Here is a 57,671-nt window from a genome sequence, read left to right as displayed (position 1 = left end):
CCTCCCAATAAACCACCATCATAATAATTACTACCACTACAAGCAAAGGTTCCATTTTCGGAAGCTAGTCCATTTTCTAACAAATATTCATTTGCTTTTTTATACATTTCTTGATTTTCCTTAACTAGGTTCATGTCAATTCCACTTTGCGTAGCAGCTTTCACATCAAACTGGAATAATCCAGTTGATTCATCAATGTTTATAAAAGGAGCGATTTTTTCACCTTGTTTTAATTGCTCATCTGTAAATTCCAAAACGTCGGTGATTTGATTTTCAGTTACTTCTGATTGATCTTGCGCAAAGGAAGCTTTTGGGAAAAAACTAAGAATTAACACAGCTGTCATCATTACGATAAACCCTTTTTTAATTTTTTTCATTCTAATTCTGGTTTGTACATTTAGTATAGTATTTATTTGCAAAAATTGGAATAGGTAAATGTATTGATTATTAAGAATACTTTTCCAGTAATATATGTTGAGGATTAATAGATTTATAGTTGTAATCGGGATAAAAGTACTAAATTTATAAATTGCGAATTTATATAAGGTATGTAACCTTTGTTCAAAGATTTTTACAGCCATTGGCATAGTAATGTATCGGTTTATCGTATCTTGCTTCAAATTCAGCCCACGCTATCCTTTTCCTTCTTACAATAACTTAAACAGCATACAGTACTCTCCAATATTTGTTCACACCTTTTTTCTTTAGCATAACAAATTCACTCACTTGAAAACGTGGAAAGTTTTTGTGGAAGAATGGAATTATCTTGGTATTAGAACATGAAAGAGTAGAAACTTTACTGAAATCAAACCAAAAACAATAAAATAATTCGAGATTTGCAAGATTATTACTTATTAAAAATCTTTGAATTAGTAACCTAGCTCATGAATTAATCCAAGTAGATGTATATAATATATTCATTAGAATTTATTAATTCCTTTTTTATACTTTGAAAGAAATCAATCTCTGAATTATATTTTTCTGTTTTTGCTTTATCTTTTAGATATTTCTCAAAGCCGATTTTAAAAAATGGATCAGATGGTTCATTTACAATCTTTGCTATGCTATCTTCAACATTATACATTTTCCTCTTTTTGTAGGAATCCATGTAAGCTACATTGTTTTTTTGTTTCATTTGTTTTTCTTCCTTCCTGAAAAATTCCATTTTATATGTTAATTAACTCTCTATGACTTCTGTACTTAAGTGAACAACAGGAACCATTTTGGACGTTCAGGATCAGTCGGTGTCAAAGTATATTTACTCAATAATTTTTCTCCATAATTTGGGTTAATTTTTTCTATTTTCACTTTTGTATTCTTATTACTAATTGTAAAAGGAGGAGTGTAATCCTGCGGGACCGCTTCCAATAATGGTCAGGTCATACAATTCCTGTGTTTCCATTTTTTATTCCCCTTTATTATTCGTTATTTATTCTTACTAGAACCTCAATGAATTTCCGAATTATTTTTTCTAAAGCAGAGTGCTAAAGCAATGGAGTAATTTGACAACCCATAATTAATAATGATTATCAATATCAATTGCATTTTATCATAGATAGAAGATGATAACAAATTTGAATAGTGAATTATTAGTGAATTAATGAAGGCTGAGGTTAGGGAGGTGAAATTTTAAGCAGCAAGATCATCTTAATTAGGTAATCTAAGATAACCAAAGACCCCAAACACCCCTGTATCACTATAAAGTTAATACAGGGGTGTTTTTTCTTTCGTACTTTTATGTTTTTATCTGACAAAGGTGATGTATCGTAGCTCTAGTTCGAACAAAAATCTGAAACCCTCTTTAGTCTCTCAAGTATTCTTTGACTCCACCCTTAATAGCTTCCGCTACAGATTGTTGAAAATCATCTGTTAGCATTTTTTGCTCATCTACTGGGTTCGTTATATAGCCGATTTCAAGTAAAACGGCAGCCATTGTAGTATCTTTTAAAACAAAATAGTTTTCTTTTTTCACGCCACGGTTAGGAAAGCCTGTCGTTTTTGAAACATGTCTGTGTATTATATTCGCCAATCGTTTCGAATTTTTATGATAATAAAATGATTCAGTACCAGAAACAGATGGGTCTGTAAACGTATTAGCATGTAATGATATATATAAATCGGCATCTATGTCATTAGCATAATTTGGCCTTTCTCGAGCTTCTGCTGAAAGAAAAACATCCTCTTGTCTCGTCATGTACACTTCTATTTGGGAATCCTTTTCCAATAAATGTAAGACCTTTTTAGCCAGACTTAATGTAAAATCTTTTTCGTATGAACCACTTGCGCCGATAGCCCCTGGGTCTTCGCCACCATGTCCAGGGTCAATTACAACCTTATATTTTTCTTCTTTTGAGGAAGTTTTAGTAGTCTCTGTCTTACTAGATGTTTTAGTAGTCTCTGTTTTACTAGATGTTTTAGGTTCTGGTTTGTCGCTTATATTAAAGTACAATAAACCAACCAATAAAAATAGTATAAGAAGTCGAATCCATTTTTTCATATAATACACTCTCCTTTAATGCTTGCAAAATTAATTTTTTTATGGATTCAGTGAATGACAACGATCATAACAGTTAAAGTTATAGGGTTTGGTGTTTTCATCTATTTTCTTTGTTTGAAATCCATTTTCAGATAAATAGGTTAATAGGATTGACAGATGGTTCGCAGTCTCCGCTTGATCATGCATTAGAATAATAGATGTTACCCCAGCACTAGATAAGTATTCAATTTGTTCCACAACGGAATCTACATATTGGTCATCTGATAATGACCAATCACTACTGTCAACATTCCAATCCCATAAATGAAATCCGTTACTATCCAAAACCTCTCGATAAGTTTCCGTTAAATAAGGGATACTGCCATAAGGTGTTCGTATCAGGTTGGAATGAACGCCTGTAATTTCTTGAAGTGTTTCCTGAGCTGTGATCATTTCTTCCAGAGCAGATTGTTCCGAATCATAAAACTGATTCTTATCATGTGTAACGCCATGCATTCCTACAGCGTGACCGTCTTCTATGATTTTATTAACCACATCTGGAAAGTCTCTCATTGCAGGCTCTAGCATAAAAAATGTCGCTTTGGCGTTAAATTGACTTAGCGTATCCAAAATATTCTTTGTTACAGAAGTAGGTCCATCATCAAAGGTTAGATAAACAACTTTTCCTGTAGCTTGGGAATTCACTGGCTGATCATTTTCAGATGCTGTTTTTTCGTTGTTCTCTTTAGGTTCTATTGGTGCAGTAGGATCCTTGTTGAAAGACTTCACATTTTTTTCCTCCTTTTTTAGAGGTTTCACTTGATACGTAACCTGATCACTTTGACAGGCAGAAATAATAAGTAGAAAAGCGAAATAGATAAGTATGCTAACTTTCTTCATATAAAAACCTCAATTCTACGTTGTCTGTTGATAGATTAGTATAGTAAAATAAAGATCAGATAAAGATAAAATGTATTTGAGCTAAAGATTGAATCGAACTAAAAAAACCATTCGCTTACTATCCAAAAAGTAGTAAGCGAATGGTTTAACCACAATCAAAAAATATTATTTTTTATTTAAATGAAAGTAAAAACATACTCCTTTTTTAGTATTAAATACCCCAAATGGGACATCATGCAACATTAAAATATTCTTAGAAATGGCAAGCCCTAAACCTGTTCCTTGTTTTGACCGTTGAGTTTTTTCTCCTTGATAAAAACGATCCCAAATTTTTTCTAGTTGCTCCTCTTCAATATAACTTCCTTCATTTTCTACAGTGATCTTTACCTTATCGTCCTCACTAACAGTTGAAACTACTATTTGCCCTTTGTCTGGTGTATGTTGAATTGCATTAGAAAGAAAATTAGTAATAACCTGTTCCACGCGATTTTGATTAGCTATTACTTCAATTGAATGAAGGTTTAGACTTACGTCAATTTGTTGATCACTTACTTTTAATGATAACTGATTGTAAACCGAACGAATTAATTCATCTATGAAAAAAGACTCCATTTCGAGTTTATATGTTCCTGATTCATATTTTGCTAATTCAAGCATGTCTGCGATCAGATGGTCCATGCGATCCACTTCATTTTCCATCGCGCTAAAATAATGGTCCTTCTTCTCAGCAGCAACACCATCTTGAAGAATAGACATACAGCTTTTCATAATACTTAAGGGTGTTTTCAATTCATGCGATACCCCTGCAATGAAATCTTTCCGAGTTTGTTCCAACTGTCTTTCTTTCTCGACATCTTGTTGCAGTTGATCAATATAGGACTGCAATGTTGTGGAGAGAAAATTAATATTGTTTGACAATTCGCCGATTTCATCTTTGGATTGAGCGGTAATTCTCTCGGAAAAATCTAAATTTGTCATTCTTTTCGTAGCATCATTTATACGCAATAATGGCCTTGCGATCCCTTTCGAATAGTAAAAAGCAGTTAACAAAACTAACGTAACAACAAATAGAACAATGTAAATATAGTATTCTTTAATCATTTGTACTGCTTCATTTACTGGTTGTAAGGAAGCCATTGTGTAGAAATATATCGTTTCCTCATTGCTATTTTTTGCTGTATTAACGAGTAGCTTATATTGAATACTATCTCTCTCAAAATCCTGTACTTCTGTTTCAACATTCTTATTTAACAAAAGGTCAACCTGGAATTCCTTTAGCTTTTCGAACAATATTGGATTGGAAAATATACTATGAGTTACATCTGGTATATGAATATCTTTGACGTGACCATATATCGCAAGAGAAGTATCATCAAACTTTTCAGATTCTTGCAAAAGTTGCTTATTTTCCCATAGTGTATAGGAATAGGATCCTTGCCTATCAAACAAGCTGTCAATAGCCTCCGAGGGTAGTGCCTTCTGAAAGGATCCCTCAAAAACGCTGCCAAAAGTATCATCAGATCTCCAAAACAATTGATACGGATAAATAGAATTTTCTTTCTTTATCCCTTGAACTTCAATGGTTGGATATTCGTTAAGGGTATTCTCTTGATTTATAAGCTCCTCTTGATTGATTAAATAATAAATAGGAATTTTTATCGGCACATTTTCAACATATTTTCTTTCGATTTTTCTTTTACTTGTATTTGCGTATATAAATGTTTTTTCTAGTTCAATAAAATAGTCTTCTGTCCCTTTTATGTTGCCATTCTCATCTAACACGACAATCGAAGCATTATGCTCCTGGTAAAAGTCTTGTTCCAGTTGTCGCAACCTATCCTCCTCATCAATGTTTAGATATTCTTGACGAAAAGATGCAATAGCTTCAGTTAACTGATCGACTTTTTTCTCGGCATAAAATCGTTCAAAAAATAAAGTTTGACCGATAAATATAGCTAGTATGATAAACAAACATAATCCTGATGTTAAAAGGAATAACTTTCCTACAATCCTATTTTTCATGATTTCTCCTCAAATTTATAACCGGCCCGCACAATTGTTTTAATTTGCTTTGAACTTGTCCCAAGCTTATTTCTCAAATTCCGCATATGTGTATTGATTGTTCGATCATCTCCGGTATACTCATATCCCCATACTTGATTAATTAATTGTTCCCTAGTTATAACAATATTTTTATTCATCATTAAATACGTTAATATTTCAAACTCAGTATGTGTTAGTGCTATGTGTTTTCCATCCACTTTTACTGAATGAGATTGAAGATTTACTTCAATATGTTGACTAGTCAATATATGGTTCTTTTTGTTTGGAGTAGGGGAATGAGATGTCAGTAAACGTTTGGCTCTTGCCAATAATACACGTGGGCTATAGGGTTTGGTGACATAGTCATCTGCACCTAATTCAAAACCTAATAATGTATCTTCTTCATCTGATCGTGCTGTCAAAATAATGATAGGAACAACAGACTTTTCACGGATTCTTTTACAGACTGACCATCCATCTAACTCGGGCATCATAATGTCTAAAATAATTAGATCAATGCTGTAATTTTCAAATAAATCTATTGCTTCCGTCCCATCTCTTGCTTCCAAAACATCACAACCAGCATCTAAGAAATAATCTTTACTTATTTCCCGTAAAATATTTTCATCTTCTACTATTAAAACTGTTTTTTTCATTAGAAATATCTCCTGAATTTTATAGTTGTTTTGCGTTATATCCGATATTTAAGTATTTTAATTCTAACAAATAAATAGTAACAAAAATATGTAAAGATAAAATGAAGATTGACAGCAATGAATAGGAAATAATTGCATTAACGCCTAAATTAAAATGTTTTTAGTTTAATAAGATTTTAATTGCTATCATGTAAAAATGGGGAAAATAATAAGAGATGAAAATCGATTGGTTAATTAAAGCGGGAATTTATTGGATAGATATTATATTTGAAGAAACTAGTGTTTTTTTGTAGGAGTTGTATATTATAAAATTTAAAAGCCTAAACTCCTTATTTTTACCGAAGAATTAGGCTTATGGTCTTCCGCAATCACGCCCGGCTGCGGAATTTCATTATCTATTGAACAGTATCGTTGTACTGCGCAGTAAATAAATCTATTGTTTTTCGCCTTTCTTACTCAACATTAGCTTGGTTATTGGAACAAAGGCTCTTGAAAATCATTTGCTTTTCAGTACTGTCTTATCCTATTCATTATTATCGTTCTCATCATAATATGTTTTCAATTCTTTATAAATATAGTTGGCTATGCTTTCAGGAAAATAATTAGTAAACTCATGATTGTACTTAGCTAAAAAATAATCATCATCCACAAGATTTATAAGGTTTCCACTCGCTGGGAATAGGTTATCCATTTCGTTTAGAATTTCTTGTACTTTTTTTCTGCTGGTAGAATCATTATAATGAATAACATTTCTAATTGCTTGAATTAAATACCATAACTCTCTATCCATTTTCTCCTTGTATTCAGGATCATGAAGCAATTTTATTTCTTTCAAGATCTCCTTGTCATCTGTAAAATGTTCTTCCAATATTTGAATTTGTGATTTTTCCCTCCTAAATAAATCAAGCATTATAAAAGCAAATTCATTTAATTCTTCCTCAGAAATACCTTCAATGTTGTACAGTCTCTCCATTCTCGTAATTACTTCTAACTTATCATTTAATTCCGCTTGCTTTTTTTCAATTAACTGTTTCTGTACCTGTAACAACTCTCGATTTTTAAACTTCTGATTAGTCAATTGTTCTTTTATTTCTTTTAATGATAAACCAAAATGTTTTAAAATCATTATTTGTTGAAAAAGTTCCCAGTCTAATCGTGTATATACTTTTCGACCACTTTTATTTAACTTTATGGGGGTAAGTAACTCCATTTTATCGTAGTATCTTAGTGTTCTTACCGTTGAACCTACTAATTTTGCAAACTGACCAATTGTCATTTCCATGTTAATACCTCCTTCCTGAATTATAAACTGTTACGTAAGGTCACAATCAATACATTTGTTAAACGTTTTGATAAGATAAATTAACGAATTTAAAACAGGCTATTTTTTAGTAGAAAATGTTTGCTTACGACATTACGTCACAAATTATGATTGGTTCTATAATAAGTTTGAGAGGATGGTTATCTATGGAACAACAATCATTATTTCGGAATCGTACCTTCATATTTCTGTTTATCGGTGGCTTTTTGGCGCTAATAGGGTTTAGTATGTTTTTTATGACAACAACTTGGTTTGTCATCTCTGATTTAAATTCTGCTAGTTCATTGGGCATTATTCTTATTGCCATTACTGTGCCACGTATTCTTATGATGGCATTTGGAGGGGTTCTTGCTGATAAATTCAAGAAGACGACAATAATGTTCAGTACGAGTTCAATCCAAGGAGTTCTGCTAGTTATCATATTTTTATTGCACAATGCAAATCAATTAACATTTTTGTACCTGATTATTTTGGGGTCCATTTTTGGAACATTAGATGCATTTTCTGGACCAGCTGGAACATCATTAATCCCGAAAATAGTACAAAAAAACCAAATAAAACAAGCAAATGCTATTATTCAAGGGTTAGGTCAAATTGGCTTTGTTATTGGACCTATTATCTCTGGGAGTGTCATGGAAATCGGTGGAGTAACAGCAGGTTATTTAGTCTCAGCTATATTTGTTCTGTTATCCGCCTTTTTTATGTTCCCACCTTTCTTAAAAGAAGGTCCAGTAGTCAATACAATAAAACAAACACCATTTAAAGATTTCGTAGAGGGACTTTCCTATGTAAAAGCAAGTAGATTTTTAATTACAGGTATCTTAATTTTAATAACGTTAAACTTTTTTGCCTTCGGAGCAATATCCATTGCAATCCCCATTTTAGTGGAAACTTATGGAGGGACACCTATTAATCTTAGTTACATTGAGGCTGCTTTAGGGGTTGGGATGCTAATAAGCACAGCAATTATCGGTATGATCAAAATACGCCGTAGGGGATTAACATCGATTGCAGGATTAATTGCGACATTAATAGTAGCTGTAGCTTTTAGTCAAATTCCTAATTTGTATATTTTAACAGCGTTAGCGTTCTTAATTGGATTTACCATGACATTTGTATCCATCCCATTTTTCGCTTCAGCACAAGAAAATACCGATCCCCGCATTATGGGAAGGGTCATGAGTATAGTCTTTTTAGCCATGAACGGGTTTGATCCGCTTGCCTATGCAACTGTAACTCTACTCGTTTCAAGAGGATTTGATATTCAATTAGTCATTCTGTCCTTTTCTATTGTTGGATTAATAATTGCTCTTTCCATTCTATGGAGAGGGCATACATTTAGAAGTTACAAGTCTAACTATTAATTTACTTTCAGGAAAAGGCCACTTTAGATAGAAGTGGTCTTTTTTAGGTTTTATAGATAAAATAAATACACTTGTTGCATAGTAAGAGTCTACTACGTAATACAAGAGTTAATCTATCCTGTGCTCATTAATTATATAAAAGCATTCAGTGGTCAACGTCTGTCATTTCCTGGTACAATCTTTACCACCTAGTGGAAAAAAGTAAGGCAATGGTGCTAAATTCATTGGCCATAATCAGATGGATTGGCTTAGTTGAAACTGATTAAATAAATTTAAGGAAATTGAGATAAATCTATTGAATAAATAAAATGTAAAGAAACTTATATACATGATGATAGGAGAATAAAAAAAATACTATTATGTCAAAAATAAAAATTGACTGGACACTGTTTGGTGTCATATAATAAAGACACTAATTGGTGTCCAATTTATAAGGATGAGTGATTTTGAACGATAATAATCAAGAGCGTGATGTTTATGTAGCCATCGCTGACCCAACAAGACGTAAGGTGTTGCGTTTGTTGGCAGATGCAGAAGAGTTACCTCTTTACGAAATAACTGCTCAATTTCAAATGGGGCGTACTGCTGTTTCTAAACATTTGGCTATTCTTAAAGAAGCAGGTCTAGTTGCGGATCGAAAAGTAGGTAGGGAAACAAGGTATCGACTAAATGCTGCTCCCTTAAGGGAAATTAAGGATTGGGTAACCTTTTATGAGAAATTTTGGAAAGACAAAGTGGTACTTTTAAAAAAATTATTAGAGGAGGAATAAATAATGGCAGATTTGTCATTGGATTTTCAGTTTTCAAGTTCAATCAATAAGGTGTGGAACGCATTAACAGATTCGGATACTCTTGCAATATGGATAATGGAAAATAACTTTAAACCAATCGTAGGACATAAAAGTCAATTTCGAAATGATGATTGGAATTTAATTGTAGATTGTGAAGTATTAGTAGTGGATGAACCTTATAAGTTATCTTACACATGGGTAGGTGGTCCGATAAACACTATAGTCACATGGACATTGAAGCAAGAGGGTGGAACAACTTACTTACATCTCGAACATACTGGATTCGAAAAAGAAGACCAAGCGTTCAATGGGGCGAAATATGGTTGGGCGGATAAGGTTGAAAAACTAAAAAAAGCGTTAGAGGAAGTATAAGACTAAACTTTTGAACCTGTTTTTTAGTATTAAGCTAACGTATAGGAAAAAGCAAATGGCTCAGTATAGGACTGGGCCGTTGTTTTATTAGTAGAAATAATGATACAAAATACAATGCAAACGCAGTTAAATAGATCGACTATCGAGGGAAAGAGTTTAATAAATGAAGTTTTTTGAGTGAGAAAGTAATTGTTGTTGCGCTTTCTATATTTAGGATTTTTAATACCCAATTCTCAAAAAAATGAAAGCGATGTACAAATTGTTAAGTATAACCTTGGAAATAGGTGTTGTTTAAGAACGAGTCTGAGTAGCTCTTTGAGAAGTTTAATAAAGAAGGGTTTGAAGAACTTCTCTGAAGACATCATTTTTATTTTAGGAGGGAACAACATGGAAGTTTTTGATGAATTTTTAGCGCAGATTGATAACCCAAAACATCGCAACCGAACAGAGGAAGTTTTGGCTTGGGTCACTAATAAATTTCCAAATTTAACACCGAAAATTGCGTGGAATCAACCTATGTTTACCGATCACGGCACATATATTATTGGCTTTAGCGTATCCAAGCAACATTTGGCTGTTGCCCCTGAAAGGGCAGGGATTATTCATTTTTCTGATGAAATTGTGCAGGCTGGTTATGATCACAGCAAGATGTTAGTACGATTCCCATGGGATAGTCCAGTTGATTTCTCATTACTTGAGAAAATGATTGAATATAATATTTTGGATAAGGCAGACTGTTCAACTTTTTGGCGGAAATAATTTAAAAGGGATAAACCCATGTTCTTTTGATGAATTCGTAATGCAATTAACTGCTTCAGATAAGTATGGGGGAGCTAATTATAAAAAAGGAGACAAGAAAATGAGTTTTTTTCAAGATATGTTATCAATATTCAAAAAGAGAGAGTTATTATTTTTAGAAAGCTACAAAGAATCAGAAGGTGTATATACCTTTCTATTTGAAAAAGAGAAAGATTTAAACTGGAAAGCAGGGCAACATGGTTTGTTTAATATTACTCATAAGTCTATAAAAAACGCTACACGTCCATTCACTTTGGCGTCTGCTCCAAATGAGAATGTTGTTAAAATAACAATAGGCATTAGTGATGATCCAAGTGACTTTAAGAAAGCGATGTTAGAACTAAAACAGGGGATGAAAGTTAGTATGAGTGGGCCAGTAGGGTCATTTTATTTAGAGGATAACAGTCCTTCAATTCTAATTGCAGGTGGAATGGGAATTACACCATTTCGATCGATAGTAAAGCAAATAGAAGCGGAAGGAAATGGCATTGAGGAGCCAATACATCTTCTTTATTTGGATAGCAAAAAGTCATACATATATAAAGATGAACTAGATGAAATTGCTAACAATACTTCAATAAGTGTAACTTACCTCGATTCAAGGGATGACTTACATCAAGAGATAGACAGGTTAACCACTTTATATAAGAACAATAGTAAGTACTATGTAGCAGGACCGAAGTCAATGGTAAATTCTATTTCTATTTACTTAAGAAATCACAGTATTGCAAAACGAAATATCAAAAAGGATGTCTTAATTGGGTATTAGTTAATACTAATGGATAGTATACTACTCCTAATTCTTTTAGATCCTATTCTATAGCGAATGTTCAGTAGACAGAAACCCAATCTGAGGAGGAAAGCTGAACACCCTCTGCTCTTAATTAAAAGAGCAGAGTTTTTTTTTATAGTTGTTATTGCAAAAATTGGTAATGACAATGTTGAATAATAATTAACTAAAATAAATATCCAAAAATTACTTTGACAGATAGAGTACTTAGTGATACGATTACTCTATCAGAAAGAGTAATGATGTTTAAGGAAGTGGCAATGAAATGAGAAGTGATATAATTCGTGGACATTTGGATTCGATTATTTTGCGTTTAGTTATGGAACAGGATAGGTATGGTTACGAAATTTCTAAGGAAATTAGCTATCGAACAGATAATCGTTTTCAAATTAAGGAAGCAACGTTATATGCTGTTTTTCAAAGGCTTGAAAAAAATGGATTAATTGAGTCATATTTTGGAAGTGTTTCTAAAGGTGGGAAAAGGAAGTATTACACAATTACAACACTTGGAAAAGCATTTTTAAAAGAAACGGTGGAAGAATGGAAGGTCACAAAGGAGATTATTGATTTATTTATGGAGGGATTAAATTGAAGCAATTAAGAGACCATGTTAACGAGTTATTTAAAGATGTACCGGAGAGTGAACAAAGAAATGCAATTATGCAAGAGGTCTTGCAAAATTTAGAAGAAAAAGTATGGGATATAATGGAGCAAGGAAAAGAGGAAGAAGATGCAATTAATAAAGCAATTGTTGAGTTTGGTGATATTGAAGATCTAAGAAAGGAATTAGGCGTTAATCAATCATCTAATGCTAAAAAGAAACGTACCACAAAACTAAACTTAGGGTTTTCCATATGGGGAAGTATACTGATCATTTCATTATTTACTTTTATCAATTTCTATTATACGCCGAATGTTATTTGGTTTGTTTATCCAGTATTCGCAGTATTATGGTGGCCGTTGACGATGTACTTCAATTGGAAGCGAATAAAATAGGAGGGAACTAAATGAAGAAATATGATGTTGGTTTTGTTGTGGCAGGTAGTTTGATGACTATTGTTTTTTTAATAACAATAAACTTCATAACTAGTTCTAAATATATTTGGTCCGTATATCCTTCCATTGCATTGTTATTGTTTCCTATTGGTTTTTATTTAATGAAGAAAAAGGAATACACTTTATTTTCCATTCTAAGTAGTCTGGGGATCAGTATATACCTAATTGTAGAGAACTTTATGAGTACGCCGGGGTATCCGTGGTTTCTATATGCAGTTGCGCCACTTGCTATATATCCAATCCTTGTAATTTTGGGGAAGCGGGCACAAACAATGCCAGTGGCAATAATAGGAAGCGGTAGTATTATTATATATTATTTAGTCTTAAATCTATTTCTTTCTCCCCAGTACCCATGGGTGATATTCCCTGCTTTTGCAGTGTTATGGTGGCCATTAACAATTTATCATGTGAAAAGAAAGGCATATGTTAGATTTTCTATATACGCCTCCATATTTATTAGTGTGTTTTTTATCAGTGTAAATGCAATTTCTTCACCACATGAGATCTGGGCAATATACCCAATCTTTGTAGTTCTTTGGTGGCCACTAAGTATGTATTTCTTTGTCCATAAGAGACAACTAGAATTATATTCCGAAACTGCACAGAAGAATATATCCCACAAATCATACGAATTAAAAAACTACAGTTAATTACAAATGGCGTCACACCGACTTTATAGTAGATTTTCATCAAATACGCCAATGGAGAATCGGGAACATACAAATGTATGCTTTCTCGGTTTTTTTTGTATAAAAACAGATCCAGTTATCTAGAGAGATAAGTACTAACAAAATAATGAATAAACACAGGATAAATATAGCCTTCGAGAAACCTATGGAGCTATTGACAAGGAAATAAAACAGGAGTAGATTATAACATATTAACTCGTACATAATCAGAAACTATATAATCACAGAATCAAAGATTGAGCCGTGGAACTATTTGCGATAGTTTACTTAATCTTTTGGTTGTATTTTGCTAAGTAAGAAGTGATATTCACGGTCTCTAATTTTGCAACCAACAACGCAAGCATTTTAAGAGGAAGGTCTAGGTTTATCTAAGGACAATATTATGCGAGATATTTTTATTTTAAACAGACATTAGTATTGAAGGAGAAATACCTTATGATAGAAAGATTAAAAAATTATAACTTAAGTCCTGCACAGATTATCGTGTTATTTTATGTGATTGCTGTAATAATATCTGTTTGCTTACTTAGTTTACCTATCACAGTAAATCCAGGTGTTAATTGGAGCTTTTTGGATGTTTTATTTACCGCAGTAAGTGCAATAAGTGTTACAGGTCTAACAGTTGTATCAACCGCAGATACTTTTAGTACACCAGGGGTCTTTATTTTACTATTCATCCTTCAGTTTGGCGGAATTGGAATTATGACTTTGGGTACTTTTTTTTGGCTAATAATTGGAAAGAAAATTGGTTTAAAGGAGAGGCGTTTAATACGTACAGATCAAAACCAATCTAATTTATCTGGTTTAGTTAATCTAATGAAACATATATTGATAATAATCCTTGCGATAGAGCTTGTAGGGACAATAATATTAGGTACCTACTTTCACTTTCTTGATTATTTTCCAACCTGGCAAGAATCGTTTATACAAGGTTTATTTGCTTCTGTCAGTGCTACAACAAATGCAGGTTTCGATATTACGGGTAGTTCGCTTGAACCGTTTGCCAAAGATTACTTCGTGCAAATTGTTAACGTGATTTTATTAACACTTGGAGCAATTGGTTTTCCAGTTCTTGTGGAATTAAAGGATTTTATCAAAAATAAAAATAAATTCGGTACTCATTTTAGTTTATATACGAAATTAACAACAGTAACTTTCTTTTCACTAATGATTTTCGGAACTATTGTTATACTACTTTTCGAAGCCAATCATTTTTTTGCGGATAAAAGCTGGCATGAGTCGTTTTTCTATGCATTTTTCCAATCATCAACTACAAGAAACGGTGGTTTAGCTACAATGGATGTTAGTCTGTTTTCCACCTCAACATTATTAGCATTATGTTTTTTAATGTTTATCGGTGCGTCTCCAAGTTCTGTTGGAGGTGGGATTCGGACAACGACATTTGCAGTTATACTACTACTTATCATGTCATTTGCCAAAGGTCAAAAGAATATTAAAGTATTTAGACGAGAAATACATGAAGACGATATTAGAAAGTCTGTCGTTGTAAGTTTCCTAGCAGTGGTCATTTGTTTTAGTGCAATAGTAATTCTAACAAAAACCGAACCATTTTCCTTAATGGAAATTATGTTTGAGGTAAGCTCTGCGTTTGGTACTACTGGCTTATCAATGGGAATAACTCCTGAATTAAGCTCTATTGGAAAGACAGTTATTATTGCATTAATGTTCATCGGAAGAATAGGAATTCTTTCTTTTATCTTTATATTCCATCATGAAAAAACAGCTGTTAATTACCACTATCCGAAAGAGAAATTAATTGTTGGATAAAGAGTTAGGTGAATAGACGTAAAATTCACCTTGACAAAGATCGAGACATAAGCTATATTATTTCATAATATAAATCGGTTAAAAATTCGTTGACGAGAACGAGTATGTACGGGTCCTGATTCACAGAGAGTTGGCGCTTTGGTGAAAGCCAATGTTCAGTTCGTACAGAAAATCCTCTCCGAGAAGGAAAGCTGAACTTGTTTTAAGTTTTCCCGGGAATCCGCCGTTACAAGGATCGCGTATGATGGTACGTTGATTGAGTGCTAGCTAATTGCAAGAATAAAGCGATTGCTAGAATCAGGGTGGTAACACGGGTGAGAACTCGTCCCTATTATAGGGGCGAGTTTTTGTGTTTTTTGGCAAATAAGAAAGTTTAAGGTTTCTTATGCTGGATAAGTGCAACTAAGGCTAGTGCCATAAGCTTGGCAATAGCCAAGTTGTCTAAAAGAAATAAAGGAGTGAGAACATGAAAAGGGTTAATAGTAGCGAGTCCACCTTACAACGAGAAAATCGTATCAAGGAATTATGGGAAAAAGAACACACTTTTAAAAAATCGATTTCAAACCGAGAAGGTAACGAAACGTTTGTGTTTTATGAAGGTCCACCAACGGCAAATGGATTGCCTCATGCTGGTCATGTTTTAGGACGGGTTATTAAGGATTTTATTGGTCGTTATAAAACGATGCAAGGATACCAAGTGATTCGCAAAGCTGGGTGGGATACACATGGTCTACCAGTTGAACTCGGTGTAGAGAAGAAAATTGGCATTTCGGGAAAAAAGGAAATCGAAGCGTATGGTGTCGAGAAATTTATTGAGGAATGTAAGGCAAGTGTCTTTGATTATGAAAGAGAATGGAGAGTTTTTACAGAGGTAATTGGGTATTGGGTAGATATGGATGATCCATATATAACCCTTCAGAATAACTATATCGAAAGTGTTTGGTATATTTTGGCTAAGATTCATGAAAAGGATCTTTTATACCGGGGACATCGTGTGACACCGTACTGTCCGAGCTGTCAAACATCATTAAGCTCTCATGAGGTAGCTCAGGGATATAAGGATGTAAAAGATTTATCTGTTACTGCTAAGTTCAAAGTAGAAGGGGCAGTAAATGAATTTTTCCTTGGTTGGACAACAACACCGTGGACACTTCCTGCAAATGTTGCACTTGCTGTTCATAGTGATTTGGATTATGTGAAAGTAAAGTATCAGGGTGAATATTATATTGTTGCAGAAAATTTAGTGGATCAAGTGATGTCTGATCAATACGAAATAATTAGTAACCATAAAGGGAGTGAGTTTGTCGGTTTATCTTATCAACCGCCTTTTGATTTGCTACATTTAGAAAAAGGACATGAAGTGATTGCGGCTGATTTTGTAACTGATAAGAGTGGTACAGGAATCGTTCACTTGGCACCAGCGCATGGTGAAGATGACTACCATGCAATTCAAACAAGTGGACTTGATTTTGTTAATGTTGTTGATCAGGCTGGTTGCTATACCACAGAAATTACGCCATTAGCTGGCGAGTTTGCGAAAGACTCTGATGTAAAAATCATTAAGATGCTAGCTGATAGCGGATTGCTATTTGCTAAAGAAAAATATGAGCATAGTTATCCCCATTGCTGGCGTTGCGATTCACCACTCATTTACTATGCGATGGAGGGGTGGTTTATTAAAACAACGGAAATAAAAGACGTCATCATGCAAAATAACGAGACGATTACTTGGCACCCAGAACATATGAAGAACGGTCGTTTTGGGAAATTCCTAGAAAACATGGTTGATTGGAATATCGGTCGTAATCGCTATTGGGGTACACCGCTTAATGTGTGGATTTGCAGCACGTGTGATCATCAATATGCACCAAAAAGTATCCAGGATTTAAAGGATCATGCAATTGATTCAGTACCCGATAACGTAGAGCTTCATAAACCATATGTGGACAAAGTAATACTTAGCTGTTCTTCTTGCCAAGGAGAAATGAAACGTACGAACGAAGTCATAGATGTATGGTTTGATAGTGGTTCCATGCCTTTTGCACAGTATCATTATCCATTTGAAAATCAGGAAGTCTTTCATAAGCAATTTCCTGCTGATGTTGTTGTGGAAGGTGTGGATCAGACGCGAGGGTGGTTCTATAGCTTATTAACGGTAGCTTCATTATTTACTGGAAAATCATCCTATAAACGAGTATTGTCGCTTGGACATATTCTCGATGAAGATGGAAGGAAAATGTCGAAGAGTAAGGGAAATGTAATTAACCCAATGGATTTAGTGGAAGCGTATGGTGCAGACGCCCTTCGTTGGTCTCTACTCGTAGATAGTGCACCTTGGAATAACAAAAGATTCTCTGCAAAAATTGTAAGTCAAGCAAAATCAAAGCTAGTAGACACATTAACAAATATTCATTCTTTTTATACGATGTATGCAGAAATTGATCAGTTTGACGTTACCTACCATGGCAAAGGGAAACGCTCCCTGTTAGATAGATGGATAGTATCGCGGCTCAATACTGTCACGAAAAAGGTTACGGAACACTTGGAGGAATACGCATTTAATCCTGCAGCCAGAGAGCTAGCTGATTTTGTTGAAGAGGTTAGTAATTGGTATATACGAAGATCTAGAGATCGTTTTTGGAGCGAGGGGATGAACGCTGATAAATTAGCTGCTTACCATACACTAGATGAAGTGCTTGTGACAACAAGTAAACTATTAGCCCCATTTACACCATTTATAGCAGAGGATATTCACTTGAATTTAACCGGTGATAGTGTTCATTTAGCAGACTTCCCACAAGCAGATGAAATGATTATTGATGAAAAGCTGGAACTGGAAATGGCGGGAGTTTTACAGGTTGTTGAGCTAGCAAGGCATACTCGAAATGTATCAAATATCAAAACAAAACAGCCACTATCTACTTTGACAGTCGTTGGAGAAAAAACGGATCGATTAAAAAAATACAGCTATATTATGGAAGATGAGATAAATGTTAAACAGGTTGAATACCGAGAAAATGAAGATCACATCGTGAACTATGAAATGAAGCTGAACTTTCCAACGGCAGGACCGAAATTAGGAAAATATGTGGGTGAAGCACAAAAGGCTTTGCAAAAAATAGCTGCTACCGATTCGAAGCGAGTAATTGAACAGGGCTATTTTGAATTTGAATCACAGTCACAAGAATTGTTACGAGTTGATTTGGAGGACCTACAAGTAACGAAAACAACCAGTGAAGGAATGGAAATGGCTTCAAATGATCAGTTTACCGTTCTCTTAAATACAGAAGTCACGGAGGATTTGAGAAAAGAGGGAATAGCTCGGGAACTGATTCGTGCCGTTCAAGTATATCGTAAAGAGTTAAATTTGCCTGTGGAACAACGTGTTTCTTTAACGTTTGATGTAAGTGATCGCATGTATGAAGTAATAAATGACTATCAGTTGATTATAAATAATAATCTATTAACCAAAAAAATCTCCTTTAACACGAAGGAGAATATGAAATATGTATCGATTGAAGGGGAAGAGGTAGGTATTCATATTGGTGCATAATGGGTAAAGACACACAGTACCATTCTTACTGTGTGTCTTTTGTTCATATGTACAGATATAGTGTAACCGTAATATTCTAGAATCCCACTGCTTTAATTGTGAGGTTTGCCAGTGTAACTTTCGTTTGGATATAGCTCCCCTTCGTGAATACTCCCATTGGCATACTCCGTTCGAATGTAGATTGAGTTGATATTTTCTTTGGTTTCATTTAACTCCAGTAGCCAATATCTTTCATCAGGGAATCCATAATCAACTTCGTCTAATTCGATTTCCTCACCAGGCTTATCTTCATAATATATTTTAGCTATTACTTTTTCTGTACGAAAGAAAGAGAAGAGTGGCTTATTTTCAGATAGCTCAATTCGAATAGAATTCAGTTCTCCATTCGATTCACGACCCATTCCGTCACTAATTATAGTAAGAGGTGCAGGGCGATAAATATGTGAAGGGATTTCTTTAGGTTCATCCGTTCTACTAATTTCTCCATCACTAACCACTTGGTACACATACTCTTTTTGTGGAGATAATTGTAAGGAAGCACGGTAATTTAGACCTTCCGTATGGTTTGCTGGTGCTTCTTTCCAATCGGACTTCTCTATCTCTTTATAAAGCACGTGTACCGTATTCCCCTCTCCCACTTCTTTTAAGGAGATTGTCAGTGATAGGTGGATTTCCTCAGGTGTAGAGTTTGCTTCAATTGGCTTGAATACTTCGTTTAGAATCCATTGTTCGCTTTCGTTGAGTTCAGATATTCGCTGGGAAATATGGTTTATGTCCGTTTTCATTCCGTATAATTCATTTTGTAATAGATTATTCTGTCTCTCGATTGTATTAATTTGATTTAACATAATAATAAATGAGATTGCAGATATACTCATCACTACTATTAGGGAACCCAATAGCATGTTCGATTTTTTTCTCAATTGTATTCGCCCCTCTTGATTATCTACTTCTATATTAGCAGAAAATATAACTTCCTTTAAATATTAAAAATAAAAGGAAGTAATTTTACGGTTGCAACGTAACAATCTTTTTCTAATGATATAATAATTAGTAACATGAAACGAAAGAGTGTATAAAATGGCTATTTTTATCGGGAAAAGTGATTTAATAAACTCCTTGAATGTGTGTGAACGACTGGAAGACCAAAAGGAGATTGAAGCAGAAATTGAGGTCGGAAATCAGCTTCAACGCATGTTGCCAGATGATACATATGTGGTAGCACAACCGAAAATAGGAGAGGTGCAACCGGACTTTTTAGTCATCTCGCCAACTTATGGGTTTCGTATTATTGAAGTGAAGAACATACGAATTACAGATATGGAGAATGTCTTTTCAAATGGTATTCTTCAAACGAAATATGGAAATAAGAATCCATTTGCACAAGTTAAATCTTATGCTGTGTCATGGAAGAATTATTTGTTATCAAATCATAGAGATCTAGGGTTAGATGATCCTTTTCGGTATACCGGATATGCTGTTATCCATAAAGGGTTTTCTAAATTAGAATTTGAACATAAATTTGGGGGTCAAATCAGTGCATGGGCTCCCGGTGATGCAGATAACTACTACAAGTATCATTTCTGCTTTGATGAAATTGGTAATGATTTTAACGATATACTAGCAGGAGCTACAAGGTTTAAAAGTTATGCATTGAAGAATTTTCACATTCACGAGATTATCGATCATCTTATAGTAGCCTCTTATAAAAAGGATGAGGACAGTAATATTGGGAATTCAGATGAACAGTTGCAAAAGGTAAATCGTGTAGTTGACGAAGTTTTACAACCGAAAGAAGCGTTACAGGCGGATACGGATAGTCACCAGCCACGAAAAAAGCGGAAAAAATTATTAGTGATTGTTCCCATCTTAATTGTATTCCTGACGATTATTGTGTTTTCCTTCGCCAATCTACTTGAGAAAGATAAAGTAATAGATGTTGGTTCTATGGAGGGGTTAAGTAGAATTATAAGCGGAGAAGATCATACAGAAGAATATGTTGAGGTTTCTGCTACTGTGAATAGCTTTTATTATGATGCTGAAAGTGAAACAAAAATTATGACGCTATCCGATGGCTCGGATCAAATGGAAGCTGTGATTGCCAAAAATGTAGATGTTCCAAAGATTGAAGAGGGACAAATTTATACATTTAGGGGGTATATCCAACTTTCTGAGGATGAAAGTAGAATGGAATTAAAAATAACCGGTGTAGAACAAGATGAATAATAAGTAACACAAGTGTAAAACGCTGATGACTAAAACCTCATCAGCGTTTTATACATATTTAGGAGTTATTATATGTCTGACCAATCTCTTTTTCGGCAATAACTTCATTAGCAGCCTCTAACTTTTTATGTTCCGCCACAGAATCTCCTGTCATTTTATTCATTGAATCCAGCGGGTAGTTCTCTTTTAATCCACCACGCATGCTGATTTCTCCATCTTGATTTGCTTGTGTGGGCATTTCGAATTGCGCTTTTTTATCTTTATTTTTCACATTACTCACCTCAACAAATAGCTTGTGTTGTAACGTTTTTTTTATGTGGATTGATTAGCTTTAGTATTAATTAATACCATTAATACGGTACTGCGGTATTCTTTAATATAACCAGTAGCAATTCGCTCATAAAATAAAATATTCGCTCAGAACCAGCAGCAATTCGCTCATAAATCGAAATATTCGCTCAGAACCAGCAACGATTCGCTCACAAAATGAAATATTCGCTCACAAGCAACAATTCAACGAGATTCAAGGTTGGATGAAATTCACGAAAACAACCAACCCAAAAGAAAAATCCAAACTAATTCGAATTCTAATTGAAGAATTTTGAATTATAGTTCGGATGGATTTTTTTGACTAAAACATATTTTTGTCCCAGCCTTTGTATAAAATTAATGCCTACAGGTTTAATAGATGTTGAAAATGAAGGTAGGTTTTAATCCTCTCTTGAACGGAAATATTGGAAACAAAATCCCATCCCATACCTTTCAAAAAGTCTTCATATTTATCTTTTATTTCCAGTTGTTGCAATGCCATTTGTATATGTGCTTTCTTTACTTTGGGATCTTTCATCATTAAAGCGGAATGAAAGTTAGTATTTGACATGTTTTTGGCTGTATTGTGTGCTTCTAATGCTATCCATTTATTCAAATCAGTTCCTGCAGAGCCTTCCTTTTCTACATATTGCTTCTTGCTATCCGTGCTTAGAGGTGGAAGTTCAATATCTTGATGGTAATCTGGATGTATAAAAGCTAACATTATCCATACATGTGTACGCATTATATTCTCTTGTAAGTGAATAATATCCCTCAAATCGTTATTTGTTACCATGCCTTGATAGGACTTTAGTTTGTGGATTCCACCTTCATGAGCATTTAAATGTTCAATCATTAGTCCATGGTCGATTGCCGGTAAATCAGCCATAAGTACACCTCACATTTGTATAGGTTAAATCACTATATTATATGAAAGAAAAGGTAGTTGTTGATTGAAGTTGAAGCTGTCTTTATATCAATTCAAATTGAATTATTCTAGAGTCATTCGGTTGAGTGGTGCTCAGGATGATACTGATCTTGTAAATCAACGTTTTTGAATACCGGACCTAATTGATTTAACAGAATAAACATCATACCAAACAAGATAATCGTTAGTAATGGATGTGAATAAAAAGGTGACGGTTTTTTATTCGCTTCTTGATCAATGACATTAAAGAGAATGAATATTGTGGAAAGAAGAAGAAAGAACATTAGATGAACAATGGAGTCCTGAAAACTAGGTTGTATCATTGCTCCGAGCATTGCTCCCATCATTCCTCCCATCAGTCCTGATAGCATGCCATCTAGCGCTGCGATCGTGCTTATTGGAATACCTGTTATAAAACCGACTGCTAAGCCTGTAGCTATTCCGATAACCGTGGCAATAAAGAAGTTATCTGTTATCCAAATCCCAACAATAACACCAATGGTTAAACCAATCATCATACCCATGGACATGGCGACGATCATACCTAGCATATTTGTAAACTTATTCCTATAGTTAAAAACCCTATATATCATAAGTATGCAAAGTGAACTGACTGTAATAAGGATAAAAAGAAGAGTTATCTGCATTTGTTTTCTCCCTTCTGTCTTGTCCGACATAGTTAACTATATGTGCTCTGTAAATGTAATTATTCTTATATTTGCTAAATTTACTTGAACCTATGTTACAGGATAATAACAATATTAAGTGTTTCTATCATTTTTTTAACCATTACATTTTCATGCCAAAAAAGTTTTACAATGTATATAAAACTATCTAACTATCAATTCGATTATTAAAGCAGGTGATAACGTGAAGAAACAAATAACACTTATAGCAACGTTGATATTAATGGGAATATATCCTTTTCAAGTTTATGGAATGTCAAATATTTCTCCTCCAAACATTCTTAGCGAAGCAGCAATCGTTATCGATGCAAAATCGGGTGATGTTATTTATGAGAAAAATAAAAGTGTGAAAATGTATCCGGCCAGTTTGACAAAGATCGCTACGGCAATCTATGCCATTGAAAACGGTAACTTGGATGATGTGGTAACGGTAAGTGAAAATGCAAGGAATACGGAAGGTACGAGTGTGTATTTAGAAGAAGGAGAAAAAGTTACTCTTAAGAAGCTTTTACAAGGATTGTTAATTAATTCAGGTAATGATGCAGGGGTAGCAATTGCAGAACACTTGAGTGGAAGTGTGAAAGACTTCTCAGATGATATAAATGAGTATTTGCAAAAAGAAGTTGGTGTACATAACACGAATTTTAAAAACCCTCATGGTCTTTTTGAACCGAGTCATGTAACAACAGCCGAGGGTTTAGCCAAAATTACCCAATATGCTTTTAAAAATAAGTTGTTTAGAGAAATATTTGCAACAGAAAAATTAGAATGGGAAGGCGAATCGTGGGACACAACACTAATTACACATCACAAATTAATGAGAGAAATACCTTATGAAGGAATTACGGGAGGAAAGACGGGATATACAGGTCAATCTGGGTACACTTTAGCAACGACAGCGGAAAGAGAAAATACAAGCCTAATTGTGATTACCCTGAAAAATAATTTAGATATAGAAGCATATACAGATACTATCGAATTATTAGATTATGGATTTGAACATTTTCAAACTTCATTTGTTTCTGCTGGTAAAACGTTTCGTGTTGAAGGTGAGGAATATTTGCTGCCGAAGAATCTTTTCTATACACATGAAGTAGAAGAAAAAGTCATCGAGGAAGTAGGTGAGGATGGAACATTGCAGCTTGTAAATCAGGAAGATGGAGATGTTATTAAAAGCATTACATTACAAAAAATATCCAAACAACGTAACATAGAAGAAGTAACGTTGATGAAAAAGCAGGTAGATAAATCGAAAGAAAAGAGAATGACTTTATTTGAAAGTTACTTTACTGAAATGATCTCTTTATTTATCTTACTAGTACTAGTAGCATCAGGAGGAATATATTACTTTCTAAAAAATAAAAAGATGTTTTGAATCAAATAAAATATGGCGTACGGTGTAACATAAGAAAGTGGGATTCTAACAATAGGTTAGAATCCCACTTTTTATCTACAGTAAAACCCCCAAATGACGGTGTATAATTTTATTTGAGTTTTTATAATTGACAAATATACAGTAGGGGGGTATAGTATAATTATAAAAATAAAGGAAGTGATGAATTTGGATAAATTCCTTCATGATCACCCAACGACACCGCGAACAAAAGATGAAAAGCAAGCGGTTGTTAATCGACTAAAGCGTATTGAAGGGCAAGTGCGTGGAATTCAAAAAATGGTGGAAGAAGACCGCTATTGTGTTGATATCTTGGTACAAGTAAGTGCGATCAATGCTGCGTTAAAAAAAGTAGGTTTTTCCGTAGCGGAACGTCATATTAAACATTGCGTTAGTGATGCTGTGAAGTCTGGCGAAGGAAATGAAACAATTGAGGAATTAATGGAAGTAATGAAGCAATTCTCCAAGTAGGGGGGTATTAAGATGAGTGAAAAAAAGCATGTTACCGTTGGTGTAACAGGAATGACGTGTGCAGCTTGTTCCAATCGAGTTGAAAAAATACTCAATAAAATGGATGGTGTAGAAGCTCAAGTTAACTTAACAACGGAAAAAGCTAGTATAGATTATGATCCAGGTACAGCTACAGTAGAAGAGATCGCATCTAAAATTCAAAAGCTAGGCTATGGTGTGCAAACCGAGAAAGTTGAATTTGATGTATTGGGAATGACGTGTGCAGCGTGTTCTACTCGTATTGAGAAAGTGCTAAATAAGCAAGAAGGAGTTAAAGTCGCAAACGTAAACTTAGCGACAGAAAGTGCATCTATTGAGTATAATCCCGGATTAATAGAAGAGTTGGATTTGATTGGGAAAATTCAAAAGCTAGGTTATGATGCCAAAAGGAAGGCAGAAGAACAAGAGAAACAAACACAAAAAGAGAAACACTTGAAGCAAATGAAAGTAAAGCTAGCCGTCTCAACTGTATTAACTGCTCCATTACTCATTACGATGCTAGTTCATTTATTTGGAATTTATATACCGCATATATTCATGAATCCATGGTTTCAATTTGCGTTAGCAACACCAGTCCAATTTATTATAGGTTGGCAGTTTTATGTAGGTGCCTATAAAAACTTGCGTAATGGCGGTGCAAATATGGATGTGCTAGTAGCATTAGGAACTAGTGCAGCTTACTTTTATAGTTTATATGAGGGGTTACTAACGATTGGTAATCCTAGCCATGTGCCACATCTATATTACGAAACAAGTGCGATTATCATAACGTTAATCTTATTTGGAAAGTATTTGGAAACAAGTGCGAAAAGTAAAACTACACTAGCTATTTCTAAGTTACTCAATCTACAAGCGAAACAAGCACGAGTAATTAAAGATGGTGAAGAGATGATGATCCCGGTAGAAGATGTATCTGTTGGTGATCACATCGTAGTAAAACCAGGAGAAAAGATACCAGTAGACGGTATCGTCTTAAAGGGGAGAACTTCTGTAGACGAATCCATGATTACTGGGGAATCTATTCCGATTGAGAAGGATTTTGAATCGACAGTTATTGGTTCAACTTTAAATAAAAATGGAACGATTGAAATGGAAGCAACCAAGGTTGGGAAAGATACGGCATTAGCTTCCATTATTAAAGTAGTAGAGGATGCTCAAGGATCAAAGGCTCCGATCCAACGGTTAGCAGATGTAATTTCAGGATATTTCGTACCGATTGTAGTCGGTATCGCAATATTTACGTTTATTGTTTGGATCGTATTTGTTACACCAGGTAATATGGAACCAGCATTAATTGCTGCTATTGCGGTACTTGTAATTGCGTGTCCATGTGCATTAGGGTTAGCTACTCCGACTTCCATTATGGTTGGGACAGGGAAAGCTGCTGAAAATGGTATCTTGTTTAAAGGTGGCGAGCATTTAGAACGCACCCACCAATTGGATGCAGTAATTTTAGATAAAACTGGTACTATTACAAAGGGAAAACCGGAAGTAACGAATTTTACTGGTGATGATCAGACATTGAAGCTGTTGGCTAGTGCGGAAAAAGGATCAGAACACCCACTAGCAGAAGCGATTGTTGCCTATGCTACGGAAAAAGAAGTGGGATTAGTAGAAACAGAAGAATTTTCTGCAATACCTGGGCATGGTATTCAAGCAACAATTTCAGGTGAAAAAGTGCTTGTTGGTACTAGAAAATTAATGAATGATAATAATATTGATGTAAGTCATGTTGAGAACGAGTTATTGGAGTATGAAACAAATGGTAAAACCGCAATGCTAATCGCTGTTAATGAAGAGTACCGCGGTATTGTAGCAGTAGCCGATATGATCAAAGAAACAGCAGTAGAAGCAATTGGTCAATTAAAAGAGTTAGGGTTAGAAGTTATTATGCTAACTGGGGATAATAAACGAACAGCCCAAGCAATCGCCAAACAAGTAGGGATCGACAACGTAATTGCTCAAGTTTTGCCAGAAGAAAAAGCAAATAAAGTAAAAGAAGTCCAATTACAAGGTAAGAAAGTTGCTATGGTTGGTGATGGTATCAATGATGCACCAGCTCTTGCTATTTCAGATATTGGGATTGCCATTGGAACTGGTACAGAAGTAGCTATTGAAGCCGCTGATGTAACACTACTTGGCGGAGAGTTATTGCTTATTCCAAAAGCAATTAAGTTAAGTAAAGCTACCATAAAAAATATTCGTCAAAACCTTTTCTGGGCATTTGCTTATAACAGTGCAGGAATCCCAATTGCTGCTATCGGATTATTAGCACCATGGGTAGCGGGTGCAGCGATGGCATTTAGCTCGGTAAGTGTTGTTTCTAACTCCCTTCGATTGAAGCGAGTTAAAATATAAAAAAGGAAACAAGAAAGGGGAAATATAGGATGCAAACAACTTTAGATGTAAGAGGAATGACTTGTGGCCACTGCAAAATGTCAGTGGAAGGTGCACTAAATGAACTTGAAGGAGTTTCAAGTGTAGAAGTAGATTTAGGTACAGGAAAAGTGCAAGTCACACATGATGAATCAAAAGTAACTCTACAACAACTACAAGAAGCCGTAGAAGACCAAGGCTACGACGTAGCATAAAAAGAGAACCGGGGGTGCCTGTCACCACCCGGTTTTTGTCGTGGTCTAGGAAATTATTAAATTTAATGCCTGTGGATACTTCTTGGCAGGAACAGCCACGTCCAGCGCCCAGCGACTAGCGCAACTTCCCTCACCTTCGTACGATAACAGTTCGACATAGTCGAACATCCTTAAACTGTAAGATTAAAGGAAGGCCGACTAAAATCGGGCTTTGCGCCCAACGTCGGCATACCCCTATGAAGGGGCATGTTTCCTTTATCTCCTACGGGGACTGTTCAATTAAAACCGCCACTTTGCGTGGCAACATTGAACCACCAGCGTTACGCTGGCGCAGTTCGTACGTCGCTACGACGCACAGGACGTGGCGTTTTTAGCCTGTAAGGGCGCTTGCGCTTTTGTTCTTTTTTGTCGAGCATATTATGTATTTCTTTCTTTTAATATATCTTGAATAATTTCGATGTGGAAGACTGCCCAAGCTTTTTCTCTAAAATGGAGTATTAAGCTAATGGTTAGTATCGTTACATAAATCAAGCTAAAAATCACCCAGTTAATACTTCCCTTTTTAAAAAGGTAGTCCTGTAATGGACTAGAAAACAGAAAAAGAAGCCATGGAATAGCTGTTGCGTAAATGGGAATAATGCCCGAACCATTTTTTTCCTTTACCATTCGATAGTAAATTAATTTTAAAGTTCCGTTATCAAGTGTTTGATAATAGTTTTGAATTTCTTCGGTTTCCTTCATATAGCCAATGTCGCTTATCTTGCCAGGTGATTTTTTTAATTGACGATAAATTTTGTGAGCATCACCACGAAATGAAAACATATAAAACATCCTTTATGTTGATAAAACATTAAGATCCGTAATAGTAGTCATTTGGTAATTCAGCCAAAAAAATACCCTTATAGGAATATTCCTTAAAGGTATTTTTATACAATCATGATATGGATTTGTTGGCTGGTATATTTCTGGCCAGTTGATTTACTGCTTGTTCTCCGACTTCTTCCCATTTTGTTTTATTGCGAATTTGACCATCTTTATCTAGAGGTTCTTGAAACTGATTTATCCCTGTTGCTGCAAGTAGAGAGTTTTCCCCTTGATCCAATCCAATATGTACAACATGTTTGATAACGAATGGCTTCTTAAACTCGAGTATTGCATCTGGTCGGTCTAACTGACCTTTTAACACATGAAATGGTACTCTCACATAAATCGTTTCGCCCCCTTCTCTCCATACGATTGAGTCAAAAAAACCACTATCGTACTCCCAACTTCCACATAACCCAAAGCCGTTGTGTTTTGCAATATTCATCATATCTCCAAAATGGGCTGTTCTTCCTTCAATATCGGTATCTAATTGTATCAAAGTAATCACTCCAATTTGATGTATTTTCTATTATATCTTTTACTAAATATGGAATAAAATACCTCATAATATCTTTTCTTATAGAAAATCCACTATGGGAGCATAGTAAAAGGAAAAGGAGGGTTCTTATCGTGCCATATAAAGGTAAAGATCAATATAAAGTAGTAACAGGAAAATATAAGAACAAAACTGGTGGATTAGAGTTTGGTTATGAATATTCAAGTGGAAATAGAACGAAATCAAGACAATTAGCAAAACAAGAGAATAACAAAAGGAAATAGAACGAAATCAAGACAATTAGCAAAACAAGAGAATAACAAAACAGATGAATAATGAAGAGGCGGGAACAAAAGTGTCTTAGTTAAAGAAAAATCCGTACTATGATTCAAAATTCTAAGGTGAGAATTCGAGTTAGTTGGATTTTTCTTTGGCATGTTTTCGTAAACTTGGTTGCTAATCATTGTATAGAATGCGAAGTAACGTAAAAAGATCGGTTGCTTCAGAATAATATGCATTCGGTCGTTCATAGCGGTGATGAAGGCCCGAATGGAGAGAAAAAAGTGCTAAACGGTCGTTCATAGCAATTTCCTATTGTGAAATCGTTCATCATTAGAATGAAAAGTATTAGTTTTGTCCCAGCTCCATTTTTAGGCTGAAAATTAATTTTTTGCTATAAATCTGAATTAATGATATATTTTCATGTGTAATTCCTCAAAAACCACGTGTCATTCTTCTCACGTATCATTCTCCTACCAATAAGCAACTAATCAACAGGAGGTGTGTATGTGGCTAAAAAATTTTTTCAAAATTTCTATTACGGGTGGTTTATTGTATTTATTGCAGCATTAGGTGTATTTTTTTCTGGACCAGGCCAGACATATTCAAACTCGGCTTTCATCGATCAATACATAAATGACTTTGGCTGGTCCCGATCAGAAGTTTCCGGAATATATTCCGTTGCAACCTTAGTAGCGGGACTGATTATGATGTTTGTTGGCAGGTCTATTGATAAATATGGCCAACGGTCGATGATGGTGACGATTGGAACGCTTTTTGGATTAGCTTGCTTTTTTAATAGTATGGTTTCGAACATTTGGATGCTTGCAATTGGTTTTTTTCTTGTCCGCTTGTTGGGGCAAGGGAGTATGAGTCTTATTCCTAACACATTAGTAGCGCAGTGGTTCGTGAAAAAAAGAGGGATAGCATTCAGTATTATGACGATAGGAAGCTTTGCAAGTGCGATGATGTTTCCAATTGTCAATACATGGATGATTGAAACTTGGGATTGGCGCTTTGCTTGGCAGGTCTGGGGTGTTTTACTTTTGGTTGTATTTGTCCCTACAGCACTTTTGGGGGTTCGTAATAAACCAGAAGAAATGGGATTAATTCCAGACGGTTTTGCAGATAGGAATAAGGACCATAATCGACCCGTAATGGGAACAGCACTTAAAGAATCTGACCAAGACTGGACATTAAGCGAAGCTAGAAAGACAAGAGCATTTTGGGCAATTTTGATTTGTGTAGGAATCCCAGCAATGGTGAATACAGGGATTACGTTCCATATCATTTCTATATTTGGAACTAATGACCTTTCTCCCGAGATTGCGGCAACTGTTTTAAGTTTAATGGCAGTTGTGGGGATACCCATGTCTTTTGTTTCAGGTTACATTACCGACAAAATTCAAACCAATTATTTACTAGTAGTTATTTTCGGTATTGAGATTCTACTGTTACTATTATTATTAGTGACAAATAATCTTATTATCGCTATTTTATTTGGTACGCTTTGGGGAATAGCAAATGGGTTAGAGCGAATTGGGTTAAATGTTATTTGGCCGAATTATTTTGGCCGTAAGTATATTGGTAGTATTAATGGAGTAGGAGTTACGATGGGGGTTATCGGATCCTCCTTAGGACCATTACCATTTGGAGTTGGTTATGATATATTTCAAAGTTATACACCAGTGCTCCTTGTCACCTTACTTTTCCCTGTAATAGGTGTAATATGTTCATTACTAGCAACCAAACCAAATAAGGCAAAGCTATCAAGCTAAGAATAAATGAAATTAGGAATGATAATATAACAATAAGCGGTGAATATAATGCTAAAGGATACTGGAGAAAGAGTTATTCCAGATAAAATGAAAATTTTAAATGGGCTTCTGTTGGAACATCTTGCAAGATATCATTTTGCAGCCGAATACGTACACGGTCGGGTGCTAGATTTTGCCAGTGGATCGGGATACGGCACACATATAATTGCAAAATTATGCAAGAGGAAAGTGAATGAGGTTGTCGGGGTCGATTATGATAGAGATGCAATTGACTATGCAAAAAATAAATATTATCATCCTCTATCTTCTTTTGTAGAAGGGGATGTAACGGATCCTGAGCTACCTCAAAAGCTTGGTACGTTTGATTGTATTCTCAGCTTTGAAACAATCGAGCATATACACGAAGAGGAACGATTTTTACATAATATCTATCAATTATTAAATCCTGGAGGCACATTAATTCTCTCTACTCCTTTTGGTGAGGGCAGGGGAAAGCCAAGTGGACAGGAATTTCACGTCCACCAACTAACAGTAGACGAATTTAAAGATTTATTTGGAATTTACCAATCTACTACATTTTATTATCAAAAGGGTGTTTTAATTGAGCCGGAGAGTTCTGCTGAAGGTAGAGCATATCCTTTGGGAATAGCCATTTGTAAAAAACATAAGAATGAACTCGGTGAGCGTTAGCTATGAAGGAATATTATTTTGATAAACTGCTAAACATTCGTACAGCCGGAAAAGGTTCAATGGAAGAGCCCGGGCATTATCATCCCTATGAACCAACACCATACAGTGCGTTGGAAACTTTATTCCAGCAGTATGAAGTTAAGCCGAATGATCACATTGTCGATTTTGGCTGTGGAAAGGGCAGATTAATTTTTTTCATTCATTACTTTTACCATGCTACAGTAACTGGTGTCGATAGGAGTGAATCATTTATTCGGCAGGCGATGGAAAATAGGGAGCGATATGGAAGCAGATTCAAAAATAGTTTGGAAAAAGTGCAGTTTCAATGTTGTTTAGCAGAAAATTATAGAGTGGATTCCCAAGAAAACCGATTTTATTTTTTTAATCCGTTTTCGGTCCAAATATTTATTAGCGTCATAAATAACATAATGAAGTCTGTCGAAGGTCATCCACGTGATGTGGAAGTGATTTTATATTACCCATCAGAGGATTATATCTATTACCTGGTAACGAATACACCCTTTAACCTAAAATGTGAAATCCAACTAACAAACCTATACGAAAAAGACACATCCGAAAGATTTTTAATATATCAATTAACATAAAATGCAAAGAGGGGACTGTCCCCTCTTTGCATGGTTAATCCAACACTTCATCCATTTGTTTATTAAGTTTTTCGATATCTATGTTATCAACTTTATTATTCGTCATGTTATACTGCTGCTTTACTTCTAGAATTCTACGGACACTTTCATTAATTCTTTCTTCGGATATTACGCCCTCTTGAACAGCTTGCTTTATAGCTTGCATAGTATTTACAACTGGGTCATATCCGTGTGCTATTAATACGATATCGCTTCCTGCTCTAATAGATTGAATAGCTGCCTCTTCTACTTCATAATTGCTTTCAATGGCATCCATGGTCATATCATCGGTAATTATTAAACCATCAAAGCTTAGCTGATCTCGTAATAAATCTGTAAGTATTTCTTTCGACAGGGTTGCTGGATATACTGGGTCAACTTCTGGCAATAAAATATGGGCGGTCATGATAATTTCAGCTCCATTATCTATTGCGTTTTTAAATGGAATTAACTCAAGATTTTGTAGTTCCTCCATACTTTTATCAACTATGGGTAATTCCAAATGTGAATCAACGGAAGTATCTCCATGGCCAGGAAAATGTTTAATAACCGGTACAACCTGTTCTGACTGAATTCCTTTCATCGTTTGAATACCAAGCTCACTCACTACGGATGCATTATCTCCATAGGATCGATTATTAATGACGGGATTATTTGGATTACTATTAACGTCAAGTACGGGAGCGAAGTTAAGATTCATGCCAAATTCTTTTACTTGTTTGCCTAATAGAGATCCTATCTTGTAGGACAAGGTGGGATCGTTTATATTACCAATTTCCTCATTTGTTGGAAGATCAGAGATTCCCCCAGGTAATCTGGTGATACGACCACCTTCTTGATCAACACTTAGAAATAATGGAATATCGTTGGCCGAATTTACCTCTACAATGTCGTTGACTAGATTCTTTGTTTGATTTACTGTTACTAAATTATCTGCGTAAAAAATAAGTCCACCTAGTTTATAATCATTTATTAGGCTTTTGGTTTCCTTTGCAATTTCAGTACCAGGTAGCCCAGCAATTATCATTTGACCTATTTTTTCCTCTAAGCTCATCCCTTCTATTGAATTCGCTGGAGTGGATTCGCTTTTTTCCGTAACAACAGAGATATGGTGAACTTCAGGGTTCGGATCATCTGTGGTAGGTTTAGATAAAATCCATTTTAACTGATAGGATCCTCCTAATTGGTAAACAAGAATGATTTGATCCACCTGTTCATCCTTGTAATATAATTTTTCATCTGGCTCTCCTTTTCTTTGGAGAATATCTTCCAAATGTATTTGTTGCAGGTTTTGATCAAAAGAACGTAAATCAAAAACAATATCATTAGCGTAGCCCAACGTTATATTGGATTCTGGATAGTCAATATAAATACCATGGTCTGTTGTGGATGAATTTTCGGGTTCTCCCCATTGGTTCATTACTTCATTGATTTCTGTTATTCCAGCAGTAATCGGTACGTTAGGTATCGTTCCTTCTTTAGCCGATTTGAATAGAACATCAATAATGTCCTGTTCGGATTGACGTATAATGAATTCTTTTTCAAGCAATGACACAATAGACTTTGGTGCATCCTTGGCTAAAATTTTATGTTGAGTTGTTGTGAACGTTTTTCCAATTAAAATAAATCCTATGATAAGAAGAAGACTTAAAAGTATTCCAATAACGCCTATTTTCTTCCTCATAATAAATCTCCTTAAAGTGCGTGTTCAAAAGGAGGATGAAAAGGACTGAGAAGTTTGATGTGTCATTTTCACCAGAATTTTGAACAACTCTTAAATTATTTTGTATTACTAGTATAGACGATATGATTATTTTAATTGTTTCAGAAGTAAGTGTTTCATCTAAAATACTCCATTTTTTAATGAATGACCAAAAAAGCTTGGAGAAAGTATCTCCAAGCCTTAACGTTATTGATTGATTTGATTAAATGCTCCATGCATAACAGGTCCTACATATTGGTTTAGACTCCAACCGTGTGCGATTGCTGCAGTTACAAATTCTTTCGCAGACTCAACCGATTCTTGAACGGATTTACCATTAGCAAGATTTGCTGTAATCGCAGCTGCGAAGGTACATCCTGCGCCATGATTATATGTTGTATTTATTTTCTCCTTTTCTAAAAGGGTAAATTCTTTGCCGTCATAGAATAGGTCGACAGCATATTCGTGTTCTAATGCTTTTCCACCTTTAATAACAACATTCTGTGCCCCAAGCTCGAGAATCTTTTCTGCGGCTTCTTTCATACCTTCTATGGTCTTAATTGGTCCTGTTTGAGCAAGTTGTCCTGCCTCGAAAAGGTTCGGTGTTGTAATAATTGCACGAGGTAGTAAGAATTCTCGCATTGCATCCGTGTTTTCGGGTTGCAATACTTCGTCTTCACCTTTACATACCATTACAGGGTCAAGAACATACTTGTCTAATTTATATTCATCGATTTTTTTTGCTCCAAGTTTAATAATATCTACAGAACCGAGCATTCCTGTCTTCATTGCATCAATACCAACAGATAGTATTGTATTTAATTGTTTTTCAACAATGTGAACATCTATGGGATCCACATTGTGATTCCAAGAATTATCTGGGTCCATCGTTACAATGGAAGTTAATGCAGTCATCCCATAAACACCATGCTCCTGAAACGTCTTTAAATCTGCTTGTATACCGGCTCCACCGCTAGAATCTGATCCAGCCAGGGTTAATGTTTTTTTCAAAGTCATTGATGATACCCCCAAACATTTTTCATGTATTCTTTTATAGAATATACCAAATTACTTATGATTAAAAGAATTAAAACCTTACTTCTTTGATCGGGATTAAAGCAGTAAAGTGGACATTGTTAAGGTCAATGTCTTATACTTAATTTATCTTGAATTCGAGATAATAATGAAAAGGATTGATCGTGATGAGTTCGACTAAAAAATCCATGTCAGATAAAGATGTTTCGATAAAGTTATTTGTCGTCCTAACTCGTGCATTACAATCTGTTGAAAAGCAGGTAATAAAAGACATTAAAAGCCATGGACTTAATCTAACTGAATTCTCTGTTCTGGAATTGTTATACCACAAAGGTGATCAACCAATTCAAAAAATTGGTCAGAAAGTATTGCTTGCTAGCAGCAGTATTACGTATGTTGTGGATAAGTTAGAAGAAAAGGGATTTCTTAGAAGAAGGGCATGTCCGAACGATCGCCGTGTAACGTATGCAGCTATTTCTGATCAAGGGAAAGAGTTAATGGATAACATTTTTCCAAAGCATATGGAAGCAATGCGTGAAATTATGGGTGGATTAAGTCAAAATGAAAAAGAGATTATGATCGATCAACTAAAGAAATTAGGTCACTATGCAGAAAGAATATAGCCTTTTTTTAAAAAAATATCTCTAATTCGTGATATATGATTTCATTATATTTTCACATGGGGAGTTCGCTTCCCGCCAAATATAAATTCATACAACAAGGAGGAAATACTTATATGTTGAAAATAGGTATTGTATTAGGAAGTGTACGTCAAGGAAGAAACGGTGAAGCAGTGTCAAATTGGATCTATGACTTTGCTACAAAACGTAATGATGATGTAGCATACGAGATTGTCGATCTTGCTAATTATCAATTACCAATGCTTGGAGCGGAAGTACCTGCAGCCCAAAAGGAAGAGGCAGAAGCTGCGATTAAAGCATGGTCTGAAAAAATGGCGTCATTTGATGGTTATGTTTTTGTAGTTCCGGAATACAATCATGCTGTTGGTGGAGCTTTCAAAAATGCTACTGACTACTTAAATGCTGAAGTGAATAATAAAGCAGCTGGATTTGTCGGTTACGGTAGCCTAGGTGGTACACGTGCCCATGAAAACTTACGTTTAATCTTAGGAGAATTACAAGTTGCTGATGTCCGTACTGCTGTAACCTTCTCACTTCTAACTGATTTTGAAAACTTTAGTGAGTTTAAGCCTGCTGATTATCATGCAAACAATGCCAACGAAATGCTGGATCAAGTAATTGCTTGGAGCGGTGCATTAAAAACGGTAAGAACAGAAAAAGTAAACGCATAAATTTCAAGATATATATAACCCTCACCTTATGGAATAAGGTGAGGGTTTTGTCTTTAAGAAGAAATATTTTCTTGGAAGTAATAAGATTGGTTTGAGTTTTCCAAGAATCGTTGTAAATCTCCAAAACTATTTTCTGCCTGTTTATATCCTTGTATATATAATCCGTGGAGCTTTTTGCTGTTTTTTTCAACTCTACTAGCTTGTAAAGGTTTTGTTGGACGTATAATAAATGCTTCTCCTCGCTGTTCCATCCCAGCAAGAATTTCAGTTGTTTTATTATAAAGCTGATGACGGGTCTGTAATAACCTTACAAAATTAGGATAATCTTTAAAGACCTTTTTAAATAACCAAGTAAGTCGGGTAGGTTTTTTAATATATCCTTCGTTCCTTGTTAGTACGATTACATGCTTCTGGGATCCACTTTCAATCGAAGGACTAATTGGAATGGCTTCGGAAATTCCACCATCCATTATTTCGGTACCTTCATATGTAATACTCGGAGCGAGAATAGGTAATGAGCATGACGCTCGAATAAGAGTTAATAAATCGGACTTTGATTTATAGTGGCTGTGATAAATTGGTTTACCTGTGTCTAAATCAGTCGTGCCAATTATAAATTTAGTCGAGGAATTTGAAAATGCAGTAAAATCTAGAGATGCAGACTCGTTGGATAGTTTATCAAATATAAAGTCCATGCTAAATAATTCCTTATGCTGAATCAGATTACGAATAGATATGGATTGTTTGTTGTTTCCGATTTCTTGAAGAATTCTGTAGTTTCTTCCACGCTGGCTTGCTACATAGGAGCTCCCGATAAGTGCGGATGATGAAGTAGAAGTAACAAGCTGGAAGTTAATTTCCTTATCATGAAAAAAATCAAGTACACCAGCAGTATATGCCCCCCTCATACCGCCGCCTTCTAAAACAAGGTTTGCATTATATTTCAACATATACACTTCCTTTGTTTCGTGTAACTAGTGTTATGTAATTATAGTCCAACGTTTTAAAATAAACCCACCAGGCTAGAATAACATTCTAGTGAATATTATCTCGGTCTGATGGGTTGTAATTGGTTTATAAAGATGGTAAACTAAATTAGTTATGACTTATGAATCTATTTATAATATAAGTACCCAATTATATTATAACACTTCTGGTTTCGTGAAGTCAACTAAAAACATTTTTGTTAGGAGTTGGTATGATGAGTAAAGAAGCAAATAGTCGTGCTAATGAACAAAAACGAGTAGATTTTGTCATTGATGAAATCAACCAGAAAGCACAACAATTATATACTAAGTCAAAAGGATTACAAGAAGATGTAATTGAACTGCGAAAGACTTTTTGGGATGATGTAAAGATTAATTTGGATGAACCAGATGATATCATTGAAACAGAAGCGAGCATGAAACAACAAGCAGAATTGCTGGCGCAAAGAGAGCAGATCCATGGGATAATGGATGAACAGCTGAAAACGTTAAAAAGATTAAAGGATTCACCATACTTTGGGCGTATAGATTTTATAGAGGATCGTGAAACAGAAGCGGATTCAATCTATATTGGAATTAATTCAATGATGGATCACGAAGACGAAAATTTTTTAATATATGATTGGCGTGCTCCCATATCTAGTCTTTATTATGACTTTTCTCCGGGGCTAGCGTCATATGAGACGCTAGATGGAACAATCTCTGGTGAAATTACATTAAAAAGACAATTTATTATTAGACAAGGCAAAATTAAGGGAATGTTTGATACAGGTGTCACAATAGGAGACGAATTATTGCAACAAGCTCTTGGTAACAATGCTAGTTCATCAATGAAAAATATTGTTGCTACGATTCAACAAGAACAGAATATGATAATCAGAAATGAGCGAAGTAGTTTGCTAATTGTACAAGGTGTTGCAGGAAGTGGAAAAACTTCCGCCGCTTTGCAGCGTATTGCCTATTTAATGTATAGGTATCGGGAGAAGCTTCATGCTGATAATGTTGTTATGTTTTCGCCGAATCCGCTCTTTTCAAGCTATATATCAAATGTCCTACCTGAGTTAGGGGAAGCAAATGTAAGGCAAACTACATTTTTGGATTATTTAAAAGATAAGATCGATGATAGCATTACAATAGAGTCGCCTTTTGAACAAATGGAATATGTACTTACACAAAAAGAAAGTAATAGTTATCAAACGAGAGTAAAAGGCATGGATTATAAATCAAGTATTGCATTTATGAAGCTTATTGATGACTTTTTAACTCAATTAGAAGAAGATGGATTGCACTTCAAAAATATTACGTTTCAAAAGCGTATTCTCATTTCCAAAGAAGATATCAAGAATTATTTCTACTCTTTAAATAAGGAGATTTCCATCCCAAATAAAATGGAAATCGTTGTGAAATGGTTGTTGAAGGAGTTACAAAACCACCAAAAGGTAGAAAAAGATAAAGATTGGGTAATGGAACAGGTTGAGTTATTGGATAAAGAAGCATACTTAAAAGCTCATTATGAAGATAATGACGATGATGTGAGTATGGAGGAAGATATTTTGCGGGAAGCAGTTGTTAAACGATTTTTTGCTCGCATCAAAAAACAGGTGAAACAATTCAAGTTTGTTCATGTATTAGCAACTTATTATAAACTGTTTCATGAAGGGACTGTAAATGTGGATGTTCCGTCAGAGTGGGGGCAAATAGCTGTTCAAACGTCCAAGAATTTATCTAATCGATTTTTGACGTGGGAGGATGCGACTCCTTATGTGTATTTCCAAGGTAAGTTACTAGGAGATAATGCGGATCGATCAGTCAGGCATTTATTTGTTGATGAGGCACAGGATTACTCTGCGTTTCAATATGCTTATATAAAGCATATATTCCCTTATACAAGAATGACGCTATTAGGCGATATTAACCAGGCAATCTATTCATTAGCGACAAAAGAAAACCCCTTGGTACCGCATAGCTTAGAAAGTAGTCATGAACGAATCACATTGACAAAAAGTTATCGTTCCACGAAGCAAATTGTCGAATTCACAAAGAAGTTTGCACCTGGAGAAGAGTTGATAGAAGCATTCGAAAGGGAAGGAAACTTACCTAAGGTTATTCAAGTGAATGAGGAAAGCCAAAAAAGAGAAGTATTAATACATGTGATAGAAGAACTTCAAGATAAAGGTAACGAAACGATAGCAATTATTTGTAAGACCCTTCAAGAAAGCAAGGAGATATATGAGCTTTTACACGGGCAACTCCCTGTCCACATGATTAATGAAGAAACCTATTCTTTCACAAGAGGTTTATTGGTGTTACCGATTTATTTGGCAAAAGGAATTGAATTTGATGGTGTCATTATTCCCAATGCCTCTGATCAATATTATGTAGAGGAATCAGATCGGACACTGTTTTATACAGCGTGTACACGAGCGATGCATGAGCTCGTATTGATCGTTGAAGGAGAACCATGTTTCTTTATAGATGAGGTGCAACGTAATACGTATGAATTGATTCAATCGACGACATAAAATGCATTTCCCAGTTAACTATGCCTCATCGGTAGAAAAATACCGATGAGGTTTTTTATGGTTTATAGTCTTCACTTTGTAATGAAAATAGATAGTGAAAAAGATATATGACATGGTGAAATATATTAAATGTGACAAATACGATTATAAAAGGGCTAATGACATCAGTTTCTCATGTAATAGAAAAGATAGGCATACATGCAGTAGTTAGATCCATTAATGTACTTGATGTCCACGAATACTTTCAGGTGAAGCTGTTTTAAGAAATACCGCTCCATGCATTGTGGAATGTCTCCTTTTTCGTTTACATATTGAATAATTTCATATACTAAGTATATAAAACGGTCTACTGTAAAAAAATCTAGTCATAAAATGTCAAGCAATTGTCAACCCATCATGTGTAATATTCCATGAAAATGTTTTATACTATGGATATAGTGGAAAATAAATATTAATCGAGAATACTTTTCTTCATTTTTTATAATTATGTTTGTTCATTAATGAACAAAGTATGTTTTTCCCGAAGGAGGGCTATACATGTTGATGGATTTAGATCCAGTTTTAATGAGTCGGTTACTTACGTCATTAACACTTGGTTTTCATATAATTTTTGCAACATTAGGTGTGGGCATGCCATTAATGATCTCTGTTGCTGAGTTCCTTGGGATTAAAAAGAAAGATACTCATTACTTGATGCTGGCCAGAAGGTGGGCTAGAGGGTTTGTCATAACTGTTGCAATAGGTGTTGTGACGGGAACCGCCATTGGGTTGCAGCTATCCTTGCTATGGCCCAACTTTATGCAAGTTGCTGGAAACGTCATAGCTTTACCGTTATTTATGGAAGTTTTTGCGTTTTTCTTTGAAGCAATTTTCCTTGGGATATACTTATACACTTGGGATCGTTTTAAGAAACCATTTACTCACTGGTTATTAACATTACCCGTAGTAATTGGTGCTGGAATGTCTGCCGTGTTTATTACCACGGTAAATGGTTTTATGAACACTCCAGAGGGGTTCCTACTAGACAACGGTCACTTCGCGGCTGTTAACCCGATTGCGGCCATGTTGAACCCTGCTACACCTACGAAAGTATTTCATGTATTAACAACAGCATATGTAACCGTAGCAGCTATCCTTGCTGCGATTACTGCATTTATGATATTGAAAAAGAAAACATCTGATTATCATAAGAAAGCCTTGCAGTTAACGATGACATTAGTATTAATTTTCGGTATCTTATCCGTTTTAGCAGGAGATGTTTCTGCGAAGTTTCTTGCCGAACATCAACCAGAAAAATTGGCTGCTGCGGAGTGGCATTTTGAAACCGAAGCGGGCGCGGATCTTATCGTGTTTGGTTGGTTGAATGATGCCCATGAAGCTATCGGAGAAATTCGAATCCCTAAGTTCCTAAGTTTCTTAGCACATGGTGATTTTAATGCAGAGGTGATTGGTTTAGAAGAGTTTCCAGAAGATGTGAGACCACCATTATGGGTGCATTATATGTTTGATTTAATGGTAATGATTGGTTTTACGCTAGTGGGGATATCTATGCTTTATTTGATCTTTAGTAGGGTCAAGAAATGGAATGAACATCATAAAGGCATCTTATCTTTAATTGTTTTAAGTGGGCCACTAGCTATGTTGGCCATTGAATTTGGCTGGATCTATGCAGAAGAAGGTCGACAGCCTTGGATATTACGTGGATATATGACAGTAGAAGAGGCAGCGACTAATTCACCTTATGTGGGTATTATGTTCATATTGTTCTTAGCATTATATATCGTACTTGGAACTCTATGTGTCGTTATATTAAGAAAGCTATTTCGAAATACTCCGGTAGAGGCAGAGCTAGAGAAACAGTACCCTACACTAGAAAAGGGTGATACGAAATGAGTTATGAGATCATTGGTATTACAGTATTATGGCTATTCTTATATGGGTATTTAATCGTTGCGTCGGTTGACTTCGGTGCAGGATTCTTTGCCTATTATGCAAAGGTGACGAAGAAGGACCATATCATTAATCGTTTAATAGCAAGGTATTTATCCCCTGTTTGGGAAGTAACCAATGTGTTTTTTGTATTTTTCTTTGTTGGAGTTGTTGGCTTTTTCCCAGATACTGCTTATTACTATGGTGCAGCATTATTAGTACCTGGGAGCATAGGGATTATATTGCTAGCTATTAGAGGCTCGTTTTATGCGTTTGAAAATTACGGTTCCAAAAACAGTAATGTGTATATGTTTTTGTATGGAGCGACGGGGTTATTTATTCCCGCATCATTGTCTGTTGCACTAACCTTGTCAGAAGGTGGATTTATTGTTGAAGAAGGTGGAGCTGTTACGTTAAACTATCTGGATCTTTTCACAAGTCCATTATCTTGGAGTATTGTCGGTTTAGCAGTTGTTTCGGTATTGTTTATTAGTGCTACATTCCTTACTTTTTATGCTTCTCGTGCGAATGATCATGCTGCTTTAAAATTAGTACGGGGATATGCATTGTTTTGGAGTACCCCTACAATTATTGCGGCCCTAACAGCCTTCATCTTTTTAGGTCAACACAATGAAAGACACTTTAACAATATGATGGATTTATGGTGGATGCTCGGCTTATCGGTCGGATTCTTTATGATTGCGATGCTACTTCTTTACGCTGGAAAGTATTATGGTCTTGCGTTTATCAGTGTCATGCTACAATTTTTATTCGCATTCTTTGCGTATGGTATTGGTCATTACCCATTCATTCTTGATCCGTATATTACAATCCAACATAGTGCTACCCATGAATCGATGGGAATTGCGTTGGTAATAGTATTCATAGCAGGGTTATTATTATTAGTTCCTTCGTTGATACTATTAATGAAGTTATTTTTATTCGATGCGGATTATGTTAGAGGGAAAAAATAATCGAGGAGAATCGTTTATATGAAAAGTTTAAAAGAAATAGCATCAGCGCAAAAAAAAGATATGTTATTTCTCTTTATGGTTGCGGTTGTTATAGGAACAGCAATTGTATTTCAAGCATTTCTCCTTGTAAAAGCTGTTGATGGTGTATTTTTGAACGAGCAGTCCATATCACAAGTCCTTCCAACATTGGGAGGGCTATTTCTCGTTTTACTTGTGAGAACGATAGGTAACTACTGGAAAGGTAAAAGAGGAATAGAGATGGCGACAAAAGTAAAACGACACTTAAGAAAAGAATTGATGGAAAAATATGCTAAAAACCCTCTACAGTCTTCTTTACGTGGGCAAACTGGAGGAAAAGTTAGCATGATGATGGATGCGGTTGATGAAGTTGATAATTATTTTAGTAAATATATCCCACAAGTCATCCAAACAACATTTATTCCAATTTTAATTCTCATAATTGTTTTCACACAACATGTAAATTCAGGATTAATTATGTTAGTTACTGCTCCATTCATTCCTATTTTTATGATTGTTATTGGTATGAAAACAAAAGTGAAATCAGAAGAGCAAATGGATCAATTAGCCGCCTTCTCTGGGAGGTTTCTTGATGCATTACAGGGACTTACGACGTTAAAACTTTTTGGTCAGGCGAAGCGGCAAAAAGAAACGATTGAAAACAGTAGTTTAGGATTTCGTGATGCAACAATGGAAATATTGAAGGTGGCATTTACCTCTTCCTTTATGCTAGAAGTTGTAACCATGTTGAGTATTGGAATTGTCGCATTAGAATTGGCAATACAACTAATCGTTTATCAAAGCATCTCCTTTTTTACTGCTTTCTTCGTATTAGTGTTGGTGCCAGAATTCTTCTCTTCTTTGAAGGAACTTGGAACTACATTTCATAATGGTCGGACAAGTATGGGAGCAGCAAAAAAGGTTTTTGAAGAATTAGCAGAAGAGGAACAATTGGTAAAATGGGGTCAGATGGCAATTGATCATACAGAACCACCAGAAATGGAACTTCAAAACCTAGCTTTTCGTTATGGAGAAGATCAATTTTCCATAAACAATATTAATGAGAAGATCACCCCATATAGTCAAATTGCAATTGTCGGCAGAAGCGGTTCGGGAAAAACTACATTGCTCCATTTACTTGCTGGTTTACTGGCACCTGAAGAAGGGGAGATTTTACTTAATGGACAGGGATTATATCGTTATCGTGAGAAGGACTGGTTTGACCAATTAGGATATATCACGCAAGACCCGTTTATTTTTTCAGGAACTATCGCTGAAAATATTTCTATTGGTGGAGGAGAACATGTATCTCGAGAGGAAATAGAAAAAGCGGCTAAGCAGGCAGGGGTAGATGACTTAGTTTGTTCTCTTGATAAAGGCTATGATACTCCGATTGGGGAAGCTGGAAGAGGATTATCAGGTGGGGAAAAACAACGATTAGCGATTGCTAGAGCATTCCTGAAAAAACCTTCAGTCATATTATTTGATGAACCTACGACTGGTCTGGATTTACAAACGGAGAAAATATTGCAAGCCTCTATGAAACAACTTGCTCAACATGCAACCGTGATTACGGTTGCTCATCGACTTCATACAATTAAACATGCTGATAAGATCTTATTTTTAGAAAAAGGTAGATTAATTGCTTCGGGAAGTCATGAAGAATTGATGGAATCTGTCCCTGCATATAAGTCAATGGTATCTGTTCAGCGGGGAGGGACTGCATCATGAAGGATTTCATACCGGTTGTAAGATTGCTAATGAAGGAAAAAAGAGATGTTTTTTATTCCATCGTTTTTGGTTTTGTAGCGGGGATTGCAGCGGTAGGACTTTTTGCAGCTAGTGGATACTTAATATCTAAAGCTGCATTTGCACCACCTTTGTATGCGTTGATTGTACTCACTTCGACAGTGAAATTGCTGGGGTTTACCAGAGCAATTAGTAAATATGCAGAAAGATACTTTTCTCATAGAGCAACCTTTACTATTTTAAGTAATTTGCGTGTATCCTTTTTTGAGAAACTAGAACCGTTAGCACCAAAGATATTTCAGAGGTACCGAAGTGGGGATTTACTCGCTCGAATTGTTGGGGACGTGGAAAGTCTACAAAACTTCTTTTTACGTGTGTTTTATCCACCGATCGTGCTGATTATCGTCTTCTTAAGTACGATAATATTCACGACATTTTTCTCAGTATATGTAGCGATTGTTATATTAATTGGACTATTATTGACTACCTTTGTTGTTCCAGCTTGGTTTGCAAAGAGGCAAGCAAAAATCGACAGTGATGTTCGAGACGGAAGGGGATCCTTGTCGACAGAGGTAACCGAATTTCTTCATGGTTTTCGTGATTTGAAAATAAACCAAATGCTTGATGAAAAAGGACGAAAGCTAGACGATTCTGCAAGTCGATATTTGTCAGAACAAAAGCGAGAAAGTGTTAATATGATTTATAGTCAATCAGTAAATTCTTTTGTAACCCTCTTTATATCCTGGGTTGTGTTGTTACTTGGTGCTTTTCTCGTGGTAAATGGACAATTAGAGGGTATTTTTTTAGCTATGCTCGTGATGATATCATTAACAGTTTTTGAGGATGTAAGTCCAATGGCGGTGTTTCCAGTTTACCTTCAGGACACAAAGACAGCTACAAGAAGGCTATTTTCTGTTGTACAAGAGGAAGCATCAGATGACGATGCTGACCAGGTAGAACTCGCAATCACAAGATCACCGTCTATTGTAATGAATGATGTGAATTTTACATTCCCGGACGAGTGGCGAGCTACCTTAAAAAATATATCGTTAGAGCTACCAGCAGGTTCGAAAACAGCCATTGTTGGTCCAAGTGGTTCTGGTAAATCTACCTTATTGCAATTGATGATGAAATTAATTCAAGCAAACCATGGAGAAGTATGGATTGATGGAGTTTGTATTGATCGTGTAACAGAGCAAAGTATTTGGAGAGAAACAAATGTTGTATTACAGGAAAATCATTTTTTCTATGGTACAATCCGTGATAATTTACTGCTTGCAAGGACGGATTTGTGTGATGAGGAAATGGTAAAAATGCTTTCTACGGTTCGCTTGGAGCACCTTTCATTAGATGACTCTTTATATGAAAAAGGTGAAAATCTTTCCGGTGGAGAAAAGCAACGATTAGCGATTGCTAGAGCCCTACTCAAACAAGGTAAGCTTTGGCTTCTTGATGAGCCTACCTCTTCGGTGGATGCGTTAACAGAGGAATTCGTCTATAATAACCTTTTTGAACGAGCTGCTAAAGATACGCTTGTACTAGTTAGCCATCGTCTTACAGGTATAGAGAAGATGGACCAAATAATCGTTATGGAACAAGGAACGATTATAGAAGCGGGAACCTTTGATGAATTGATGGAACGAAAAGGGTATTTTTATGAATTGAAGGAAATCGAAAAAGGTTTGTTGTAGTGGGATTATTGATGGGGTGGATCTGTATGTCTGTTTGGTGAGTTTCGACATAGATATAGATATACTGACAAGGGCGTTCCTATAAGTACGGAACGCCCTTCCTTCTATTCGTTATTCATTACAGTCATAAAATCTACCCAATCAACTATTCGTGCTACCTTTACCTCTTCATTATACGATTGATCTTTCACTACTAGATTCACAGAAGTATTTGAAAGTGTACGCAATACAGATGGTTTATCATCTACATAAAAGTCCAAATCAAGGTCTTGTATGATATGAACTTTCTCTTCATCTTTCATTCCGTAATAAAAGTGATCGTCTTGAATGGGAAAACCTTGTTCTTTCATCCAGTCTTTCGTGCGTTCACCATGTTCTTTAGGACGTGCGGTGATATAGTAAATGTCATGTCCTTGATGGTCTAATTCAAGTAGTGTTTCAATAGCTCCGGGGAATGCTGGGCAGTCTGTAAAATAAATTTCTTCTAGAGAGCTGTTCCACATTTCTTTCCCTTGTTCATCAGATAAACCAAATGGTTCATGGATTTCCACACGTTTAATTGCAAGAAAATCATCGCGAGAAAGTTGTTTGTTTAATTTCTGTTTATATAAGTTAAAAGCATGCTCTCGTAAGTTGATTAACGTATCATCAATATCAAAACCAAATTTCATCATATCCCTCTTTTATGCAGTAATTAATTGGAGCTAGGTGTGGGAGCCTCGTCTAATATTTGAGCGCATTTTTGTCGAAAAGAGCGAATATCCAAGTATATGAGCGAATCATACAAGCTGTAGACCAAACAGCCAATGTTAATATATCGGATATCCGACAAATTTAAAATCGTCTCCAATTTTTTCGATATCGGTATCTGTTAGTTCGACAGCGTCTTTCATTAGCTCGAATCCTGTACCTTCAAGGAAGGTCGGTGCTTCCTTTCCACCAATTAATTTCGGAGCAAAATATAAAACGGCTTTATCCACTAATCTATTCTCCAAAAAGGAAGCGTGAATATTTCCGCCTCCTTCTAATAATACCGAAGAAACTGATTTTTCTCCAAGCAGGCTAACGACTTCGTTTGGATCTACTGATTCAGCTCCCTCAGTAACAAAAACCGATATACCAGCATCCTCTAATGCTTTTCTTTTTTCACGGTCATAATTCTCTGTAGTAAAGACCCATGTTTCTGCTGCTTTATCGATTACAACTTGAGCGTCCATCGGAATTCGTAATTTGGAGTCCAGTATAATACGTATGGGATTTCTACCATTAGGTGTTCGAGACGTTAAAGCGGGATCATCTTTTATAACAGTATTAATACCAACTAAAATACCCATATTTTCACTTCTCAATTGATGCACATCTAATCGAGATTGTTCCGATGTAATCCATTTACTGTTAAACGTCCTTGTTGCTACTTTCCCATCTAACGTTGTTCCAGCCTTCATTGTTATAAACGGTTTTTTTGAAACGATGAATTTATTGAAAACTTCATTCATCTGAATGGCCACTTTTTCTAAAATACCGACGATGACGTCAATACCTGCTTGCTTAAGTATTTTCACACCATTCCCAGCAACGATTGGATTTGGATCAAGTGTTGCGATAACAACCTTTTTTATACCAGCTGCAACAATAGCCTCTGCGCAAGGACCTGTTCTTCCGTGGTGGGAACAAGGTTCAAGTGTTACGTAAATCGTTCCACCATGCGCTTTGTCACCTGCCATACGTAACGCATGAATTTCAGCATGTGGTTCCCCAGCTCTTAAATGAGTCCCAATTCCAACGACGCGATTGTCATTGACGATAACAGATCCAACTAGTGGGTTAGGGTCTGTCTGTCCTTTCATTGCTCGAGCGTTTTGTAATGCAAGATCCATATAAAACTCATGGTTAGTCATTCGAGCAAGTCCTTTCTTCCTCTAGGTGTCCTGATTTCGTGATTTTTGTTTGTAAATATTTTTCATTATACTCGGATTTATCGCCCCATAATGGAACTCTTCCTGAGACTTGTAATCCCGCATTTTGTAGTGCTTCTAATTTTAACGGGTTATTCGTAATTAAAGTTACTGGTTTGGATCGTAATTTTTGTAGTACTTTAATTGCATCACCATAGTTTCTCGAATCGTTAACAAAACCTAAATTTTCATTTGCTTCAACAGTATCATATCCGTTTTCTTGTAGCACATATGCCATAGCTTTAGAGAATAATCCAATTCCTCTTCCTTCATGATTCGCGAGGTAAAAGATTGCTCCAGAACCATGTACTTTAACCTTCTTCATGGATTCCTTTAATTGATAACCACAGTCACAACGTTTACTTCCGAAAATATCACCAGTGTGACAAATGGAATGCATTCGGATTAATGCATCATCACTTTTTTCGAAATCACCATATACCAATACACTGGATTGCTGATATTCTGCTAAGTTTTTAGAAGATAAATTATCAATTATTTGTTGATAATCATCTGTCAACTTTTCGCAATTTAACCAGCAATACCATTTAAATTCTACGGTTTCTCCATATAAATTTACAGGAAGTTTGATTGGCCCTACTAAGTATATTGCACCTTCAGTTGTCTGAATGGATTGTATTTTATCTTTTAATATCGAAAAAACTTTAGTTTCTAGTTTCATTTGCCCCATATTGTCTTATCTCCTTTCAATGTGCCCTTAGTATAAATAAAAAATCCAATGTCATCAATTTTTCTTTCTCGAAATTGTAGTAATTATTTTGCTTTATATATCCCATATAATATGAATTTGATTCCTTTTATGACTGGGGATGAAATGTTTGTTGCTTTTTAGTTTATAATTTTTAATATAGTACCTTGCAATGAACAGTACTGTGTGTTAAATTAAAATAGCAAGGTATAATTTTTACAACAGTACTATATAATGTATAGTACTAATCACTTTCGTGAGGTGGAACAATAGTGAATGTACAGTTTAAAAAAGGTGTTTTGGAATTATGTGTGCTTGTATTGTTAGATAAACAGGAGCGATATGGATATGAACTCGTTCAAAAAATTTCTGATCGTATTGCGATTTCTGAAGGGTCAGTATACCCATTATTAAGACGTTTAACTAAAGACGGTTATTTTACGACGTATTTAAAAGAATCATCAGAAGGACCATCCCGTAAATACTACAAGTTAACTGGGGAAGGGAGAACGTATTTAGAAGAACTTCTCCAAGAATGGGAGGCATTTACGAGTGGGGTAAATCAATTAATAGAAGAAGGTGTTAATCGTGACTAAGAAACAATTTATGGATAGACTGAATGTAGCATTAGGAAAACTACCATCTGATGAACGAAATGACATTTTGCAGGATTTTGAGGAACATTTTGTCTTTGGATTGGAAGAAGGTAAGACAGAGGAGCAAATTGCAGAATCACTTGGTTCACCAAATCAAATCGCCAAAGAACTTGTCGCTTCCTATCATTTGGATCAAGTTGAAGGGAGTATTACGGCTGGAAACATTCTTCGCGCTGTTTGGGCAGTAATTGGTCTTGGGTTTTTCAACTTAGTGATAGTATTAGGACCATTTATTGCTCTAGTCGCTATTGTTTTTGCAGGTTGGGCATGTGGGATTTCGTTTATTGCTTCCCCGCTATTCGTTCTTATTAATATTTCGGTTGCACCAGGGACTTTTATATTGTTTGACCTATTCTTTTCATTATTACTAGCAGGTCTTGGTGTGTTTATTGCAATAGGAATGTTTTATGTTACTAAAGCATTAATGAATGCCTTTGTTCGTTATTTGAAATTTAATGCAAAACTTGTAAAAGGAGGAATGAAGCATGCCTAAGAAGAAGTTATTAATAACGATCGCAGTTAGTTTAATAATTATTGGGGGAATAGGAAGTATGGTGACATTTCAATCGGTTTTTGCTTCGGAGCCGGTTTCAAAAGAGGAATCCTTTGATGAACAGGACATCTTAAATATCAATATCGAATCAGATAATTCTAGAGTGGAAATTTTACCAACAAAAGAAACGACAACCAAAGTCGAATTTACTGCCGCTGAAAAAAAGAATAAAAAATATAATTTCCAAGCGGACGTAGAAAATGGCTCTCTTAACATTGTATTGAAAGAGAAGAGGTTCTTTAAATTTTTTAGTTTCGATTTTAGTTTTTCGGGACCGACGCTAAAAGTATATGTACCTGAAAAACAATACGAAGCTTTAAATATTGATGTTATCAATGGAAAAATTAATGTAGAAGATTTACATGTAAATCTTGCTACAATTGAAACGGTGAATGGTGCGATTCAATTACGTGATATGGAGACGAATGCGACAAAAGTGAATTCAGAAAATGGGAAAGTTTCGCTTCGCCATGTTCGTGGTGAAATTATTGGTGAAGTAACCAACGGCAGTATTTCTCTTGTCGTCGATCATTTGGATCGCCCTATTGATTTAGAGTCTGTTAATGGGAAACTTAGGATTGAGACAGAACAAGAGCCTACGAATGCTACGATAGACGTAGATGTTGTCAATGGAAAAGTTGATATATTCGGGAATGATTCTAGGCATACTGTTATTGGTGATGGTGAGAATTTAATAAAGTTAGAGACAGTGAATGGAAGTATTAAGGTGTCGAAATAACTTATGTTATTCTAAATAATTCAAAGAAAAGGTAGCATTTATCAAATAACGGGTTGAAGGGGAGAAAACTTCAATTTACTACCTAATTCACATTGGTTTTAACAGACATTTTGACATTAAAATAGCATTAAAAATAGCAACTGAATTAGTCAGTTGCTATTTTTAAGTCTTCAATTTTTAAATTTACACTTTAATTCATTACAGTTTTTAACTCTTTGTTTTGCTTTTTTAAGAACAGCCAAACAATACCGAGTGCGATAAATAAAGCAAAAAATAAAATAGGTAACTGATAAAAAGTCCAAGTGTTTGGAGCATAATAATTTAATTGATGATGTTGTTCTATTATATTTTCATATGAAGTTTTATATTCATATTGAACAATCCAATGTCCCTTTGCCATTATAACAGTTCCTAAATCATAATCACTTGGCATAATTTGTTCTTTATTTTCAATCACTTGATTGTTCCCAATTACAATCGCTGCATTTTTATATTCTATTGGGAAATGTGTCATAGGTGTTCCAAGTGATACCTCATTTTTCTCTAACCATCCTTTTAAATCTTCCATCGGAAAAACGGCTAATAAATTCAATTGATTTGGATATTTTTTGAAAATGTCCATCAATTGTTCTTCTTCTGCATCGTTTATTTTATTGGTAGTGTCAAGAACATCGAAAACTTCATTAAAGATTGCATTTTTTTTTGTTTCTACTGTCCCAAATTCTTCCCCCTCTTTGTAAAAGTGGTCAGCTTCTAACCAAGAAGTAACAAGTGTTATTATGCCGAAAACAAAGAAAATAAGTGTAAACGATAATACATAATTAGTAAATTTCTTCTGTACTTTGAAGAATTCAGATAATCCTTTTACAATTTGGTTTTTACCTCCAAAATTTTCGATTGCAATACGAGTAGCTTCTTCTTCTGTTTTCCCTTTTGCCTTTAACTCTTCGACAGCTTCTACTAAATGCGAACGCATTTCTTGTTTTAAATCTTCTATTTCTTGTTTGTCACCCGCAACATCTTTATAAATTGAATTTACATATTTATCAATTTGTCTCAAAGTTATCGCCCCCTTCTATAAATGTATCAATAATTTTTTTAACAAATTGCCATTCTTTACGCTTTTCTTCAAAACCTGCCTCACCTAATGGTGTAAGTTTGTAATATTTTCTTCTTCCACCTGGTCCCTGTTCATCACCCCAGTAAGAAGAAATCCATTTGTTATTTTCTAATCTCTTTAATGACAAATAAAGCGTACCTTCTTTTAGTTCGAACTGTTCTTCACTTTTTTCACGAACCAATTTAGCTAATTCATAGCCATACATATCTCTGCTATGTAATAACGATAGAATTAATGTATCAATATGACCTTTTAAAACCTCTTTATTAACTTTCAATTTTTACACCTCCTTACTTAGTTATAAAATATATTACTTAATAAAGCAAGGTATTCCTTTAAGAAAATATTAAAGAAATCATCCTATTTTTAAACAGGATGATTTATCTAGGCTGTTTTCGTATAGATTGTTGCTTTCTTGAACATACTGTATAAAGGTTGATATAATGCAGTTTAGGGAGGCTTTAAAGTATGTGGAAGAATGTATATGAAGGGTTCAGCGAATTAACTAAATCAGATAAAATGGCATTGTTTGACGCTATGAAACAGGATTTGTTTCCAGAAGAACCAGATAAAATCACAAAACTTCTTAACACCATTCGTGAAGCACGATTTGCTTCGGGTATGGCTTGTGTTCATTGTGGTAGTACATACGTTAAGCGTAATGGTAAATATCGTACTCGACAACGCTATCTATGTAAGGATTGCGATAAGACATTCAACGATATGACGAATACACCATTTGCAGGTTCACGATACCCTGAAAAATGGGTAAAATATATTGAACTGATGGTGGATGGGTTTACTCTACCTAAAATCGCTGAAAAACTTCAAATACACATTTCTACTGCTTTTTATTGGAGACATAAAATTCTGAATGCATTAGGAAGTCTTGGTTTCAATCAATTGCAAGGTATCGTTGAAAGTGACGAAACCTTCTTTCGTGAGTCATTAAAAGGTCGAAGAGAAGTCACTCACAGAAAAGCCAAGAAACGTGGAGAAAAGGACAAGAAAAGAGGTATCTCTAATCTCAAAATTGCTGTTGTGGTAGCACAAGATAGGAACGGTAATATGATTGCTCGGAAGGCAGGTACAGGGCGTGTAAAAGCCGAAGAAATCGACACTGTGATAGGTGAGTATATTCACCCGTCTGCTTTGTTATGTATAGATACAGCCACTAACTACAAGAAGTTTGCCAAACTCAAAGGACTCTTACACGAAACAGTTAATGAACGCCAAAAACAGCGTGTAAAGAAGGGGATTTATCATATACAGCACGTCAATAACTTCCACAATCGCTTAAAAGGGTGGTTGGAGCGTTTTCAAGGTGTAGGAACGTTTTATTTGGACAACTACCTCAACTGGTTCCGTTGGCTTGAATTAGGAAAGAATTTAGCATTTGATAATCGTGTAGAGCAAATGCTTATTTCAACGTGTCAAAAGTCAAACTATACTACGGTTGAAATGTTGAGGAGTGCATAAGAAAAGACCTCCTATAAGAGGTCCTGCTGTTATTTATTTTGTTCTAATTGAGAGAGCATAAATTCCATCACCTTCAGCCCAACTTGCATGAATAACGTATATGAATTCGCCTTTTTCATTTGGTAGTACAATTTGATTGCTGTCGAGTCCTTTAAAATCCGCACCATTGTTTGCCCAAATTCCAATTTCGATTGAAGTAGGTTCATAATCGAAATCAATGGAGATTGTTTCCCCACTTGAAACTTCATTTACCTCTTCTACAAGTTCAGGAGGTGAAGCCGAGTCAGCATTAACTGCTTTTCCATTTTCTGACCAAGAATATGTTCCCATAGTATAAGAGATTTCTTGATTATCGACAGTTATAGTCGGTTCAGGTGGCTTTAAATCACCGATGTCACTTGATTGGCATCCAGTTAGAAAAAATATAAAAGCGAACAGAAATAGATATCTTTTCATTTAGCACCTCCTAATTATCTATTATTGTATAATTTTAACAGGAAATTAAAAATACCTCAAAATTATATCTAAAAACAACAATCTTTTAGAAAACAGCCTTTATCTAAGATAAATAATATCTTTTAAAGAAAATTGTTTATCTGTTAAACCCAATCGTTGTGCGGGAGTTTCCATTGTTCCGTTTGATTTATATGCGAAACAAAAATTGTAATAAGTTCGCAAGATGGTGATAGCCTTTTGGGCATATTTCGGATTGAAATTGGAATAGATATAACTTTTCCCATCTCCTCTTGCCGTAGTCAAAGGTCTTTCTAAAATGGATAACCTTCTTCGAATGTGTTGGATAAAAGTATTGGTTGCATTGTCATTTACATTCATTATTAAGGCAGCTACATCTTTCGGTTCCAATGAAGATAAGTTTGTCGTACAATCTACGGAACGCAATCCTCTATCAACAGTAGCGAGGGGGTGTAAGATAGGATTATCCGCATATTCAAAATGTGTACCCGAAGCAGTGGAGACTTCCTTGTGAAAATGATGATGTTCGAACAACTCTTGTAATTGCAAAAATGCCAACTTTCTTAAAGAGCCTGTTCCAAATCCTCGCATTGTTCCCCAATTAACCAAATCAACTCTTGCTTGAATAAATTCTTCACGAGCTTGTTTCCTCGTTTTTGTCTTATCTGTTTGGCATAGAAAATGATAAGCATCAGATAGTCTTATCTCCTTTGAAAACACTCGATTAATAGAGGTCATAAGAGAATTGTCTTCATCGGTCACAAAACGCCATTCAGGGGCTTTCACCAGTTGTTTAATAAGCCATAGATGTGCAACTGTCGTATAAGTGGAACCAACGTGTAAGCCATCCGTATATTTCATTCTCCGTTCCACCTGAGCCAACTCTTTATAATAGTCCGATTGGCTTTGTGTATCGTTTGCCGAAGGAGGCATCGGATAGTGAGAATACTTCGGGTATCTTGCATACTTTTTTGCAAATTCATTCAGATGGTCTTCTTTTTGCAGAACGGTATCTAATGCAATATCTCCTAGTGTAGTCTCCCAATCATAAGCGACATCACTGCGAAACACATATCTGGATAACACATCAGCCGATACCAAAATATTAGTAGGAAACTGAGTTTCTTCCACATCATCGTAACGACTGCCACCCATCCCTTTTTGACGAACATTGTTGAGATAATAGGTCATCTTATCAGTATTGAGCCATATTTCTTTAAACTCTAATTTTTGAAGAGGTTTGGTTTCGTGTCGTTCTAGGAACTCTAAACACCTTCGATAAAGCAACTCCAATTTATCATAGTATGTTCCTCTGCCAATTTCTAAGATTTCACAGGTTCTCGTAACGGGTGTACGGCTTAATAGCAACTTAGCAAAAAGATGATGGATGTCACTTCGTTTTTGATTATATGTGATAGAGTTATCTCTTCTTGGTGTAAGAGCCGTTTTCTTTTTACAAACCTTACACTGGTAGCGTTGCATTCCTAATCTGCTTTTTGCTTTTTCCTTGTTTATAAAAGGCATCGGATTTAATAAATGGTGTAAATTCTTCTGCGATGCAACCCTCTTTATGAAATTCATATTCTTCTTCTTTGTCTTGCACAGAATTGATTTGTACCAATCGCTGTATTTCTTGTGCAACAGACCAATTGGAAAGAGTGGAAGTATAACAACCTAATACCGCCTCACCTGTTACTCTTGTTGGGTCTGGATTGCATTTTATTGATTTGTGATTGGATGTTCCTGTTAGTTTATAGCGAGTTGGTTTTCCTTTGGTAGCAAACTTTGTTTGAGGCATACCTTGATACCTGCAAAATGGATTGGAGCAATGATTGTATTGAATTTGGTGCATAATACCATTCCAAGTGAATTCGGCTGGTGCGAAAAGCAAATCTTTATATTTTGTTCCGAACTGCTTGGGGGTTAATATATCATAATCTTTATTCCTATCCCCAATTTCACTCTCTGAAAGAGGGGATAGTACCTCCAGTAAATTATCTTCTTTTGTAGCCAATCGCTTAAAACTTAGCCAATCTTTTCGTCACCTACTAATTCTTCAATTCCAAGCTGCTTAACCATTCTTCTGTTATTCCTTTTGTTTTCAATCCAAGCGATAAAATCTTTATCTTCTAATAGGTTCAAAAGGAACAAATTAACCACTTCACTCTCGCTGTGTTCTGTATACTCCGAATAGCTTTTTACGATATTCCTTGCTCTTTCTGATATGAGCCAATCTACCTTTTCTGCATTGTGATTTTTGGGTTTAATGAACTTCATCCTTATCTATCTCCTGTCTGAAATTGGTCATACAATTAGTATATCCAATTAGCAACTGTTTTAGCACAGTTTTCAACAACACCGCATAAATTTATGCGGTGTCTCCAATGGGTATGCGTATTTAAGTGCGAATTAGTGTGTAAAATTTGTTAAAACATTGATATAACAACAAAAAAGGACACCAATTCATATGTGAATTGTGTCCCCAATTAGGTTGTTATTTACTGTTTTCTCCCCAATAACCGAACCCGTTATTTATCAAATGCTGCCTTTTTTTATTAATGGCACTTTTCACGTAGTTTGTTACTAATTTTATATAAACTGCGAAGTAACTTAGAATGATGGAGCGCTTCAGAATAAAGTTCTAAACGGTCGTTCATAGCAGTAATGAAAGCCCGAATGGAGAGAAAAAAGTTCTAAACGGTCGTTCATAGCAGTAATGAAAGCCCGAATGGAGAGAAAAAAGTTCTAAACGGTCGTTCATAGCAGTGATGAAAGCCCGAATGGAAAGAAAAAAGTTCCGAACGGTCGTTCATAGCAATGATGAAAGCCCGAATGGAGAGAAAAAAGTTCTAAACGGTCGTTCATAGCAGTAATGAAAGCCCGAATGGTGAGAATAAAGTTCCAAACGGTCGTTCATAGCAGTAATGAAAGCCCGAATGGTGATGAAAAAATAACCGGAAATCACGTTGCTGTGACTGCACATTTTCCATCAACTACGAATGATTCCATTACTTGGAAAAAGCAGCAATCTTTAAGAAAACTGCCTTAATTAAAAGTAAATATTATTCTTCCCTTTTCCCGACAATACCATAAAAGCATAATTTCGTAAGGTCTTCACTTATATGTAAGGATTGTTTATATACTTCTTCTTTTGACAAATAATCATTAAACATTTGAATGTAGAACATAATCGCTTCATTTGAAATGGTGGGATCTATATAACCCTGTTTTTTGCCTAAGCTAAAGAACGCAGCTAAACGAGGAAGGGCCTCTTCGGTGTAAAATTGTTCAATGTCTTCGTTTTTACTTGCATATTCCTTCATGATAAATTGATAGAAATCTTCGTTTAGTTGACTCGCTGTAGCAGTATTGCGAAATATGACTTGTTTAATCTTCTCTGGAAAATCTAGATCGCTATCCATAAGGTTTTCAGTTTCTGCCCATATTTTTTTGATATAGTAAAGGACCACGTCACTCGTTAACCTATCCTTACTTTCAAAGTAATTATAAATTGTCACCTGTGAAACATTCGCTTCTTTAGCGATTTCTGCAACGGATACTTTTTGCACTCCATATTTCAAAAACAATGCTAAAGCTGCCTCTAATATATTGGTCTTTTTTAATTCCCTACGCCGTTGGAATCCGTCCATGTTTGTTCACCTCTAACATATTATAATACAAAATTTTGTAATAAAACAATTAAAATATTTCATAACTATATTGCATAATCTCCATTTTTTATATATTATGAACCATAATGGTTAAAATATTTCATAACTATCTACAGAAAGTTAATGAAATAATGTTGACCACATTGGTCTAAAATGCTAAACTAAAATCGACCAAAGTGGTCTAAATGTTGGAGTGTACAAATAGACTACTAAAAAGGGGTGAGTGGAAAATTAATCAAACATTTAACAACCTCGATATAGAAAAACAAGAAAGAATTATTAATGCGGCACTTCTAGAATTTGCGGAAAATGGATTTGAGAAAGCTTCAACAAACCGAATTGTAAAAAGCGCAGGGATTGGTAAAGGGATGCTCTTTTACTATTTCAAAAATAAAAAAGAACTATA

General features: G+C 35.3%; 58 protein-coding genes and 1 other annotated feature (2 of these 59 running past the window's edge). Of the genes, 32 read left to right on the top strand and 26 right to left on the bottom strand.

Translation table 11 applies throughout. The annotated features are described in order from the left end of the window. The 7 genes from ACFSTA_RS03055 to ACFSTA_RS03025 all read right to left on the bottom strand — a co-directional run. On the bottom strand, positions 1-377 hold the 5' portion of the coding sequence (locus ACFSTA_RS03055; protein WP_377555086.1) for a hypothetical protein. 256 nt of this gene lie to the left of the window's left edge; 377 of the gene's 633 nt are visible here — the first part of the coding sequence; the start codon lies at positions 375-377; its stop codon lies beyond the left edge, outside the window. 512 nt (positions 378-889) lie between these two features. After that, positions 890-1,135, bottom strand: coding sequence for a hypothetical protein (locus ACFSTA_RS03050; protein ID WP_377555085.1), 246 nt, complete (start codon positions 1,133-1,135; stop codon positions 890-892). Positions 1,136-1,801: 666 nt separating this feature from the next. Continuing rightward, positions 1,802-2,497, bottom strand: a complete 696-nt coding sequence (locus tag ACFSTA_RS03045) for an N-acetylmuramoyl-L-alanine amidase family protein (RefSeq protein WP_377555084.1) — start codon at positions 2,495-2,497, stop codon at positions 1,802-1,804. A 39-nt stretch (positions 2,498-2,536) separates the two neighbouring features. Further along, positions 2,537-3,265 (bottom strand): polysaccharide deacetylase family protein, encoded by a 729-nt coding sequence (locus ACFSTA_RS03040; RefSeq protein ID WP_377555083.1) that lies wholly within the window; start codon positions 3,263-3,265, stop codon positions 2,537-2,539. Positions 3,266-3,541: 276 nt separating this feature from the next. Further along, positions 3,542-5,398, bottom strand: a complete 1,857-nt coding sequence (locus tag ACFSTA_RS03035; protein ID WP_377555082.1) for a sensor histidine kinase — start codon at positions 5,396-5,398, stop codon at positions 3,542-3,544. Further along, positions 5,395-6,075, bottom strand: a complete 681-nt coding sequence (locus ACFSTA_RS03030) for a response regulator transcription factor (RefSeq protein ID WP_377555081.1) — start codon at positions 6,073-6,075, stop codon at positions 5,395-5,397. Before ACFSTA_RS03030 ends, ACFSTA_RS03035 begins: the two co-directional genes overlap by 4 nt. Positions 6,076-6,598: 523 nt before the next feature. Continuing rightward, the gene (locus ACFSTA_RS03025; protein ID WP_377555080.1) at positions 6,599-7,357 is read right to left on the bottom strand and encodes a MerR family transcriptional regulator; all 759 of its coding nucleotides are present in this window, start codon (positions 7,355-7,357) and stop codon (positions 6,599-6,601) included. 185 nt (positions 7,358-7,542) lie between these two features. On the opposite strand from ACFSTA_RS03025, the gene ACFSTA_RS03020 reads away from it, so the two are divergent. The 10 genes from ACFSTA_RS03020 (at position 7,543) to ileS (ending at position 18,597) form a co-directional block, all read left to right on the top strand. Beyond that, a complete protein-coding gene (locus ACFSTA_RS03020; protein WP_377555079.1) occupies positions 7,543-8,760 on the top strand; it encodes an MFS transporter in 1,218 nt (405 codons plus the stop codon). A gap of 446 nt (positions 8,761-9,206) precedes the next feature. Beyond that, positions 9,207-9,530, top strand: coding sequence for an ArsR/SmtB family transcription factor (locus tag ACFSTA_RS03015; protein WP_377555078.1), 324 nt, complete (start codon positions 9,207-9,209; stop codon positions 9,528-9,530). A gap of 3 nt (positions 9,531-9,533) precedes the next feature. Further along, the gene (locus tag ACFSTA_RS03010; protein ID WP_377555077.1) at positions 9,534-9,923 is read left to right on the top strand and encodes an SRPBCC family protein; all 390 of its coding nucleotides are present in this window, start codon (positions 9,534-9,536) and stop codon (positions 9,921-9,923) included. A gap of 387 nt (positions 9,924-10,310) precedes the next feature. Further along, positions 10,311-10,682, top strand: a complete 372-nt coding sequence (locus ACFSTA_RS03005) for an iron chaperone (RefSeq protein WP_377555076.1) — start codon at positions 10,311-10,313, stop codon at positions 10,680-10,682. Positions 10,683-10,782: 100 nt separating this feature from the next. Next, a complete protein-coding gene (locus ACFSTA_RS03000) occupies positions 10,783-11,490 on the top strand; it encodes an FAD-dependent oxidoreductase (RefSeq protein ID WP_377555075.1) in 708 nt (235 codons plus the stop codon). Positions 11,491-11,776: 286 nt separating this feature from the next. After that, positions 11,777-12,103, top strand: coding sequence for a PadR family transcriptional regulator (locus ACFSTA_RS02995; protein ID WP_377555074.1), 327 nt, complete (start codon positions 11,777-11,779; stop codon positions 12,101-12,103). Further along, positions 12,100-12,507 (top strand): permease prefix domain 1-containing protein, encoded by a 408-nt coding sequence (locus tag ACFSTA_RS02990; RefSeq protein ID WP_377555073.1) that lies wholly within the window; start codon positions 12,100-12,102, stop codon positions 12,505-12,507. The genes ACFSTA_RS02995 and ACFSTA_RS02990 overlap by 4 nt, the downstream gene beginning before the upstream one ends. Before the next feature lie 11 nt (positions 12,508-12,518). Beyond that, entirely contained in the window at positions 12,519-13,217 is a 699-nt protein-coding gene (locus tag ACFSTA_RS02985; protein WP_377555072.1) for a hypothetical protein, read from the top strand. A gap of 474 nt (positions 13,218-13,691) precedes the next feature. After that, the gene (locus ACFSTA_RS02980) at positions 13,692-15,044 is read left to right on the top strand and encodes a TrkH family potassium uptake protein (RefSeq protein ID WP_377555071.1); all 1,353 of its coding nucleotides are present in this window, start codon (positions 13,692-13,694) and stop codon (positions 15,042-15,044) included. 80 nt (positions 15,045-15,124) lie between these two features. Continuing rightward, positions 15,125-15,377, top strand: a binding site (T-box leader). A gap of 133 nt (positions 15,378-15,510) precedes the next feature. After that, positions 15,511-18,597, top strand: a complete 3,087-nt coding sequence (ileS, locus tag ACFSTA_RS02975; RefSeq protein ID WP_377555070.1) for an isoleucine--tRNA ligase — start codon at positions 15,511-15,513, stop codon at positions 18,595-18,597. A gap of 92 nt (positions 18,598-18,689) precedes the next feature. Here the strand turns inward: ileS and ACFSTA_RS02970 are convergent, their stop codons facing one another. Continuing rightward, on the bottom strand, positions 18,690-19,520 hold the full coding sequence (locus ACFSTA_RS02970; protein ID WP_377555069.1) for a hypothetical protein: 831 nt from the start codon (positions 19,518-19,520) through the stop codon (positions 18,690-18,692). A gap of 157 nt (positions 19,521-19,677) precedes the next feature. On the opposite strand from ACFSTA_RS02970, the gene ACFSTA_RS02965 reads away from it, so the two are divergent. After that, positions 19,678-20,823, top strand: a complete 1,146-nt coding sequence (locus tag ACFSTA_RS02965; protein WP_377555068.1) for a nuclease-related domain-containing protein — start codon at positions 19,678-19,680, stop codon at positions 20,821-20,823. Between the two features lie 58 nt (positions 20,824-20,881). Here ACFSTA_RS02965 and ACFSTA_RS02960 read toward each other — a convergent pair whose 3' ends face one another. From ACFSTA_RS02960 to ACFSTA_RS02950, 3 genes are all read right to left on the bottom strand, one after another. Continuing rightward, complete coding sequence (locus ACFSTA_RS02960) at positions 20,882-21,094, bottom strand: hypothetical protein (RefSeq protein WP_377555067.1); 213 nt, start codon at positions 21,092-21,094, stop codon at positions 20,882-20,884. Between the two features lie 402 nt (positions 21,095-21,496). Beyond that, the gene (locus ACFSTA_RS02955; protein WP_377555066.1) at positions 21,497-22,021 is read right to left on the bottom strand and encodes a hypothetical protein; all 525 of its coding nucleotides are present in this window, start codon (positions 22,019-22,021) and stop codon (positions 21,497-21,499) included. Between the two features lie 113 nt (positions 22,022-22,134). Next, the gene (locus tag ACFSTA_RS02950) at positions 22,135-22,611 is read right to left on the bottom strand and encodes a hypothetical protein (RefSeq protein WP_377555065.1); all 477 of its coding nucleotides are present in this window, start codon (positions 22,609-22,611) and stop codon (positions 22,135-22,137) included. 319 nt (positions 22,612-22,930) lie between these two features. On the opposite strand from ACFSTA_RS02950, the gene ACFSTA_RS02945 reads away from it, so the two are divergent. The 4 genes from ACFSTA_RS02945 to copZ all read left to right on the top strand — a co-directional run bounded on the left by ACFSTA_RS02945 (position 22,931) and on the right by copZ (position 27,240). After that, positions 22,931-24,121: a D-alanyl-D-alanine carboxypeptidase family protein gene (locus tag ACFSTA_RS02945; RefSeq protein ID WP_377555064.1), complete on the top strand. Its 1,191-nt coding sequence runs from the start codon at positions 22,931-22,933 to the stop codon at positions 24,119-24,121. A gap of 186 nt (positions 24,122-24,307) precedes the next feature. After that, positions 24,308-24,610, top strand: a complete 303-nt coding sequence (locus ACFSTA_RS02940; protein WP_377555063.1) for a metal-sensing transcriptional repressor — start codon at positions 24,308-24,310, stop codon at positions 24,608-24,610. Between the two features lie 12 nt (positions 24,611-24,622). After that, positions 24,623-27,007, top strand: coding sequence for a heavy metal translocating P-type ATPase (locus ACFSTA_RS02935; RefSeq protein WP_377555062.1), 2,385 nt, complete (start codon positions 24,623-24,625; stop codon positions 27,005-27,007). Between the two features lie 29 nt (positions 27,008-27,036). After that, positions 27,037-27,240 carry a copper chaperone CopZ gene (copZ, locus tag ACFSTA_RS02930; RefSeq protein WP_377555061.1) on the top strand — a complete coding sequence of 68 codons (204 nt, stop codon included), beginning with the start codon at positions 27,037-27,039 and terminating at the stop codon, positions 27,238-27,240. 417 nt (positions 27,241-27,657) lie between these two features. Here the strand turns inward: copZ and ACFSTA_RS02925 are convergent, their stop codons facing one another. Together ACFSTA_RS02925 and ACFSTA_RS02920 are read right to left on the bottom strand one after the other, a co-directional pair. After that, positions 27,658-28,062 (bottom strand): hypothetical protein, encoded by a 405-nt coding sequence (locus ACFSTA_RS02925; protein ID WP_377555060.1) that lies wholly within the window; start codon positions 28,060-28,062, stop codon positions 27,658-27,660. Between the two features lie 112 nt (positions 28,063-28,174). After that, positions 28,175-28,612, bottom strand: a complete 438-nt coding sequence (locus tag ACFSTA_RS02920) for a YugN family protein (RefSeq protein ID WP_377555059.1) — start codon at positions 28,610-28,612, stop codon at positions 28,175-28,177. 122 nt (positions 28,613-28,734) lie between these two features. Here ACFSTA_RS02920 and ACFSTA_RS02915 point away from each other — a divergent pair, with 122 nt between their 5' ends. The 4 genes from ACFSTA_RS02915 (at position 28,735) to ACFSTA_RS02900 (ending at position 31,952) form a co-directional block, all read left to right on the top strand. Next, a complete protein-coding gene (locus tag ACFSTA_RS02915; protein ID WP_377555058.1) occupies positions 28,735-28,884 on the top strand; it encodes a hypothetical protein in 150 nt (49 codons plus the stop codon). A gap of 504 nt (positions 28,885-29,388) precedes the next feature. Beyond that, positions 29,389-30,657 (top strand): MFS transporter, encoded by a 1,269-nt coding sequence (locus ACFSTA_RS02910; protein WP_377555057.1) that lies wholly within the window; start codon positions 29,389-29,391, stop codon positions 30,655-30,657. Positions 30,658-30,705: 48 nt separating this feature from the next. Then, on the top strand, positions 30,706-31,347 hold the full coding sequence (locus ACFSTA_RS02905) for a class I SAM-dependent methyltransferase (RefSeq protein ID WP_377555056.1): 642 nt from the start codon (positions 30,706-30,708) through the stop codon (positions 31,345-31,347). 2 nt (positions 31,348-31,349) lie between these two features. Then, positions 31,350-31,952, top strand: coding sequence for an SAM-dependent methyltransferase (locus ACFSTA_RS02900; RefSeq protein WP_377555055.1), 603 nt, complete (start codon positions 31,350-31,352; stop codon positions 31,950-31,952). Positions 31,953-31,986: 34 nt separating this feature from the next. Here ACFSTA_RS02900 and nagZ read toward each other — a convergent pair whose 3' ends face one another. Beyond that, on the bottom strand, positions 31,987-33,675 hold the full coding sequence (gene nagZ, locus ACFSTA_RS02895) for a beta-N-acetylhexosaminidase (RefSeq protein ID WP_377555054.1): 1,689 nt from the start codon (positions 33,673-33,675) through the stop codon (positions 31,987-31,989). 225 nt (positions 33,676-33,900) lie between these two features. Continuing rightward, positions 33,901-34,710 (bottom strand): pyridoxine/pyridoxal/pyridoxamine kinase, encoded by an 810-nt coding sequence (gene pdxK / locus ACFSTA_RS02890; protein WP_377555053.1) that lies wholly within the window; start codon positions 34,708-34,710, stop codon positions 33,901-33,903. Positions 34,711-34,895: 185 nt separating this feature from the next. Here pdxK and ACFSTA_RS02885 point away from each other — a divergent pair, with 185 nt between their 5' ends. Together ACFSTA_RS02885 and ACFSTA_RS02880 are read left to right on the top strand one after the other, a co-directional pair. Continuing rightward, complete coding sequence (locus tag ACFSTA_RS02885) at positions 34,896-35,351, top strand: MarR family winged helix-turn-helix transcriptional regulator (RefSeq protein ID WP_377555052.1); 456 nt, start codon at positions 34,896-34,898, stop codon at positions 35,349-35,351. Between the two features lie 113 nt (positions 35,352-35,464). Continuing rightward, on the top strand, positions 35,465-36,040 hold the full coding sequence (locus ACFSTA_RS02880) for an NADPH-dependent FMN reductase (protein ID WP_377555051.1): 576 nt from the start codon (positions 35,465-35,467) through the stop codon (positions 36,038-36,040). A 53-nt stretch (positions 36,041-36,093) separates the two neighbouring features. Here the strand turns inward: ACFSTA_RS02880 and ACFSTA_RS02875 are convergent, their stop codons facing one another. Then, positions 36,094-36,990: a patatin-like phospholipase family protein gene (locus ACFSTA_RS02875; RefSeq protein WP_377555050.1), complete on the bottom strand. Its 897-nt coding sequence runs from the start codon at positions 36,988-36,990 to the stop codon at positions 36,094-36,096. Between the two features lie 251 nt (positions 36,991-37,241). Here ACFSTA_RS02875 and helD point away from each other — a divergent pair, with 251 nt between their 5' ends. From helD to cydC, 5 genes are all read left to right on the top strand, one after another. Continuing rightward, entirely contained in the window at positions 37,242-39,548 is a 2,307-nt protein-coding gene (helD, locus tag ACFSTA_RS02870) for an RNA polymerase recycling motor HelD (protein ID WP_377555049.1), read from the top strand. Between the two features lie 543 nt (positions 39,549-40,091). Beyond that, positions 40,092-41,441, top strand: coding sequence for a cytochrome ubiquinol oxidase subunit I (locus ACFSTA_RS02865; protein WP_377555105.1), 1,350 nt, complete (start codon positions 40,092-40,094; stop codon positions 41,439-41,441). After that, on the top strand, positions 41,438-42,451 hold the full coding sequence (locus ACFSTA_RS02860) for a cytochrome d ubiquinol oxidase subunit II (RefSeq protein ID WP_377555048.1): 1,014 nt from the start codon (positions 41,438-41,440) through the stop codon (positions 42,449-42,451). Before ACFSTA_RS02865 ends, ACFSTA_RS02860 begins: the two co-directional genes overlap by 4 nt. Positions 42,452-42,469: 18 nt before the next feature. Then, positions 42,470-44,200, top strand: coding sequence for a thiol reductant ABC exporter subunit CydD (gene cydD, locus ACFSTA_RS02855; protein ID WP_377555047.1), 1,731 nt, complete (start codon positions 42,470-42,472; stop codon positions 44,198-44,200). Next, a complete protein-coding gene (gene cydC / locus ACFSTA_RS02850; RefSeq protein ID WP_377555046.1) occupies positions 44,197-45,909 on the top strand; it encodes a thiol reductant ABC exporter subunit CydC in 1,713 nt (570 codons plus the stop codon). The genes cydD and cydC overlap by 4 nt, the downstream gene beginning before the upstream one ends. A 104-nt stretch (positions 45,910-46,013) precedes the next feature. Here the strand turns inward: cydC and ACFSTA_RS02845 are convergent, their stop codons facing one another. The 3 genes from ACFSTA_RS02845 to ACFSTA_RS02835 all read right to left on the bottom strand — a co-directional run bounded on the left by ACFSTA_RS02845 (position 46,014) and on the right by ACFSTA_RS02835 (position 48,555). Further along, complete coding sequence (locus ACFSTA_RS02845; protein ID WP_377555045.1) at positions 46,014-46,580, bottom strand: 5' nucleotidase, NT5C type; 567 nt, start codon at positions 46,578-46,580, stop codon at positions 46,014-46,016. 138 nt (positions 46,581-46,718) lie between these two features. Continuing rightward, entirely contained in the window at positions 46,719-47,807 is a 1,089-nt protein-coding gene (ribD, locus tag ACFSTA_RS02840; RefSeq protein ID WP_377555044.1) for a bifunctional diaminohydroxyphosphoribosylaminopyrimidine deaminase/5-amino-6-(5-phosphoribosylamino)uracil reductase RibD, read from the bottom strand. Beyond that, positions 47,800-48,555 (bottom strand): GTP cyclohydrolase II, encoded by a 756-nt coding sequence (locus ACFSTA_RS02835; protein ID WP_377555043.1) that lies wholly within the window; start codon positions 48,553-48,555, stop codon positions 47,800-47,802. The genes ribD and ACFSTA_RS02835 overlap by 8 nt, the downstream gene beginning before the upstream one ends. A 290-nt stretch (positions 48,556-48,845) precedes the next feature. Between ACFSTA_RS02835 and ACFSTA_RS02830 the strand changes: the two genes are divergently transcribed. The 3 genes from ACFSTA_RS02830 to ACFSTA_RS02820 are packed head-to-tail and all read left to right on the top strand — an operon-like array spanning position 48,846 to position 50,521. After that, positions 48,846-49,169 carry a PadR family transcriptional regulator gene (locus tag ACFSTA_RS02830; RefSeq protein WP_377555042.1) on the top strand — a complete coding sequence of 108 codons (324 nt, stop codon included), beginning with the start codon at positions 48,846-48,848 and terminating at the stop codon, positions 49,167-49,169. Then, complete coding sequence (locus ACFSTA_RS02825) at positions 49,162-49,722, top strand: DUF1700 domain-containing protein (RefSeq protein ID WP_377555041.1); 561 nt, start codon at positions 49,162-49,164, stop codon at positions 49,720-49,722. The genes ACFSTA_RS02830 and ACFSTA_RS02825 overlap by 8 nt, the downstream gene beginning before the upstream one ends. Then, positions 49,715-50,521 carry a DUF4097 family beta strand repeat-containing protein gene (locus ACFSTA_RS02820; protein WP_377555040.1) on the top strand — a complete coding sequence of 269 codons (807 nt, stop codon included), beginning with the start codon at positions 49,715-49,717 and terminating at the stop codon, positions 50,519-50,521. Before ACFSTA_RS02825 ends, ACFSTA_RS02820 begins: the two co-directional genes overlap by 8 nt. Before the next feature lie 190 nt (positions 50,522-50,711). Here the strand turns inward: ACFSTA_RS02820 and ACFSTA_RS02815 are convergent, their stop codons facing one another. Beyond that, positions 50,712-51,581 carry a permease prefix domain 1-containing protein gene (locus tag ACFSTA_RS02815; protein ID WP_377555039.1) on the bottom strand — a complete coding sequence of 290 codons (870 nt, stop codon included), beginning with the start codon at positions 51,579-51,581 and terminating at the stop codon, positions 50,712-50,714. Beyond that, the gene (locus tag ACFSTA_RS02810) at positions 51,568-51,918 is read right to left on the bottom strand and encodes a PadR family transcriptional regulator (protein ID WP_377555038.1); all 351 of its coding nucleotides are present in this window, start codon (positions 51,916-51,918) and stop codon (positions 51,568-51,570) included. Before ACFSTA_RS02810 ends, ACFSTA_RS02815 begins: the two co-directional genes overlap by 14 nt. A 191-nt stretch (positions 51,919-52,109) precedes the next feature. Here ACFSTA_RS02810 and ACFSTA_RS02805 point away from each other — a divergent pair, with 191 nt between their 5' ends. After that, the gene (locus ACFSTA_RS02805; RefSeq protein WP_377555037.1) at positions 52,110-53,120 is read left to right on the top strand and encodes an IS1595 family transposase; all 1,011 of its coding nucleotides are present in this window, start codon (positions 52,110-52,112) and stop codon (positions 53,118-53,120) included. A 33-nt stretch (positions 53,121-53,153) separates the two neighbouring features. Here the strand turns inward: ACFSTA_RS02805 and ACFSTA_RS02800 are convergent, their stop codons facing one another. From ACFSTA_RS02800 to ACFSTA_RS02785, 4 genes are all read right to left on the bottom strand, one after another. Then, complete coding sequence (locus ACFSTA_RS02800; RefSeq protein ID WP_377555036.1) at positions 53,154-53,576, bottom strand: lipoprotein; 423 nt, start codon at positions 53,574-53,576, stop codon at positions 53,154-53,156. A 99-nt stretch (positions 53,577-53,675) separates the two neighbouring features. Continuing rightward, positions 53,676-55,076: an insertion element protein gene (locus tag ACFSTA_RS02795; protein WP_377555035.1), complete on the bottom strand. Its 1,401-nt coding sequence runs from the start codon at positions 55,074-55,076 to the stop codon at positions 53,676-53,678. Further along, a complete protein-coding gene (locus ACFSTA_RS02790; RefSeq protein ID WP_377555034.1) occupies positions 55,057-55,608 on the bottom strand; it encodes a hypothetical protein in 552 nt (183 codons plus the stop codon). Before ACFSTA_RS02790 ends, ACFSTA_RS02795 begins: the two co-directional genes overlap by 20 nt. Before the next feature lie 11 nt (positions 55,609-55,619). Further along, positions 55,620-55,871 carry a hypothetical protein gene (locus ACFSTA_RS02785; protein ID WP_377555033.1) on the bottom strand — a complete coding sequence of 84 codons (252 nt, stop codon included), beginning with the start codon at positions 55,869-55,871 and terminating at the stop codon, positions 55,620-55,622. A gap of 607 nt (positions 55,872-56,478) precedes the next feature. On the opposite strand from ACFSTA_RS02785, the gene ACFSTA_RS02780 reads away from it, so the two are divergent. Then, entirely contained in the window at positions 56,479-56,643 is a 165-nt protein-coding gene (locus ACFSTA_RS02780; protein ID WP_377555032.1) for a hypothetical protein, read from the top strand. Between the two features lie 13 nt (positions 56,644-56,656). Here the strand turns inward: ACFSTA_RS02780 and ACFSTA_RS02775 are convergent, their stop codons facing one another. Further along, positions 56,657-57,244 carry a TetR/AcrR family transcriptional regulator gene (locus ACFSTA_RS02775; protein WP_377555031.1) on the bottom strand — a complete coding sequence of 196 codons (588 nt, stop codon included), beginning with the start codon at positions 57,242-57,244 and terminating at the stop codon, positions 56,657-56,659. Between the two features lie 209 nt (positions 57,245-57,453). On the opposite strand from ACFSTA_RS02775, the gene ACFSTA_RS02770 reads away from it, so the two are divergent. Continuing rightward, positions 57,454-57,671 carry the start of a TetR/AcrR family transcriptional regulator gene (locus ACFSTA_RS02770; RefSeq protein WP_377555030.1) on the top strand. Its footprint extends 466 nt past the window's final position, so the window shows 218 of its 684 coding nt (coding positions 1-218); it begins with the start codon at positions 57,454-57,456; its stop codon lies off the right edge, out of view.

The sequence above is a fragment of the Ornithinibacillus salinisoli genome, assembly GCF_042684965.1.
Lineage (GTDB): Bacteria > Bacillota > Bacilli > Bacillales > Amphibacillaceae > Ornithinibacillus > Ornithinibacillus salinisoli.
The sequence above is the reverse complement of the archived record's forward strand: the minus strand, read 5'-3'. Positions and strand labels throughout refer to the sequence as shown.

Bases quoted from the DNA above. Each gene is read 5' to 3' on its own strand.
- ACFSTA_RS03050 (WP_377555085.1), bottom strand. From the start codon at position 1,135: ATGAAACAAAAAAACAATGTAGCTTACATGGATTCCTACAAAAAGAGG.
- ACFSTA_RS03045 (WP_377555084.1), bottom strand. From the start codon at position 2,497: ATGAAAAAATGGATTCGACTTCTTATACTATTTTTATTGGTTGGTTTA.
- ACFSTA_RS03035 (WP_377555082.1), bottom strand. From the start codon at position 5,398: ATGAAAAATAGGATTGTAGGAAAGTTATTCCTTTTAACATCAGGATTA.
- ACFSTA_RS03030 (WP_377555081.1), bottom strand. From the start codon at position 6,075: ATGAAAAAAACAGTTTTAATAGTAGAAGATGAAAATATTTTACGGGAA.
- ACFSTA_RS03025 (WP_377555080.1), bottom strand. From the start codon at position 7,357: ATGGAAATGACAATTGGTCAGTTTGCAAAATTAGTAGGTTCAACGGTA.
- ACFSTA_RS03020 (WP_377555079.1), top strand. From the start codon at position 7,543: ATGGAACAACAATCATTATTTCGGAATCGTACCTTCATATTTCTGTTT.
- ACFSTA_RS03010 (WP_377555077.1), top strand. From the start codon at position 9,534: ATGGCAGATTTGTCATTGGATTTTCAGTTTTCAAGTTCAATCAATAAG.
- ACFSTA_RS03005 (WP_377555076.1), top strand. From the start codon at position 10,311: ATGGAAGTTTTTGATGAATTTTTAGCGCAGATTGATAACCCAAAACAT.
- ACFSTA_RS03000 (WP_377555075.1), top strand. From the start codon at position 10,783: ATGAGTTTTTTTCAAGATATGTTATCAATATTCAAAAAGAGAGAGTTA.
- ACFSTA_RS02995 (WP_377555074.1), top strand. From the start codon at position 11,777: ATGAGAAGTGATATAATTCGTGGACATTTGGATTCGATTATTTTGCGT.
- ACFSTA_RS02985 (WP_377555072.1), top strand. From the start codon at position 12,519: ATGAAGAAATATGATGTTGGTTTTGTTGTGGCAGGTAGTTTGATGACT.
- ACFSTA_RS02980 (WP_377555071.1), top strand. From the start codon at position 13,692: ATGATAGAAAGATTAAAAAATTATAACTTAAGTCCTGCACAGATTATC.
- ileS (WP_377555070.1), top strand. From the start codon at position 15,511: ATGAAAAGGGTTAATAGTAGCGAGTCCACCTTACAACGAGAAAATCGT.
- ACFSTA_RS02965 (WP_377555068.1), top strand. From the start codon at position 19,678: ATGGCTATTTTTATCGGGAAAAGTGATTTAATAAACTCCTTGAATGTG.
- ACFSTA_RS02955 (WP_377555066.1), bottom strand. From the start codon at position 22,021: ATGGCTGATTTACCGGCAATCGACCATGGACTAATGATTGAACATTTA.
- ACFSTA_RS02950 (WP_377555065.1), bottom strand. From the start codon at position 22,611: ATGCTAGGTATGATCGTCGCCATGTCCATGGGTATGATGATTGGTTTA.
- ACFSTA_RS02935 (WP_377555062.1), top strand. From the start codon at position 24,623: ATGAGTGAAAAAAAGCATGTTACCGTTGGTGTAACAGGAATGACGTGT.
- copZ (WP_377555061.1), top strand. From the start codon at position 27,037: ATGCAAACAACTTTAGATGTAAGAGGAATGACTTGTGGCCACTGCAAA.
- ACFSTA_RS02925 (WP_377555060.1), bottom strand. From the start codon at position 28,062: ATGTTTTCATTTCGTGGTGATGCTCACAAAATTTATCGTCAATTAAAA.
- ACFSTA_RS02905 (WP_377555056.1), top strand. From the start codon at position 30,706: ATGCTAAAGGATACTGGAGAAAGAGTTATTCCAGATAAAATGAAAATT.
- ACFSTA_RS02900 (WP_377555055.1), top strand. From the start codon at position 31,350: ATGAAGGAATATTATTTTGATAAACTGCTAAACATTCGTACAGCCGGA.
- nagZ (WP_377555054.1), bottom strand. From the start codon at position 33,675: ATGAGGAAGAAAATAGGCGTTATTGGAATACTTTTAAGTCTTCTTCTT.
- pdxK (WP_377555053.1), bottom strand. From the start codon at position 34,710: ATGACTTTGAAAAAAACATTAACCCTGGCTGGATCAGATTCTAGCGGT.
- ACFSTA_RS02885 (WP_377555052.1), top strand. From the start codon at position 34,896: ATGAGTTCGACTAAAAAATCCATGTCAGATAAAGATGTTTCGATAAAG.
- ACFSTA_RS02880 (WP_377555051.1), top strand. From the start codon at position 35,465: ATGTTGAAAATAGGTATTGTATTAGGAAGTGTACGTCAAGGAAGAAAC.
- ACFSTA_RS02875 (WP_377555050.1), bottom strand. From the start codon at position 36,990: ATGTTGAAATATAATGCAAACCTTGTTTTAGAAGGCGGCGGTATGAGG.
- helD (WP_377555049.1), top strand. From the start codon at position 37,242: ATGAGTAAAGAAGCAAATAGTCGTGCTAATGAACAAAAACGAGTAGAT.
- ACFSTA_RS02865 (WP_377555105.1), top strand. From the start codon at position 40,092: ATGGATTTAGATCCAGTTTTAATGAGTCGGTTACTTACGTCATTAACA.
- ACFSTA_RS02860 (WP_377555048.1), top strand. From the start codon at position 41,438: ATGAGTTATGAGATCATTGGTATTACAGTATTATGGCTATTCTTATAT.
- cydD (WP_377555047.1), top strand. From the start codon at position 42,470: ATGAAAAGTTTAAAAGAAATAGCATCAGCGCAAAAAAAAGATATGTTA.
- cydC (WP_377555046.1), top strand. From the start codon at position 44,197: ATGAAGGATTTCATACCGGTTGTAAGATTGCTAATGAAGGAAAAAAGA.
- ACFSTA_RS02845 (WP_377555045.1), bottom strand. From the start codon at position 46,580: ATGAAATTTGGTTTTGATATTGATGATACGTTAATCAACTTACGAGAG.
- ribD (WP_377555044.1), bottom strand. From the start codon at position 47,807: ATGACTAACCATGAGTTTTATATGGATCTTGCATTACAAAACGCTCGA.
- ACFSTA_RS02835 (WP_377555043.1), bottom strand. From the start codon at position 48,555: ATGGGGCAAATGAAACTAGAAACTAAAGTTTTTTCGATATTAAAAGAT.
- ACFSTA_RS02820 (WP_377555040.1), top strand. From the start codon at position 49,715: ATGCCTAAGAAGAAGTTATTAATAACGATCGCAGTTAGTTTAATAATT.
- ACFSTA_RS02805 (WP_377555037.1), top strand. From the start codon at position 52,110: ATGTGGAAGAATGTATATGAAGGGTTCAGCGAATTAACTAAATCAGAT.
- ACFSTA_RS02800 (WP_377555036.1), bottom strand. From the start codon at position 53,576: ATGAAAAGATATCTATTTCTGTTCGCTTTTATATTTTTTCTAACTGGA.
- ACFSTA_RS02795 (WP_377555035.1), bottom strand. From the start codon at position 55,076: ATGCAACGCTACCAGTGTAAGGTTTGTAAAAAGAAAACGGCTCTTACA.
- ACFSTA_RS02785 (WP_377555033.1), bottom strand. From the start codon at position 55,871: ATGAAGTTCATTAAACCCAAAAATCACAATGCAGAAAAGGTAGATTGG.
- ACFSTA_RS02780 (WP_377555032.1), top strand. From the start codon at position 56,479: ATGGTGAGAATAAAGTTCCAAACGGTCGTTCATAGCAGTAATGAAAGC.
- ACFSTA_RS02775 (WP_377555031.1), bottom strand. From the start codon at position 57,244: ATGGACGGATTCCAACGGCGTAGGGAATTAAAAAAGACCAATATATTA.